Consider the following 54895-nt stretch of genomic DNA (forward strand, 5'->3'; position numbering starts at 1 on the left):
CCGATGGTACTGCAGGGGGGACCCTGTGGGAGAGTAGGACGCCGCCGAACTCCTTTTACGGAAAAGCCCCGTGCCCTTGTGGCACGGGGCTTTTCCGCGTTTACCCCTCTTTTCCTGTTCAGTCGGCGGTGACCAGGCGGGTGTCGTAGGCCAGGATGACTGCCTGGACGCGGTCGCGGGATCCCGTTTTGGCGAGAATGCGCGTGACATGTGTCTTCACCGTCGATTCGGCGAGGTGGAGCCGCTCGGCGATCTCCGTGTTGGTCCAGCCCCGGCCGATGACCGTGAGGATTTCCCTTTCCCGTTCGGTGAGGCTCGCGATGCGGGCGTCCGGCGTCGTGGGGCCGCCGGGCACAGCCGGCAGGTGGTGCGCGTACGCGTCCAGAAGGCGGCGGGTGAGGCTGGGGGCGACCACCGCGTCGCCGCTTGCCACAGCGCGTATGCCGGAGAGGAGTTCCTCGGGCAGCGCGTCCTTGATGAGGAAACCGCTGGCGCCGGCCTGGAGGCCGTCGTAGGCGTACCGGTCGAGGTCGAAGGTCGTGACAATGAGGACGCGCGTGCGGGCGCCGGTCCTGATGATGCGGCGCGTGGCTTCGATGCCGTCCAGGAGCGGCATGCGGATGTCCATCAATGCCACGTCCGGATGGTGCCGGGAGACAAGGTTCAGAGCCTTGTGGCCGTTGGCGGCCTCGCCGACGACCGTCATGTCGTCCTGGCTCTCCAGCAGCATGCGGAAGCCGAAGCGTTGCATCGGCTGGTCGTCCGCGATCAGCACGGTCGTCACGAGGGGGTGTCCTCCAGGGGTAGTCGGAGCCGCACCCGCCAGCCGGCCGTGGCCGGAGCCGTGGCTGTGGCCTGGGTCAGCAGTGGGCCCGCTTCGAGTGTGCCGTCGTAGAGGGATGCCCGTTCGCGCATCCCGGTGATTCCCTGCCCGCCCCCCTCGGGTCCGTTCGGAGCGGTGCCCGTGTCCGTGATCAGGGCCTCCAGCTCCTTCGCCCGGTAGGTGAGCGTGACCTCCGCGGTCAGCGACGGGCCGGTGCCGCCGTGCTTCAGCGTATTGGTGAGTGCCTCCTGCACCACTCGGTAGACCGTCAACTGCCGTCCGGCGGTGGGTGGGGACGGTGGAGGCGTGCCCCGGACGCGCAGGCGCACGGGGAGCCCCGCTGTTCGTACGCCGGTGAGGAGCGCGTCCATGTCGTCGAGGGTCGGCTGCGGGGTGCGCTCGGCCTCGGCGGGGTGGTCGCGCAGGACACCGAGCAGGCGGCGCAGTTCCGTGAGGGCCTGCCGGCTCGTGGTGCTGATGGCGTCCAGGGCTTGGGCCGCCCGGTCGGGGCTCTTGGCCGCGGCGTATGCGCCGCCGTCCGCGAGGCCCGTGATGACGGAGAGGTTGTGGCCGATGATGTCGTGCATCTCCCGTGCGATCCGGGTCCGTTCGGCGGCTGCGGCGAGACGGGCCTGTTGGTCGCGTTCGAGCTCCAGCCGACGGGCGCGGTCGACGAGGGCCTCCGTGTACTCCTTGCGCGTACGGACCACGATTCCCAGCAGGGCCGCGAGTGCGAACGCCCAGAGGTGGGGGACGAACAGCAGGTCCCAGCTGTGCGGGAAGCGCACCGAGCCGGCCACGAGCGGGACGGTCACCAGGGCGCCCGCCCGCGCCAGGGCCCGCATGGGCAGCCGTAGCGCGATGTTGAAGACGACGATCTCCTGCAGGTAGGCGGCCTGGACGAGCGCCCCCGTCCAGACATTGATCAGGGCGAACGGGGTCATGAACACCAGCACGGCCGACGGATGGGTGCGGCGCCACAGCAGCGGTACGGAGAACGCCACGCTCATCAGCAGGACCACGGGTTCGGGCGCGCTCTGGTCGCCGGCCACGGTGCGCCAGCCGCCGGTGGTGAAGTCGAGCACGGCGAAGATCGCCCAGAACGTGGTGAGCAGCCCGTTCCAGACCCCGGGCCGTCGCAGGTCGAACGCGCGGACGCGCTGGAGCAGTTGCTGGAGGTGCCCGGTCAGTGCGGTGGTGCCCGAACCCCGGTCCTTGTGGTCGTCCGTCACGCGTCCATCCTCGCGGGCGGCCGGCCCGAGGAATCCGGTGACGGTGCCGGGCCGGACGGTGAAGTCGAGGTCGTGGACGACGGTGGTGTCTCCGTACCTCTTGGTGAGTTCGTATGCCCTGATCATGCGGTCGACGCTACGGAGGGGGCGTGCGGTGGGCGTCGGACCTGGGGCGGGATGTGGTGGTGCGGGTAGTACCGGGGTACGACGACACCCTGGTCGCCGTGGACCGCGCACGGTGGTTGCGCAGTTCGGGAGGGCGGGACAGGATCGGCCGATGGAGCATGTGATTCGAGCGGTACGAGCCGACGAATGGCCCCTGGTCAAGGAGTTGCGGCTGACCGCCCTGCAGGACCCGGTGGCGTCGATGGCGTTTGTGGAGACGTACGAGCAGAGCGCGGCACAGCCCGACGCGTTCTGGCGGGACCGGGCGCTCGGCGCCTCCGAGGCCGGGAGCGGTGAAGCGCGGCAGTTCGTCGCCGTAGGGCCCGGTGGGCGGTGGGACGGCAGCGTCACCGTGCGGATCGAGCGGCCGGGCGCGGTGGTGCGCTTCGGGGAGGCGGTCGACGTCCACCAGGCCCATGTGGTCGGTGTGTTCGTACGGCCCGAGGCGCGGGGCGGGGGACTGGCGGAGGCGTTGTTCCGGGCCGGGACGGACTGGGCGTGGTCGTTGGGTGAGCCACGGATCGAGCGGGCGCGGCTGTATGTGCACGAGGACAACGCGCGGGCGGCGGCGCTCTATCGGCGGATCGGATTCGTGGTCACCGGCAATTCGGCGCCCGTGCCGGGCGACCCGTCCGCGCGGGAGCTCGAGTACGCGGTGGGGCGGCCGGCGGCGTGGGCGGGGCGCGCGGGGGCCGTCCGGTCAGCGTGAGTCCTTCAGCGTGAGTGCGTTCAGCGTGAGTCCATGAGGTCCTGCGTCCAGCGGGCGCGGGCCTGCTCGCGGGAGCGGAGGAGGGCCAGGGTCGGCAGGCCCGTGGCCTGGCCGGTCGACAGCAGCTCCGGGAGCCGGGGCAGGGGTGCCACCGCGGCGACGTCGTCGAGCACGAGCGTCATTGGTGGGTCGAGCCGACCGTCGGTTGACCGTGCGGCCATGCGGCGGCCGTGCTCGACCACGTGCGAGGCGAGTGCCGTGAGCAGGGGCATCGCTCCGGGACCCGAGCGGGGATCCTCGATCGGTTCACCCACCACATAGAGGGTGCCCCCTTCGTCCGCGAAAGATTCCAGCACGAGCGAATCCGCCCGGTTGGGCGTGCAGGCGTCGCGGATGTGGACCGAGGAGAGCGCGGCGAAGGCCCGTACCGTCAGTTCCTGGGCCATCTCGCGGCGTTCGGGGTGGGCGGTGAGTGCGGACTCCAGCAGGCCGGCGAGTCCGGAGGCGGCTTTGGGGTGGGTACGGAGCAGGCGCACCGGTTCGTGGGCGCTGCCGCCGAGGGCCCAGCGGTGGACCTGGCGGAAGGGGCGGCCGTCGATGGCGGCAGCGTGCAGCCAGCACTTCAGGAGCGTTTCCGCGGTGTCGGCCGTCGTCGCGTCGATACGGGCCTGCGGCCGGACCGGGGCGAGGAGCGCCGTGGAGCGGGCGGCGGCCGTATCGGGCTGCTCGCAGCCCGCCGTGGGGGACCAGTGGAGGCGGGCCGGGGTGTCGCAGAGGTGGCCCGGGTCGTAGACGAGGACCGGGCCGAGCTTGGCGCGGGCGTCCTTCGTCTCGGCCCAGACGGTGGGGTCGGAGGTGACGACGAGCGCGGGCCCGTCGGCCTCCTGGATCGCCTGGACGACGGTGGGGCGGCGGGTGGCGGCCGGTCCGTACATGACGAGGGGGGTGCGGGGGGCGGGGAGCACGGTCGCGTGGCCTGGGAGTGGATCGGTGTCGGACGGTGCGTGCTCCACGGGGGTGGGCGCGGGTACGGGTACGGGCACGAGGGGCGCCGCTGGGGCGGGTGTGACCGCCGGGTGCTGGAGCGTTGGTTGCGGTTGCTGCGCAGACGCAGGGGTGGGGGTGGGTACCGGCTGGGGCTGTGGTGGGGCCTCGGCCTCGGTACGGGCTTCGGCGAGGGTTTCGGTGCGGGGCTCGTGCTGTCGGGACCGTACGGCCTCGACTCCGTCCCCCGTCGTGCCCCCGCCGCCGTACCGTTCGTCGCGCTGCCGCGCGCGTACCGCCCGCCAGCGGGCCACCACGCCCAGCACGAACACCGTCAGCACCACCAGCACCATCAGTTCGCCGATGAACAGGCCCCAGAACAGGCCGTACCCGGAGAGCGCGTCCGCCGGGGTGTTCGGCCAGGCGGCCGGGAGGTCGTGCGGGGTGGTGACGAGTCGACGCATCGCCAGCGGGGTCTCGGTGAGGGTGACCCCTTCCGGCCAGGCGCCGTGCGCGAGGAGTCCGGCCAGGCCGGTGGCCGTCCAGGCCAGGAGCGTCAGCCCGAGCAGGAAGGCCAGCAGCCCTATCAGCAGCCCGTCCGGGATGCCGCCGCTTCCACTGCCCCCGGTACGTACCTCGCCGCGCCCCGCCATGTCATGCCACCGTTGACTCGGACGACTCGTTCAGCCGTTGTTGGTGCTCGATCCGGGCCGCGCGCTGTTCGGCCTCCAGCTCGGCGGCGCGTACGTCCTCCGGGACGAGTTCGGCGGCCGAGGACTCGGTCATCGCGCGGTCGGTGAAGACCAGCGGGCGTTCCGCCTCGGTGATCAGGTGTTTGACCACCTGGACGTTGCCGTTGACGTCCCAGACCGCGATGCCGGGGGTGAGGGTCGGGATGATCTCGACCGCCCACCGGGGCAGGCCGAGCACGCGTCCCGTCGCTCTGGCCTCGTCGGCCTTCTGGGCGTAGATCGTGCGGGTCGACGCCATCTTGAGGATCGCCGCGGCCTCGCGGGCCGCCGCTCCGTCGACGACGTCGCTGAGGTGGTGGACGACGGCCACGAACGACAGGCCCAGCCGTCGGCCGAACTTCAGCAGGCGCTGGAAGAGCTGGGCCACGAAGGGCGAGTTGATGATGTGCCAGGCCTCTTCGACCAGGAAGATGCGTTTCTTCCGGTCGGGCCTGATCCAGGTGTGCTCCAGCCAGACGCCGACGATCGCCATCAGGATCGGCATGGCGATCGAGTTCCGGTCGATGTGTGAGAGGTCGAAGACGATCAGCGGGGCGTCGAGGTCGATGCCGACGCTCGTCGGCCCGTCGAACATGCCGCGCAGGTCACCGTCGACCAGCCGGTCCAGGACGAGGGCGACATCCAGGCCCCAGGCCCGTACATCGTCTATGTCGACGTTCATCGCCTCGGCGGATTCGGGCTCCGGATGGCGGAGTTGGTCGACGATGTCGGTCAGGACCGGCTGCCGGTCGCTGATCGTCTCGTTGACGTACGCGTGGGCGACCTTCAGCGCGAAGCCGGACCGTTCGTCGAGGCCGTGTCCCATCGCGACTTCGATGATCGTGCGGAGCAGGGCGAGCTGGCCGGTCGTGGTGATCGAGGGGTCGAGCGGGTTGAGCTTGATGCCGCCGTTGAGCGCGGCGGTCGGGTCGAGGCGGATCGGGGTGAGGCCGAGCTCCTGGGCGATGAGGTTCCATTCGCCGACGCCGTCCTCGCCCTGGGCGTCCAGGACGACGACCTGGCGGTCGCGGAAGCGGAGCTGGCGGAGCACGTACGTCTTCTCCAGCGCGGACTTGCCGTTGCCGGACTCGCCGAGCACCAGCCAGTGCGGGGCGGGGAGCTGCTGTCCGTACAGCTGGAAGGGGTCGTAGATGTAGCCCTTGCCGGAGTACACCTCGCGGCCGATGATCACGCCGGAGTCGCCGAGGCCGGGGGCCGCGGTGGGCAGATAGACGGCCTGGGCCTGTCCGGTCGACGTACGGACGGGCAGCCTCGTCGTCTCCACCTTCCCGAAGAGGAAGGCGGTGAAGGCGTCCGAAAGCGCGGACAGCGGATCTCGCATGGCGTGACCGACCTCCCTCTCGTTTCTCTCGGTTCTCTCGGTCGTTCCGGGGTCAGCGACGGATGCCGGTGGCGAACGGCAGGGTGTTCACGAAGGCGCGGTGGTGCTCGCGGTCGCACCACTCCAGCTTGAGATACGACTTGCCGGCCGAGGCCCGGATCGTCCGCTTGTCGCGGGCGAGGGACTCGGGCGAACGCGAGGACACGGTGATGTACCCCACCAGGTTCACTCCGGCCGCACCGCTCGCGAGGTCTTCACCCCGCTGGTCGAGCCGGCCGTGTGCGGCGATGTCGCGCGGGTCGACGGTGCGGTTCATCTTGGCCTGACGGCTGGCTTCCGCCTCGTCGTTGGTCTTCTCGGTGAGCATCCGCTCGATGGCGACCTCGGTGGGTTCGAGGTCCATGCAGACGGCGACCGTACGGATCACATCGGGTGTGTGGACGAGGAGCGGGGCCAGGAAGTTGACGCCGACGGGGGTCATCGGCCATTCCTTCACCCAGGCCGTGGAGTGGCACCAGGGCGCGCGGGTGGCCGACTCGCGGGTCTTGGCCTGGAGGAACGTCGGCTCGACGGCGTCGAGTTCGGCCGGCCAGGCGTTGCGCTTGGTCATGGCCTGGATGTGGTCGATGGGGTGGTCGGGGTCGTACATGGAGTGCACGAGGGAGGCGAGCCGGCTCTGGCCGAGCGGCTGGCGCACCCGGATGTCGGCCTCGGCCAGGCGGGCGCAGATGTCGGTGAGTTCGCGCGCCATGACGACGGCGAGGCCCGCGTCCCGGTCGAGCTTGCGGCCGGCCTCGGGGCGGGCGGCGCGGGCCATGGCGTTGGCCTCGGCGGCCAGCTCGCGGGTGAAGTGCATGCAGGCGACGAGGTAGGCGCGGTGCTGCTCGCTGGAGGTGGAGACCATGGACTGGAGCTGGTCGTACGAATCCCGCAGCCAGCCCGGGGACGTGTGGTCGCCGCGCTGGGCGACGTCCTTGGCGTGGGCGTCGGGGTCGGCGGGGAGGGTGCGGGCCAGCATCTGGATGCGGGTGACGAAGCCGTCGCCGTTGGCGACGTGCTTCAGCAGCGTGCCGAACCGGTCGACGAGGGCTTCCTGGTCCTCGCTGTCGCGCAGGCCGACGCCGGGGCCCTCGATCTCGATCGCGGCGGTGACGGTGCGGCGGTCGGCGTGCAGGAGTACGGCGATCTCGTCCGGTCCGAAGGGGGCGGCGAGCCAGTTGATCCGGCCGATGCCGGGGGGCGGGCCGATCTCGACCTCGCGCCCGTCGGCGCCGATGCCCGCCTCCATGGCGCCGGAGCGGTAGGCCGTACCGCGGCGCAGGGAGCGCTTGTAGCTGCGGTTGATCTCAAACCATTTGTAGAAGGTGCGGTGTTTGTACGGGAGGTACACGATCGCCAGGGCGAGGATGGGGAAGCCCGTGAGCAGCGCGATCCGCGGGGCCAGGTAGGGGACGAGCAGCCCGCTCATCATGCCGAGGAACGCACCCGCGATGATCAGCGCGATCTCGCCGGTCTCGCGGTTCTTGCCGACGATCGCGTTCGGCCGGGCGCGGCCGATGAGATACGTACGGCGGGGCGCGATCGTGTGGGACGGAGTCGTCAACGCCCTCCACCTCCCGTGCTGTTGTTACCTGAACTGCCTGATCCGCCGCCTCGGGGGGAGCGGCTGCCGTGCGGGGTGCCGGAGACCGGTCCCGATCCGCTGCGGGGCGGAGGTGTGGCCGAGGGGGCGGATCCGCTCCCGCCGCCGGAGTTGCGGGAGCTGTGCGCGGCGACACCACCGCTGACCGCATTGGCCGGCCGGGCGCCGCCGCTGCCGCTGTCGCCGCCGTTCTGGCCGCTGCGGCTGCTGTGGGTCTTGATGCCCTGGGAGACGAGGGCGGCCGGTGAACTGATCATGGCGGCGGCCTGGGAGCCGTCGGTGGCCTGCTTGCGGTTGGTGCGGGCGCCCTGGATCTCGTCGCCGAAGCCGGGGACGAACCGGTAGATCATCGCGGAGGCGAAGATCGCGAGCAGGATGATGGCGAGGCCGGACACGACGGCGGAGAACGCGTTCGGCCCGTCGTCCTGGGAGAGCGCGCCGGCCAGCCCGAGCACGACGACGATGACCGGCTTGACCATGATCACCGCGATCATGATGCCTGCCCAGCGGCGGACGTGGCCCCACATGTTCTTGTCGACGAGCCCCGCGTAGACGACGGTGCCGAGGAGGGCGCCGACGTAGAGCAGGGCGGCGCGGATGACGAGCTCCAGCCAGAGGATGCCGGCGGCGAGGATCGAGACCAGCGAGACGACGATCAGCATGATCGGTCCGCCGCCGATGTCGGAGCCCTTCTTGAGTGCTTCGGCGAACGATCCGAAGAAGACGTCCGTCTGCCCGCCGGAGGACGTGGCGATGATCTCGGTGACGCCGTCGGTCGCGGAGACGACCGTGTAGAGGATCAGCGGGGTGAACGCCGAGGCGAGGACCGTCAGCCAGAGGAACCCGATGGCCTCGGAGATCGCGGTGGTCAGCGGCACGCCGCGGATGGCGCGCTTGGCCACGGCGAGCAGCCACAGGACGAGGGTGAGGACGGTGGAGGCGGCGAAGACGATCGCGTACTGCTGGAGGAACTTGGTGTTCGTGAAGTCGACGTTGGCGGTGCTCTTCACGGCGTCGCTGAGCTTGCCGACGATCCACGCGGCGGCGTCGGCGCAGCCGCGGGCGAGGGAGGAGAGGGGGTCGAGTGCGTTGTCGGGGCTGCTGGGGACGGTGGAGGGGGCGCCTGCGTCGCCTTTTTCGCAGTAGTCCTTGGCGGGGCCGACGATGAGGTCGCACTTGTCCTTGGCGGACGGTGTGGTTGAAGGGCCGGGAGTCGGATCTGCAGCCGCACGAGTTGCCAGGATTACTGCTGTTGCCTGGACGCTTGCCAGGACCGCACCGACTTTGAGTACGAGACGTGAACTAGCGGGCATAGGTGAACCCTCCGTACTCCTCGACGGCCTTGGCGATCTCGTCGGCGTTGGAGGCCGTACGGTCGGTGTTCACCGGTGCCGGTCCCTCCCTCTGGGAGAAGCTGTCAACCTTCCAGTCGTTGCCCTCCCACTGGAGTTTCAGCGTCATGGTGAACCAGTCATTGCTCACCGGGTTGGTGGAACTGACTCCTGCCGTGCCGAAGACTCCTGTGCACCAGACCTCCACCGTGGTGGAGGTCTGCGAAAACTCGATTACCTTGGTTCCGACCGGAGCAGTCCGCGAGACGTAGGTCATGCCAGCAGCTGCGTTGCCGTTTTCGTCAAGGCCGATCTTGTCGAGGAAGTCCTTGCTGTATGCCTGATTGAACTTGGTTTCGAGTTCGCTGACCCTGGCGGGGACGAAGATCTGGCGAACGATCTCGGCGCGTCTGGCCGGCTTGAGGATGTCCGCAGAAACGAGTGCCACCGAGTAGTTCGTGGCCGCGCTCTGCGCCCCCTGCTCGTCATGGGCGAACCCCGACGGAATCGAACCGTTCTTCCCCGTCACCGGCTTCGTCCCCGTGGCCGCCGTGGACGACGAGTCCGGTTTGCCCCCGCCGCTTCCCGAGCGACCGCCGTTGCCGTCTCCGCTGCCTCCGCTCATGTTCGCGAACGCGATAGCCGCGATCAGGAGGACGACCACGCCGACCACCGTGACGAGGGAGCGGGAGCTGCGGGCGGGGCGGCGGGGGGTGCCGTAGCTGTCGCCGCCCTCGCGGTCGGGAAGGCGGGTACGGGTCTGGCGCGTACCGCCGATGGTGCTGTATCCATCGTCCGTACGGCTCGAACCGCTGCCGTAGCCTTTCTCGTCGCCGGGACTCATGCCGCGTACGCCCCCTCAACCGTTTCCTGAACCGGGTAGTACGACGGTAGCCGTGCGGGTTCCCGCGCGGGCGCGGTGTGGTGACTCGACATCAGGGAGACGCAACCTCTGCCGGTGGGCACGACGGACGGATGGTGTGGGGGCGGGCTGGAGTGCCCCTGGCGTGGGATGACCGCCGGTCAGACGGCCATCCCGTAGACGATGGTGAACAAGGTTCCCAGAGATCCGATGATGAACACACCGGTCAGACCGGCAACGATCAGCCCCTTGCCCTGCTCCGCGCTGAACGTGTCGCGCAGGGCCGTGGCGCCGATGCGCTGCTTCGCCGCGCCCCAGACCGCGATGCCGAGGCAGAGCAGGATGGCAATGGCCATCACGACCTCGATCATTACGCGGGCCTCGTTGCCCAAGGTCCCGAACGGCCCCCAGTTCGGGGCGATTCCGCCGATGATGGTGGTGATGTCGCCCTTTTCAGCTGCCAGGATCATGTAAGTCACCGCCCCTGTTGGGTAGTTCATTGCCCCTGCCACACGACACGGGTCGCTCTCTATCTTCGCTGATGAAACTGCTCTCGTACGACGGCTTGACGGCTCTCTTTAGCCGGATCTCGTACGTTTGACCGATCCGACCCCCTGACCTGCGGATCGAATCGGTGTATGACCGAATACGTATGGTTACTCTGTGTATCACGGGGGGTGACGTCGGGCAATGAATGCCATCCCGCCACCCTGGCCGAGACCTTCGCGCAGGGCCCGGCCGTCGCTTGGCCAGGTCAGAGCAGGGGGTGGCGCGGGGCGGGTGGCCGGGGCGGTGTCGTCCAGTTCGGTGGCGGCCGGAAATCGCACCAGGTGCCGTCGAAGGGAAACGTTCCGGCTTCGGCGAGCCGTACGACCGAGTCGCCCTCGCTCCGGATGGCCGATGCCTCATCGGCCGACCAGTAGGCCGGGTCACCGGTCTTCTCGGCGAAGGACTGCTCGTCCTTCCACCGCCAGCTCCGGTCCGGCGCCACGTTGATGTCGAGTTCGTGGTCGGTGATGTCGATGTCGTCACCGTGGTGGACCCGGCGCTCCAGATTTACGTACCAGCCACGGAACTTCTGTCTGCGGCCGAAGAGCCAGAGAACGGAGTGCGAGGCGTCGGCGGGCTGGTAGAAGAGCGCGCTGCCCATCGGCCACCGGCCGGCGACCACGGGATACCCGTCGGCCGGGCGGTCGTGCGGGGCGATGTCCCGCAGATGCGCCCCGCATGGAATCTCCGTACGCCACATCGGTGTGCCGGCCTCCATCCACACCAGCTGGCCCGCTTCGGTGCGCTCGACGAGGCGTACGGGCACCGAGGCGCTCAGGTGTCCGCCGATGAAGAAGTTCCAGCGGAGTATCCGGCCCGGGTCGTCGCTCATGTTGTCGATCATGCCCGGGGCGCGGTGGGCGGACACGTGATCGGCGAATCGGTTCGGCGTGCCGCCGTGTGTGTGGCTGGACACGCCGGGAGTGCCGGTCCTGCGCATGAATCGGTCGAACTAGCGGATAGTGGTGTGATCTGATGAGTCGTCCGCAGTTCGAGGGGGTCCATGCCGCGTATGGCCGGTGGGACTGCTCGGCGTGACCGCCAGGTCCGGACGGGGCAGGAGTACCAGTTCAGACCCTCCGCCTCTGCGAGGCCTGCGGTCTCAACGGGCTCCGTTGTTCTCGATGAGCTTCACCAGGGCCTTTGCCGCGCCGGTGATGCCGATGACACCCTGGCTGCCGCGAGAACCCCAGCCGGGAGTGGTGTTGTACTTCCGCCCCTGGAGCGTCAGGGAGACGGTCTGTCCGCCGGTGACCCACATGCGCTTGGCGGTGACCTCCCGGAGGGGCGCGGAGTCGATCACGTCTCCGTTCGTGCCCACGAGTGCGAGAGTCCCGTCCGCGCCGATGACGACCGAACCGTGCTGGGCGAGCGGCTTGATGCCCTTGCCGATCTGGGAGTCGGCGAAGACCACGTCCTGGTTGTTCATTTCTTTGTCGGTCATGCCGGGAAGCGTGGCAGCAGGCATCGGGAGCCGCCAGGTTTCGGCCGTCGCTGTACCGAGTTCTGCGGCGATCCGGGACAGAACCGGGATGATCCGGCATCCCTGGAGGCAGCCCCTGTGCGGGAACGTGACGGTCGACCCGGGAGGTGTCACGTTACCGCGCGGGGGTGGGGCCGGCGGTCAGTGCCGAGTCGGTGGGTTCTCCTCGTCGCCGCCCTCGGTGAAGTGGTCGAACTCGCCGGCCTGGACTCCCTTGGTGAAGGCGTCCCACTTGATCTGGGTGGTGGTGACGACGTTGGTGGGGTCGCCGGTCTCGCGGAGATGGACGAGTTCGTCCGGGCCGAAGGCGATCTCGATCCAGGGGCCGGGGCCCTCCTCGCCCTCGGGGGCGGCGCGGACCCAGGTGAGGTCGGTGGGGATGTCAGCCATGGGCGTGGCTCTCCTTCAAGGTGCGTACGAGGGCTGCCCACGCGGTGGGTGTGGTGCGGAGTATCGCCCCGGTGGGGTCGCCGCTCTCGGTGAGACAGACCGTGCCGGGGACGGGGGCGGCTATGTGTACACAGGAATTTCCCTGTGCGCAGTAGGACGATTTCTGCCAGGCGGGAGCGGGCATCGTGGGTTCCTTCACAGGTCGCGGGCGATGTTGTGGATGAAGTCCCTGGACTCTTCGCGGTCCAGCGCGGTGGCTTCCATGCGGGCGAACAGGATGCGGTACTTCTCCAACTGGGCCTCGGCGTCGAGGAAGACGGGGCCATGGGACTGGTCCAGGTTGACGGTGTCGAGCTGTGGGACCGGGCCGAGGAAGTAGTAGATCGACTGACCCGACCCGGCAAGGGTTCCGGCGGAGAAGGGGATGACCCGGAGGGTGATGTGGTCGCGCTCGCCCATGTCGAGGAGGTGCTGAAGTTGCTTGTGGGTCACCTTCGGGCCGCCGAACTGCATCCGCAGTGCCGCCTCGTGGACCACGGCCTGGTGCGGCGTCGGTGATTCCCGGAACAGCACGGCCTGTCGTTTGATACGGAACGAGATGCGGTGCTCGATGTCGGGAGGCGACAGCTCGGGCACGTCCTGGCGGAAGACCTCACGTGCGTATTCCGCGGTCTGGAAGAGGCCGGGGACATGGATGGTGACGGCTGTGCGCAGCCTGTGGGCGTGGTGCTCGATTTCCGCCAGGTCGAGGAGCGGCGCGGGCAGGGTCCCGCGGTACTCCTCCCACCACCCGCGCGTGCGGTCACCCGTCATGGCGGCCAGGGCGTTGACCAACGCATGGTCCGAGCAGCCGTAGTGGCAGGACAGGGTGCGCACCCGTTCGGCACTGACGCCGTAGCGGCCGGCTTCGATGTTGCTGATTCGCGCCTGGTTGCCACCGAGGAGCCTTGCGGCCTCGGGCGCGGTGATTCCGGCGCGCTCGCGCAACTTGCGGAGTTCGGCCCCCAGCCGTTGGCGACGGGCTGTTGGTGTGGCGCTGGATGACATCACTCGCTCCCCGGCTTGGTCACCCACACGAGGGTATCTGTCATGTAATCCATGAAGTTCATGGAATGCATTCCATGTTTCGCTCTACTGTCAGGCTCAGGCCACTCGCCCGGAAGTACCCCGCTCGACGGAGCGGTCTCGTCACCGGGCAACCCGAAGCGCACCCTTCAACTCTCCTCCGTGATCGGAGACTTCCATGGTCAGTGCCACGGTATCCCCGCCCTGGGCGTACACCCTCCAACTCCCGCAGGATCCCCGCGCTCCCGGCGTGGTCCGCTCCACCCTCCGCACCGTCCTGCGCGTGCACGGCATGCGGGAACTCACCGAGACCGCAGAACTGTTGGCGAGCGAACTGGTCACCAACGCCTACCTGTACTCCTCGGGGGCCTACTCCCTGCGCCTGCGCGACGCCGGGCGCAGCCGTGTACGACTGAGCGTCTGGGACACCAACCCCCACATCCCCGCCCCCTTCCAATGGAGCGCCGAAGCCCCGGAAGAGCTCGCCGAACGCGGGCGGGGGCTGTACCTCGTCACCCTCTACGCGGAGAGCTGGGGCGCCCACCCCATGGGGACCGGACTGCCCGGGCAGGGCGGGAAACTGCTCTGGGTGGAATGCGCGGCCAAGGGGGAGGAGTAGGGCCTCTCGTCCGGATCACCCCGGGCTCGCGAGCCCTGGTCCGCATCCGAACGAACGACCCCAGGTCGTGGTCCGGGCCGGGCGACAGACACGCGGGGCGGGCATAGCCTCGTTGCATGGTACGGAGCGAGGCGAAGGACGTGGCCGGGTATCTGGCCGAGGTGCCCGAGGAACGCAGGGATGCCCTGGAGAGACTGCGGCGGCTGTGCCGGACGGAGCTCGCCGGTTTCGACGAGGTCATGGCGTACGGGATGCCCGCGTACGAGCGGGACGGTGCCGTCGAGATCGCGTTCGCCGCCCAGAAGCAGTACATCTCCTTCTACCTGATGCGCAGTGACGTGCGCGAGGCGTTCACGGAGCGGCTGGCCGGACAGGACATGGGGAAGGGCTGTCTGCGCTTCCGCAAGGCGGAGGCCATTGACTACGACCTGGTGCGGGACCTGCTCCGGGCCACGGCGTCGGGGCCGGGCGCGGTCTGCTGAGCGGAGCCGCCCCCCGTCCGTGAACGGTGGAAATTCGTTGGTGGTGGGGCGGGAGGCCCACGTAAGAAGGGGGGTATGAGTGCCTCCGCCTCCATACCCCCGGCCGCCGACCGGCGGGCCTTCGTCCGTGCCACGCTCGACCTGGGGGACGTACTGCTGCGCCCCTGGAGCCGGGAGAGCGCCGATCTGGAGGCGATGCTGGACGGGCTGGTCGCCGCCGCGCCGGACCCGCTGATCGCCCGCTGGACCCCCTTGCCGGCCGCCGATCGCACCGAGGCCATGGCGTGGCTGGAGCTGCGCGAGGGCAGCTGGGACCGCGGCGACGCCGCCACCTTCGCCGTACTGGGCGAGGCCGACGGCGCACTCCTGGGCGCCGTCGCCCTGCGCTGGGTCGACCGCGCGGACGGCCTGGCGATGATCGGCTACTGGACGCTCCCGGCCGCCCGTGGACGGAACGTGGCCACCAGAGCGACATCGGCGGTGACCGACTGGGCCTTCAGTACCGCCGACGCCCGCCGGATCGAGATCGCCCACGCCATCGGCAACGAGGCCTCCTGTCGGGTTGCCCGCCGCTGCGGCTTCCTGCTTGAGGGCACGCTGCGCCAGTCCTACCGCTACGGCGACGGGGCGTACCACGACGAGCATCTGCACGCCCGTCTGGCCGCCGACCCGGTTCCGGCCGGCCCCGCGACGGCCTGACCGGCACGTACAGCCGGCCGGCCCGCATGCCGGAGCCCGTCGCGGAGGGGCGGGAACCAATCACCGTGGCCAACCGGCTCGGGTGTCACACGGGGATAGCCCGTTCGGGTGAACCGTGGGTCGTGGTGTGCCGGGCCCTGCTGGGGCACAGCACCTTGAGGCGCGTGCGGGCGCGGCGTGTCGCCCGCACGGGATTTGGCACAGTGCCGCTCCACGATCAAGGACGGAGCGGGGTGACCGGAGTGACAGTGGTGGGACAGCCGGGGGGCCGTCAGCGGCTGAGCGATCTGGCGGGGCTGAAGAGCGGCGGCGACGGGGACGTACTGAAGCACAGCGACGGGCCCTGGCAGCGAGCGGCCGGTGGCGCGGAAGTGATGTGCACGCACCTCGGCCCGGTGAAGACGGAACTGGAGACCGCGCACGAGGGACTGCTCGCGGGGACCGCCGGGCTGACCGCGCTGGCGGAACTGGGCGCCGTGCGGGAGTCGTGGGAGCGACGGTTCGAGGCCGCGCGGGGTGAGTGCGGGGCCCTGGCCGGCAAGCTGCGGGCTGTCGCCAGGGCCCAGAGAGAGACGGACGAAGCCGTGAAGGCGTCGTTCGCGCCGGTTACGGGTGGACCGCGATGACTCTCACCTGGGCACAGTTACGGGACCTGAGGTGCGCCGAACTGGAGGGGGCGGCCGACGGGTGGGGCAGGGCGAGCAACCGTGCCGACGCGGGCCGGGACCGGATCGAGACGCAGATGCTGAACGGGTTGCGCGGTACGCAGCGCGGCGAGGCGGCGAGCGCGGCGGTCGGACGGCTGCGGCAGCTGAGCAGCAACCTGCAGTACGTCTACACGGAGTGCGGGTTGCTCCGTACGACGCTGAACAGCATGGCCCACGAACTGCGCGCCCAGCAGCGGGCGTTGCACGAGGCCTTGGACGACGCCGAGTCCCTGAAGCTCACTGTGCACGCGGACGGTTCGGTGACGTACCCGGCGGCGGGAGAGGGCCTGATCGACGGCAGGCCGTTGCCGGGCGGCAAGGCCTTGGCCGACGCGGCGCCGGGCGTCCTGCCGCCCTCGGGCCTGGTGGCGCCGAACCCGAACGCGGCAAAGGCGCAGGACATCGCGGACCGGGTGGCGAAGGCCGTGCGGACGGCGGCCGAGATCGACTGGCGGTACGCCCGCATCCTGCGTCGGCTGAAGGCCGCGGAAGGGCTGAAGGTCCCCGACACCACGTGGACCGATGCGGCGGGCGATGCGGCCACGGTGCGGGACGCGGCGCGCGGCTACCTGAAAGACGGCATCCCCCGCGACGCGTCACCGGCCGAGCGGAAGGCATGGTGGGCCGCCCTGACGGACGAACAGCGCGAGGAGTACCTGGCGGTGTACCCGGACCAGATCGGCAACTTGGACGGCATTCCGGCCTTGGTGCGGGACGCGGCGAACCGGGACAACCTGCAGCTGCTGATGGGGAAGCTGGAGGGGCGGGACGACGCGAAGTCGGAGACGCAGCTCGCGGGGCTGCGGGAGATCGACCGGCAGTTGCGGGAGGGGCGGCAGCCGCCGATGTTCCTGCTCGGCATCGGGGACGAGGGGAACGGGCGGGCGATCGTCTCGTTCGGGAATCCGGATGCGGCCAAGAATGTGTCGGCGTATGTTCCGGGGCTGAATACCTCCCTGGATGAAGAGTTCGCGAAGGGTGATTTGAAGCGGGCCAGAGATACAGCTATTGGAGCGAAAGAAATGAACCCGGGCACTCCCAGCGCTTCGATCGTTTGGCTCGGATACGATGCGCCGCAAGCCTCAGTCGCTGATCCTCTGGGAAGCTTGGATGTGATGGGTGAAGGGGATGCGAGGATTGGCGCTCTTGCATATAACAAATTTATGGCCGGTATTTCTGCAACCAATCAAAACGACGATCCTCATATCACGGCGATTGGTCACTCATATGGATCCCTGACGGTCGGTCTTGCTGCTCAAGAGCGAGCTGGTATCCCAGGCGCTGACGACATCATTCTGGTTGGCAGTCCAGGAACGGGGGCGCGATCCGCTGACGAGCTTGGTGTTGGAAAGAATCACGTTTTCGTGGGGGCGGCTGAGAACGATCCTGTTACCAAACTACCTAACGGTAAGGAAGCGAGCGGCATTGGGACTGGTGTTGCAGGCGGGGCATCGACAGGTTTTGTGCTGGGTGCGAGCACGGGTCCGGTAGGTGCTGTCATCGGTGGCGCAGCGGGAGGCATCGCTGGCGGATTCGCCGGCTATGCGGCACAAGATGCGCAGGCGGATGAAAGCGAGGCCTGGTTTGGAACCGACCCGGCCCACCGGGACTTCGGAGCAAATAGGTTCGCGGTGAGCGACGGCCCGCGCCCATTCGAGCGAGGGCACGAACCAGTGGAAGCGCATTCGAATTACTTCAACCCGTCCAAAGATCAGATGTCGGCAGACAATATTGCGAGAATCGTTTCAGGGAAGTCGGAACAGATTCAACGGGAGCATCCCAGGTGAGATTGCACTCTGCTTTTTTGGTGACAGCGCTGCTCCTCCTGTCGGGATGTGGAGTTATGAATGGCTCGGCGGGTTCAGGTAATGGTGGTGGTGGTGGTGGGCATATGAACATGCAAGAAGCGGCAAAAAAGGCGGATGAGATCCTCGATGATACGTTTGCGAGAATTAAGCCGCCAGTTCGTTGGGTTCATGGAGAGTCCACAGAAGGGAGGTGTGATGTATCTCGGCGACGTGCAGTCTTGACTGTAATTTCTGCGGCGCGAAGAGGGAGCTTCTTCGGAATTGTGGAGCGGGGCTGGAAGGAATCTGGATACCGTCAACTTGGAGTGAATGCAAACTCATCGAGTCCTGCAACTTACTTTGAGACGCCGGATGGATTCCGAATTCGGCTTCTCGTCGGAGGCAGCGGTCAGGCGTTCTTCGAAGTGGCAACGCCGTGCGTCGACGAGTCAACGGTCGCACCACCCACCCCGGCATCTGGCGAGGAGGGGCGCGCGGGGCAGCCGGTGCCGGGCCCCAACGTCCGCTCGGACTTCTGGTCCGCCGGGGTGCCCTGATGTCACGTCTCCGCCATCAATGACCCATAACCAGACGGTCGGTGGCGGAAAGGGACGTGCCGATCACCTGGGACTTTGAGTCCTTCATTGGGCCCTGGGGCCCATGCCGCGCCCAGTGTTGGTGTGGTCGCATACAGAGACCGGGGGAACTGTCGCTGCGCCCACTCACAAAGCTGGGAGATTCGCCGTGTCTGGCATACGAGAATTAGCGGTTCCGGGTGGTGCCGACACGAGTGCCGCCGAGGCCCGTCCAGGCAGGCAGTCGTTGTCGCGCCCTCTGCAGGCGGTGCTGATTCTCGTCCGACTGCTCTTCGTCGTCACCGTAGTTGGTGTGATCGACGAGTTGGTCGTCGCCTCGTCTGTCGATGCCGTGGACGGGCGGCTGTCGGGCATGCTGCTGTACGCGGCGATGCCCGGCGTCACCGGGTTCGTGCTGTCGCTGTACATGCGCACCGGCGGCGTCTGGATCTGGCGCGGTCTCCTTGCCGTACACGCCTGGCTCACCCTCGGTGCCCTGGCGACACTGGGCGGGAGCACCGGCGGGCAGGGCGTGGCGCAACTGGTGATGCCGGTTGTGGTTGTCGTTCTGCTGCTGCGGCCCGGCTCGCGCGAATGGTTCGGCCTCAACGCCGAACAGCGCGCCGAGCACCGCTCGTTCAGCCTTGCGCGGATGATCAAGTGGCGTCGGGACGCCGGTCAGACCGCGATGGAGTACCTGGGCATGATCCTCGTGGTCGTGGCCCTCATCGGCGGGCTGGTGGCGACCGGGATCGGTGGACAGCTGACCGGCGAGCTCCGGAACGCCATCTGCCAACTGACCGGAAGCGCCTGTCCGGCACCCCAGGTCGAGGTGGTGGCCGGCAAGGGCTCGGGCAAGGGCGGCGGCGCTTCGACCGGGGGATCCGATTCCGCCGGCGGCGCGGGCTCCGAGGGCTCGACCGTGACCGGTGGCACGGGGTCCAGCGGGTCGACGACGTCGGGAGGGAACACCGCGTCGGGAGGGAACACCGCGTCCGGTGGGTCCACCGCGTCCGGCGGCAACACCGCGTCCGGCGGTTCCGGATCCGGTGCCGGTGGCACGGACGGCTCCGGCGGTGCCGACGGCTCCTCCGGCTCCGGCGGCGCAGGCGGCTCCACCGGGTCCACCGGCTCCTCCGGCTCGGCCAACGGCGATTCTTCTTCGCAGGTCGACGCGGGTAGACAAAGCCCGAAGCCGAACACGTCCCGCCCCTCCGACGGCAACTTCGTCACCGGCGTCATCGGCAAGGACGGCCTCTGGGGCGACGTCAGCGGCGCCGTCGACACGGTCATTCACCCCGTCGACACCGTGAAGGGCATCGCCGACCAGTACGGCCAGTCCGCCCGGGGCGCGAGTGACAAGTGGAACAAGGGCAAGTACATCGCCGCCGCCTGGGACATGACCAAGGCATCCGGTGGGGGCGGCGGCGCGGTCGCCGGGCTGCCCGGTTCCGGTTCGCGCGTCGAGGGGGCGGTGCGGGACGCGGAGCGTGACTACCTCAACGCCCGTATTCCGACCGACGCCACCGCGGCCCAGCGCAAGTCGTGGTGGGACGGGCTGACGCAGCAACAGCGCGACCAGTACCTCGAACTCTCGCCGGACAAGATCGGCTATCTGGACGGCATCCCGGTGGCGGACAGGGACGCGGCCAACCGGAAGAACCTTCCGGACCTGATCTCGAAGCTGGAGGGGAAGACCGACGCCAAGTCGAAGAAGCAGCTGGCGGGGTTGCGGGAGATCGACCGGCAGCTTCAGGAGGGGAGCAAGCCGCCGATGCACCTCATCGGCATCAGTGACGAGGGCAACGGGAGGGCCATCGTCTCCTACGGCAACCCCGACACCTCGAAGAACGTGTCGGCCTATGTGCCGGGGCTGAACACCTCTCTCGACGAGGAGTTCGCGAAGAGCGGTCTCAAGCGGGCCCGTGACACGGCGATCGGCGCCCAGGGGTACGACCCGTCCACCGCGGCGATCGTCTGGCTCGGGTACGACGCCCCGCTGACGCCGGACGGCCTGCACAGCCTGGCGGTCGCGGGCACCGGACGGGCGGAGAAGGGCGGTGTGGCCTACAACGACTTCATGGGCGGCATCGTGGCCACCAACCAGAACAAGGACCCGCACATCACGGCCATCGGGCACTCCTACGGTTCCCGCACCGTGGGGGCCGCGACGCAGCGCGAAGGCGGCATACCGGGGGTGGACGACATCATCCTGGTCGGCAGTCCGGGGGTGGGCGTGGACCGCGCCGTGGACCTCGGCGTCGGCAGCGGGCACGTCTTCGTCGGCGCCGCGGCCAACGACCCGGTGACCAAGCTCCCGTCCAAGACGCAGGTCGTCGTGGGTGCGGTGGGGATGATCCTGGGCGGCCCGGCCGGCGCGTACATCGGCGGAAACCTGGCCGACCCGGGCGGCGACGACCTCTGGTTCGGCAAGGACCCGGCGAGCAAGGCCTTCGGCGCCCAGCGATTCCCGGTGGCCCCCGGTCAGCCCCTGATCAGTACCGGCGGGGTGAGTTTCGACGCGCACTCCAACTACTTCGATCCGGTACGAGACGCTATGTCGGCGGACAGCATCGCTCTGATCGTGTCGGGACACTCCGACAGGCTCAAGATGGAGGAACAGCGATGAAGCGAAGGTTCCAGACCGTCGCGGTGGCCCTGGCTTTCGGCTTCGCACTGTCAGGCTGTGGCAACGACAGCGGACAATCGAGCGGCAGCGGGAGCGCCGGGACCACGAAGAGCGGCGAGAGCACCAAGGGGAGCAAGATGAACATGCAGGAGGCCGCCGAACGGTCGGACAGCATGCTCGACGCCGTACTGAAGGCGATCGACCCCGAGGTGCAGTGGGCGCACGGACCGACGACGACGGGCAGTTGCGATGTGACGCGCAGGCGCACCGTGATGACCATCGTGTCGGCCGAGCGCCGGCAGAGCTTCCTGGACCAGGTCGAGAAGTTCTGGCGCAAGAGCGACTACCGGATCAAGGCCAAGAACAACGACGAGGAGTTCCCGGCGATCTACGCGCAGACGAAGGCCGGATTCGGCATCAGCGTGAGCTTCCGCGGCGGGGGACAGGCGTACTTCGAGGCCGACAGCCCCTGTGTGAAGGAGTCGAAGGTCGCCGAGTCCGCTTCCAAGCCCAACGGACCGGCGTACGAAGGGGTCTATCCCCTTCCGCGCCCCAACGTGCGCTCCGACCACTGGTCGGCCGGGGCGTCCTGATGGCCCCTCAGTGCGCCGGAGCGGCCGCTCGGTGACCCTGTCGACCCGGTTGATTCGTACACACCCGCGAAAACGCCCATGAACCCGTCCCCGATGGGGGATGGTTGAGGGGTGCGGAAATTCTGGGTGGTCGGTGGCATCGGTGTCGGCATGGCCATGAGCTTCGTGGCGCTGCTCGTCGTCGGTACGTACTCCGCTGCTGCTGGACTCGTCAGCTCCGGCAGCAGTGGAGCGGTCGGGCTGGCGAAGGGGGCCGTGCCCGCGAAGTACCAGCCATTGGTGCAGAAGTGGGGCAACCTCTGTCCCGCCATCAACCCGGCGCTACTGGCGGCCCAGTTGTACCAGGAGAGCGGGTGGAACCCGCGGGCCGAGAGTCCCGCCGCCGCTCAGGGCATCGCCCAGTTCATCCCGAGCACCTGGGCCGGACACGGGATCGACGGCAACGGGGACGGGAAGCGGGACATCTGGGATCCGGCCGACGCGATTCCGTCCGCCGCCTCGTACGACTGCGAGCTGGCCGGGTACGTGAAGAAGGTGCCGGGCGATCAGACGGACAACATGCTGGCCGCGTACAACGCCGGCGCGTACCGGGTGATCCGCTCGGGCGGCGTTCCGAACATCTCCGAGACGCAGAACTACGTCACCATCATCCGGTCCCTGGAGAAGAGCTTCGCCCGGCCCGTCGGACGGGTGCAGCCCTCACAGCAGGCGGCCGGGGCCATCTACTTCGCACAGAAGAAGCTCGGTACGAAGTATCTGTGGGGCGGCAACGGCACGCCGGAGCAGGGCGGGCGGTTCGACTGTTCGGGGCTGACCCAGGCCGCGTACCGCACCGTGGACATCGAACTGCCCCGGGTGGCGAACGACCAGTACAACGCCGGTCCGCATCCTTCGCGTGACGAACTGCTCCCCGGCGACCTGGTGTTCTTCTCCGACGATCTGACCAACTCGCGGGCCATTCACCACGTGGGGCTGTACGTCGGGGGCGGATACATGATCAACGCGCCGTACACCGGGGCCGTGATCCGGTTCGACAAGATCGACACGCCCGACTACTTCGGTGCGACGCGCGTGACCAAGGACGGGGCCGCGGCCCTTCCGACCGCCCTTCCGGCCGACCGCCCGGCGGCATGACGCGCCGACGGCGGTGGCCGGAACTCTCCGTGAAGCCTGGGCCCTGAGCTGCGACGATGAGTCACTCTTCGATAACGTCATGGTGATCATTCGGTGGAGAGTGGAACGCACGCACGGGGCACGTCGTTCCCTGGATGGACCGGACGGACCGGGGCGGCGGTGTATTGACCATGCGGCGCTGACCAGGGAAACGCTCACGGGCGGAGCGGCCACGCCGTACCGGTCCACAGGCAGTGATCCACGCAGTGATCGAACCGACACGGGGGTTCGTCAAAGCGGCGCACAGGAGCGTGCTCCGCGGCAGCAGACAAGGCAAGGGGCCGCAGCAGATGGCTGGACTCGCAGTGGATGGGTCGAACCCCGACGTCAGCCTGCTCTACGACATCAACGGGCTCGCGAAGTCCGCTCCCGCCTGGTTCGACCGGGTCATGGAGTTCGTCGGCGAGTACGGGATCATGCTCGGCATGGTCCTGGTGGTCCTGTGGTGCTGGTGGAGCGTGCGCCGGCGCGGCACGGCCGATGACTCGGTGACGGCGGTCGCCGGGATCGTCTGGGCGCCGCTCGCCGCCGGGATCGCGCTGCTCATCAACATTCCGATCCGGGGCTTCGTGGAGCGGCAGCGCCCGTTCCGGGACCACCCCGGGCTGGATGTGCTGGTGGACGGGAAGAACGACTTCTCCTTCGTGAGCGACCACGCCACGATGGCGATGGCCCTGGCCGTCGGGCTCTTCGTGGTCAACCGGAAGTTCGGCGTCGCCGCGATCGCCCTCGCCCTGCTGGAAGGCTTCTGCCGGGTCTACATGGGTGTCCATTACCCGACCGACGTGATCGGCGGATTCGCGCTCGGTACGGCGGTCGCCCTGCTGCTCGCCCCGCTGGCGATGATGCTGCTGACCCCGTTGGCGGCGGCGGTCTCCCGTTCGGACCGGCTCGGCGTGCTCGTCAGGTCGCGGAGTCTGCGGGTTTCGGCCGCGACCGACGGGCGGGCCGGGGCGTTCGGGATCCCCGAGCCGCGGCCGGGTACGGGCGGCGGCGACGGCGAGAAGGACCTGGCCGCGTAGCACTCCCGCGGTGCGGCAGGCCCGTCACGGGGGAGCGCCGCCCGTGACCGCAGGTCAGAGAGCCTGCGGGAAGGCGAAGAGGCGCCCGGGGTCGTACTGCTTCTTCAGCTCGGCGAGGCGGTCGGCCGCCGAACCGTAGTAGGCCCGGCGCCAGTCGGTCAGCGTCGGGTCGCTGTAGTTCTGGTACGCCGCTCCGGACGCGTACCGGCGCATGGCCGCGTGGGTGTTTTTCAGCCAGTCCTGCTGGGCGCCGCCCGCGGTGCCGGGGCGCCAGGCACCGATGTACTGGGCGAGTACGCGGGAGCGGCGGTGGACGAAGGCCGTCGCCTGCGGGGAGACCCGGTTGATCGCCCCGCCGAGCGCGGTGAGCGCGATGGAGCCGCCGCCCCCGCCCTGGGTCACGGGAATCCGGGTGAACGCCTCGGCCCGGTCGAGCAGGGCGCTCACGCCCGCCGCGGACAGGGAGCGGTCGTAGAAGTCGGACGCGGCGGCGTACGTCTCGCGCTGGAGCGTGCCCTGCGTGGTGCGGCCGGGCGTCGTGCCGGGCAGATGGCACTGGGCGTCGGTGATGCCCGAGCAGCCCGCGTACACCAGCATGGCCTCCTGGTAACTGCGGCGGCGCAGCGAGACGGAGGAGGCCGAGGCGCCGATCCGGTCGGCGAGGCGGTCGACGGCGTTCTGCAGGTCGCCGTACGTACCGAGGCTGAACGCGGCCACCGAGACGTTGGGATGGCCGCCGCCCGGCCCCGCGGCGAGATGAGCGGAGGACCAGATCTCGTCGGGCTGGGACGGTCCCCACTCCTGCCAGGCCGTGATGACGGACCGGGCGCGTGACCAGGGCCAGGACATGTACGCGGTGACGGTCTGTGGGACCGGGCGGGTACGGAACCTCAGCTCGGTGACCACGCCGAAGTTGCCGTTGCCCGCGCCGCGCAGCGCCCAGAAGAGGTCCGGATGGTGCTGGGCGTCCACGGTGAGGGTCTTGCCGTCGGCCGTGACGACGGTCGCCGCGGTGAGGCTGTCGCAGGTCAGGCCGTACGCGCGGGACGCGACGCCGTGGCCGCCGCCGAGGGTGAGGCCGGAGATGCCGACGGTGGGGCAGGAGCCGCCGGGGATCGTCAGGCCGTGGCGGGCGAGGCCCTGGTAGACGTCGACGAGTTTGGCGCCCGCGCCGATCGTGCCGTTCCGCTCGACGCGGGACAGTGACGAGACGTCAAGGACGAGACGGCCGTTGCCGCTCGACCAGCCGGCGTAGGAATGGCCGCCGCTGCGGATGGACACGGGGGTGGCGGTGCGGCGGGCGAAGGCCAGGCACTCGCGGATGTCCGCCTCGTGCCGGACATAGGCGACAGCAGCCGGCTTCAGGCCGTCGAAGCGGGTGTTGTAGAGCTGACGCGCCGTCGCGTAGGTCGCGTCCTGGGGGCGTATGAGGGTGCCGTCGAGGCTCCTGGCCAGGGCGGACCAGTTCGCCGGGCCGGAGGGGGAGGGCTTCGACGGGACCGATGAGGCCGGTGAGGCGGGTGTGGTTCCGCCCGTGGCACCCGTGGTGCGCGCGCCTCCTGCGGAGTCGCCGCCGGTGCCGGACGTGTTGTCGCACGCGGTGGCGGTGAAGCCGGTGAGTGCTGCCGCGGCGCCCGCGGCGAGCAGGGTGCGACGGTCGGTCAGGGGCGACAGGTTCATCGGACCTCCGGGTCATGGCGCTCACGGCCGGTCGGTGGGGGAGAGGCCGGGGAAGAAGGGCGAGGTGCCAAGGAGAGGAAACAGGGCGAGGGAGCCGGGGAGGGAGGGGTCAGGGTGCCGCGCGGTGTTCCGCGGCGTCCGTGCGGGCCCGGTCCCGGGAGCGGCGGGCCGGCCCGGACCAGCCGCAGCCGCAGCGAGCGGTGCAGAACGAGCCGCGTTCCACGGTCATGGGCTCGTGCTCGTCGGGCGCGGGGGTGAGGGGAGCCGTCGGGACCTCGTCGGTGCGTTGGTCATACACCCGTCCACGGTACTGGCCACGGCCACCCGGCGGTGTGTCGTGGGGGAGCGGCGTGACGGTGGACACGGGCCGTCGTTATGCGGAACGGGTGGGGGGCTCGGGCAAGCGGTACGTCGTTGGGGGTTGGCAGGCGATGGTGGTGCAGCAGCACAGGTCCGGAGGCGGGGCGCGCGCTGTCTGCGCCCTTGCCTTGATGGGCGTGATGGCGGCGACCGCCGGATGCGGTGGCCGTGGTGGCGGCGGTGACCGTGCCATGGCCGATGAACGGGGCGGTGCCGACTCCCTCGACGCGGTCCGCGGTGCGGCCGCGGTGCTCGCCGGGACGTCGACGGGAACGGGGGCGGTGACCGGAAGGGCCGCTCCCCGGGCCGGGGCCCCGTCCGTCGCGGGAAGCGCCGAGGTGCGTACGTCCATGGAGACCGCGGCGGGCGGGACACGGGTGACGATCAGGGGCCGGGGGACGTACGACTTCCGCAAGCGGACGGGCCGGCTGACGGTCGTGCTGCCCAAGGACGCGGCCGGTGAGGACGAGCACCGTCCCATCGTCGAACTGCTGGCCCCCGGCGCGCTCTACATGATGAACCGCGGCGCCGGAGTGCCCGCGGACAAGTGGGTCAGGGTCGACACGACGACTCTGGCGGACGGCAATCTCGTCACCGGCGGCGTGACCGATCCGATGGCCGCCGCCGAACTGCTGCGTGGGGCGCGGGAGGTGGAGTACGTGGGAAGGACCGTGCTCGCCGGGGTGACCGTGCGGCACTACCGGGGGACCTCGGACATCGGCCGGGCGGCGCGCGAGGCCTCGCCGGAATCGCGCGGGACACTGGCCGCGGCGGCGAAGGGGTTCCGCACGCGGACGGTGCCGTTCGACGCGTATCTGGACGAACAGGGGCGGCTGCGCAAGGTGCGCCACCGGTTCAGTTTCGCCAACGAGGGGCCGGCGGTGGAGGTGGTGTCGACGACGCTGCTGTCCGGATTCGGGGTGCCGGTCTCCGTACGGCTGCCGGACGGTCGCGACATCTACACCGGGAAGATCGAACAGCGACAGCCGGGCGACGGACGGACGGGGTCGGGGGCGTAGGCATGCCGGCGGGCGCGAAATGGTCCGTCCGTGCCATGCGCGGCGTGTGGTCCGCTCCCTACGCTAGGAAGTCGGCGACGGCAGTGAGAGGTGAGTGACGTGGTGACGCTCGGCACGCGGACCGTATCCGACATCGTGGCCCTCGCCGAGATCGATCTCTGCGGCGAACTGATGATCGCCGCCTCGGCCGCGATCGGGGAGCGGCTCAGCGCGGACCGCATCGACGAGGTGCTGAACGTCCGGGTGATCACCGAGCGGAACACCGTCCCCCGGCAGACCGACCACCGGTGAGCGCGGGGCCCATCAGGTGCGGAGCAGGCGGGCGATGGCCTTCGTGGCCTCCTCGACCTTGGCGTCGACCTCCTCGCCTCCCTTGACCGCCGCGTCGGCGACGCAGTGCCGTAGATGCTCCTCCAGCAGCTGGAGCGCGAAGGACTGGAGCGCCTTCGTGGACGCCGAGACCTGGGTGAGTATGTCGATGCAGTAGACGTCCTCGTCGACCATGCGCTGCAGACCGCGGATCTGGCCCTCGATCCGGCGCAGCCGCTTGAGGTGCTCGGCCTTCTGGTGGTGATAGCCGTGTATGCCCCGGTCGTGGTCGGTGACGATCGGTTCCGCGACCGGTTCCGTCGCCGCGGCGTCGGTGGTCCCGGCGGCCTCGGTGGTGGTCATTACTGCCTCCCGTTTTCCCTTTACTCTGCCGTTCATATACCCCTGGTGGGTATATTCTAACGAATTCTGCCGAACCGTGACCGGGGGCCCGTGCTGATCACCGGGCCCGATGCGCGACACTGAAGAATGCCCGTTAGCCGTGGCCGGATGATGCGCCTAGCATCAGCCTGACCGAATCCAAAGCACCCCGAGGACCCCACGTGCGCTTTCGTCTGACCCCCAGGGAGACGAGCTTCTATGACATGTTCTCCGCATCCGCGGACAACATCGTCACGGGCTCGAAACTCCTGATGGAACTGCTCGGGGCGGATTCTGCCTCCCGGGTCGAGATCGCGGAGCGCATGCGGGCAGCGGAGCACGCGGGGGACGATGCCACCCACGCGATCTTCCACCAGCTGAACTCCTCTTTCATTACGCCGTTCGACCGCGAGGACATTTACAACCTCGCTTCGTCGCTCGACGACATCATGGACTTCATGGAAGAGGCCGTCGACCTGGTCGTGCTGTACCAGGTCGAAGAACTCCCCAAGGGCGTCGCGCAGCAGGTCGAGGTGCTGGCACGGGCGGCCGAGCTGACCGCCGAGGCGATGCCGGGTCTGCGCACCATGGACAATCTCACCGAGTACTGGATCGAGGTCAACCGCCTGGAGAACCAGGCCGACCAGATCCACCGCAAACTGCTCGCCCACCTCTTCAATGGCAAGTACGACGCCATGGAGGTGCTGAAGCTCAAGCAGATCGTGGACGTACTGGAAGAGGCGGCCGACGCGTTCGAACACGTCGCCAACACGGTGGAGACCATCGCGGTCAAGGAGTCCTGAACCACGTGGACACCTTTGCGCTGATCGTGACCATCGCTGTCGCGCTCGGATTTACCTATACGAACGGTTTCCACGACTCGGCGAATGCCATCGCCACCTCCGTCTCCACCCGAGCGCTCACACCGCGCGCGGCGCTGGCGATGGCCGCGGTCATGAACCTCGCCGGCGCGTTCCTCGGCAGCGGTGTCGCCAAGACCGTCAGTGAGGGTCTGATCGCGACCCCCGAGGGACACAAGGGGATGGGCATCCTCTTCGCCGCGCTCGTCGGCGCGATCATCTGGAACCTCGTCACCTGGTATTTCGGACTGCCCTCCTCGTCCTCGCACGCGCTGTTCGGCGGCATGGTCGGCGCGGCGCTCGCCGGCGGGACGCTGGTGCACTGGGACGGGGTGCTCGACAAGGTCATCATCCCGATGTTCGTCTCGCCGGTCATCGGCCTGATCGTCGGCTATCTGGTGATGGTCGCGATCATGTGGATGTTCCGGAAGACCAACCCGCACAAGGCCAAGCGCGGCTTCCGGATAGCACAGACGGTCTCGGCCGCGGGCATGGCGCTCGGCCATGGTCTGCAGGACGCGCAGAAGACGATGGGCATCGTGGTGATGGCCCTGGTCATCGCCGATGTCGAGAGCCCGAGCGACCCGATTCCGGTCTGGGTGAAGCTCGTCTGCGCGCTGATGCTCTCGCTGGGAACCTACGCGGGCGGCTGGCGCATCATGCGGACGCTCGGCCGGAAGATCATCGAGCTGGACCCGCCGCAGGGGTTCGCCGCGGAGACGACGGGTGCGTCGATCATGTTCGGCTCGGCGTTCCTGTTCCACGCGCCGATCTCCACGACGCATGTGATCACCTCGGCGATCATGGGTGTGGGCGCCACGAAGCGGGTGAACGCGGTGCGCTGGGGGGTTGCCAAGAACATCATCCTGGGGTGGTTCATCACGATGCCGGCTGCCGCGCTGGTCGCCGCCGCCAGTTACGGGGTCGTGGTGCTGCTCTTCGGCTGACGGGACGGCGGGTGACCGGGGCATCCGGTGGCCGCGCTGCCCGTCGGTTCCGGACGGGCCTGATCCGGTGATACGGAAAGGGGGCCGCCCCCACTCCCTCTGCGGGGAGCGGGGGCGGCCCCTTCGCCTTGCGGTGGCACCGCCATGCAGCACCTCAAGGCAGTTCTGGGGACGAGGCCGGTCCGCCGGGGGGTGAGGCGGTTCGCCGGTGGAAACCCGCCACCGGGCACAACCGCTCACGCCCCGGCCCACGTCAGCCTCGCTGCCGGGTGACCTGGTTATCCGAACCGGCCCGAGATGTAGTCCTCGGTCGCCTGGACGGACGGGTTGGAGAAGATGCGTTCCGTCTCGTCGATCTCCACGAGCTTGCCGGGCTTGCCGACCGCCGCGAGGTTGAAGAACGCCGTGCGGTCCGAGACGCGGGCCGCCTGCTGCATGTTGTGCGTCACGATGACGATCGTGAAGCGCTCCTTCAGCTCGCCGATCAGGTCCTCGATGGCGAGGGTGGAGATCGGGTCCAGGGCGGAGCACGGCTCGTCCATCAGCAGCACGTCCGGCTCGACCGCGATCGCGCGGGCGATGCACAGACGCTGCTGCTGACCGCCGGAGAGACCGGAGCCGGGCTTGTTCAGCCGGTCCTTGACCTCGTTCCAGAGGTTGGCGCCGCGCAGGGACTTCTCGACGATGTCCGACAGCTGGTTCTTCTTGTACGAGCCGTTCAGCCTGAGGCCCGCGGCGACGTTGTCGAAGATCGACATGGTCGGGAACGGGTTCGGACGCTGGAAGACCATGCCGACCGTGCGGCGCACGGTGACCGGGTCGACGTTCGCCCCGTACAGGTTCTCGTCGTCCAGCAGCACCTTGCCCTCGACGCGGCCGCCGGGGGTGACCTCGTGCATGCGGTTCAGGGTGCGCAGGAAGGTGGACTTGCCGCAGCCGGACGGGCCGATGAAGGCCGTCACGGAGCGGGGCTCCACGGTCATCGAGATGTCCTCGATGGCGAGGTGGGAGCCGTAGTAGGCGGACAGGCCGCTGACGTCGATGCGCTTGGCCATCTGAATCACTGCTTCTTTCGTGCCGCGGTCAGCGGCCGGTCTTCGGGGCCTTCCAGCGGGCGATGCCGCGGGCCACCAGATTGAGGATCATGACGAAGGCGATCAGGACCAGCGCGGCGGCCCAGGCACGGTCGTACGACTGGTCGGTGCCGACCCTGTACTGCTCCCAGATGTACAAGGGGAGCGAGGACTGTGCGCCCTGGAACGGGTTGGCGTTGATCAGCTGGCTGCCGAAGACCAGCAGCATGATCGGCGCGGTCTCACCGGCGATCCGGGCGATCGCGAGCATCACACCGGTGGTGATGCCGCCGATCGCGGTCGGCAGGACCACCTTCAGGATGGTGCGCCACTTCGGGACACCGAGGGCCAGCGATGCTTCGCGGAGCTCGTTCGGGACGAGCTTGAGCATCTCCTCGGTGGAGCGGACCACGACCGGCATCATCAGGATCGTGAGCGCCAGCGCACCCATCAGACCGGACGGCTGGGTCTGCGTCATCAGCATGAGCGACAGGATGAAGAGACCGGCGACGATGGACGGGATGCCCGTCATGACGTCGACGAAGAAGGTCACGGCCTTGGCCAGGGCGCCCTTGCCGTACTCCACCAGGTAGACGGCCGTCAGCATGCCGATCGGGGCGGAGATCAGGGTGGCGATGCCGACCTGCTCCAGCGTTCCGATCAGTGCGTGGTAGACACCACCGGTCGCCTCGGTGCCGAGCACGCCGGCCATCGAGTGGGTCAGGAAGTACCCGTCCAGGCGCTCCGCGCCGCGGCTGATCGTCGTCCACAGCAGCGAGGCGAGCGGCACGACGGCCAGCAGGAAGCAGACCCAGACGACGCTGGTGGCCAGCCGGTCCTTGGCCTGGCGCCGGTTCTCGACGACCGAGGTCGTGATGTACGAGATGACGACGAAGAGGAGGGCGGAGACCAGCCCCCACTGGGTGCGGCTCTGCCAGCCCGCCGCCATGCCGGTGCCCACGCCCAGCGCGATCGCGACGACCGCGAAGGCGAAGGGGGCCCAGCGGGGGAGAGTACGGCTGCTGAGGCTGGTCCTGGGTGCGGGCGCCATCGCAGTGGGGCGTTCCTGTATGCCGGTGTTGGCTGCCTGACTCATGCGTTGGCCCCCGAGTATTCCTTGCGGCGGGCGATGATCAGCCGGGCCGCGCCGTTGACCAGCAGAGTGAGGACGAAGAGCACGAGACCGGAGGCGATCAGGGCGTCGCGCCCGAGCGCGTCGGCCTCGCCGAACTTCGCGGCGATGTTCTGGGCGAAGGTGCCGCCGCCCGGGTTGAGCAGATGGCCGGAAATGATGAAGCTCGGCGACAGGACCGTGGCGACGGCCATCGTCTCGCCGAGCGCACGGCCCAGACCCAGCATCGAGGCGGAGATCACGCCGGAGCGGCCGAAGGGGATCACCGACAGGCGGATGACCTCCCAGCGGGTGGCGCCCAGGGCGAGGGCGGCTTCCTCGTTCATCCTCGGGACCTGGAGGAAGACTTCGCGGCTGACGCTGGTCACGATCGGCAGGATCATGATCGCGAGCAGGATGCCGACGGTGAAGAGCGAGCGGGCGACACCGACCTCGGTCTTCTCGAAGAGGTACGTCCAGCCGAAGAACTGGTCGAGCCAGAGGTTCGGGCCCTCCAGGTACGGGACCAGGACGAGGGCGCCCCAGATGCCGTACACGATGCTCGGCACTGCGGCGAGCAGGTCGACGACGTACGCGAGGGGCGCGGCCAGCTTGCGCGGCGCGTAGTGCGAGATGAACAGGGCGATGCCGACAGCGACCGGGACGGCGATGGCCATCGCGATGACCGAGCTGACGATCGTGCCGAAGAGGAGGACCGCGATGCCGAAGACCGGGGGGTCGCCGGACGGGTTCCAGTCGAAGGTGGTGAAGAAGTTGCCTTCGTCCTTGGAGACGGCGAGCGAGGCGCGGTAGGCCAGGAACACGGCGATCGACGCCATGATCACGAGCAGCAGGATGCCCGAGCCCCGGGAGAGGCCCAGGAAGACCTTGTCGCCCGCGCGCCCGGTCTTCGGCCTGACGCGCTTGCGCGCCGTCGGCGGTGCCGGCGGCGTGTCTATCGGTGTGGTGGAAGCCATGGTCTTTCCGGTCTGTGTGGGGGAGCGGAGTGGCTCCCCTGGCGGCGGTGCACCGGATGGGTGGTGGCGGGCCGGTCCGGAGGGGTGCACCGGACCGGCCTGCCGTGTGTTGCTGACGTTGCTACTGGTGTTGCTGGTGGTGCTTGCGTGCGTGAGGCTGTGCCTCGGCCGGGCGCCTGGGTCGGGCGCCTGGGTCGGGCGCCTCGGTTACGAGAGGGAGCCGATGGTCTCGCGGACCTTGGCGTTGATCTCGGCCGGGATCGGCGCGTAGCCGGCGTCGGTGAGGAGCTTCTGGCCCTCGTCACCGGCGGTGTAGTTCAGGAAGGACTTGACCGTGGGCAGGGTCTCGGCCTTGTTGCCCTTGTCGCAGACGACCTCGTAGGTCACCAGGACGATCGGGTAGGCGCCGTCGGCCTTGGTGGTGTAGTCGAGGTCGAGCGCCAGGTCCTTGCCGGTGCCCTTGATCTTGGCGGCGGCGATGGCCTTGGAGGCGTTCTCCGGGGTCGCCTTGACGGGGGCGGAGCCACCGGTGGCGATGTCGACGGTGGGGATCGACTGCGAGGTGGCGTAGCTGAGCTCGAAGTAGCCGATCGCGCCGTCGACCTGCTTCACCTGAGCCGCGACATCGGAGGAGCCGGACGCGGCCTGGCCACCGGGGGCCTGCCACTTCTTCTCGGCCTCGTACTTCCAGTCGCTCGGGGCGGCTGCGCCCAGGTACTTGCCGAGGTTCTGGGTGGTGCCGGAGTCGTCGGAGCGGTGGAAGGCCTGGATGGCCTTGTCCGGAAGCTTCGCGCCCTTGTTGAGCTTGGCGATCGCCGGGTCGTTCCACTTCTTGATCTTGCTGTCGAAGATCTTGGCGAGGGTGGGGGCGTCCAGCGTGAGGCTGTCGACGCCTTCCAGGTGGAAGCCGATGGCGATCGGGCCGCCGACCATCGGGAGGTTGATGCCCTGGCCGCCCTTGCAGACCTTCTTCGAGTCGGCGACCTCTTCGGGCTTCAGCGCCGAGTCGGAACCGGCGAAGCCGACCGTGCCACTGTTGAAGGCGATGATGCCGTCACCGGAGGAGGACGACTTGTAGTTGACCTCGACGCCCGAGCAGCCGGCCATGTAGTTCTTGACCCAGAGGTCCATGGCGTTCTTCTGCGCACTGGAGCCGGAGGCGAGCAGCTGGCCCTTGGCGTCGTCGCACTTGATGTTCGACGCGGCGTTCGTCTTGCCGCCGTTGCCGCCGGTGGACCCGCCGCTGTTGTTGTCCGAACCGCACGCCGTGAGGACCAGGGCGCCGGAGACGGCGAGGGCACCGAGCGCGGTTGCACGAAGCCGGTTCTTGCGCTGAAGCTTCACTTTTCGGGTGTTCCTTCCAGGAGCCGCCGAGGTCTTGTTCGTTCTACGACGGCGTGCGATGTGGTGGGTGCTCCGGCGTTGCGCCGCGCACCGTGCACAGCCGAAGTTAGGCAGAACAGGTGAAGCCGTTTACGGGGGTGGGTGAACGGAAGGTGAACCGTGTCGGGCGGCGCGGTTCCACAGCGCCGGGTGCGAGGGCGCGGGTCCGTGTCCTCGATCTCCCCCGTGGCCGCAAGGGCAGTGCCGTCGCTTTTGCGCGCACTGGCCTCAAGGGTGTGGGGAGACCCTCTCGACGGGCTTGAATTCGTTGCCCCGGTCCGAGGAGGGCGGTTCCGTCCTCAATCGCCGGAGGGGCTTGAGCGGGTGCTCGGCAGGCCGGCGAGCAGGGCGTCCAGCACGTCCCGGTCGTGGGACCGGGTGAGGCGGGTGCGGGCCGCCGCCGGGGAGAGCCAGCTCACCCGGTCGACCTCGGCGTTGGGTATGAAGGAGCCACCGGTCGCCTCGGCCGCCCAGTAGGCGACCTCCTTGGGACGCCCGTTCGCGAGGTACCGGACCGTGGGGAGCGCTGCACCCGGTGCGCACTGGTGGCCGGTCTCCTCCAGGACCTCGCGCAGGGCGCCGTCCAGCGCGGACTCGCCGCGCTTCAGCTTGCCCTTGGGGTGCGACCAGTCGTCGTATCTGGGCCGGTGGACCAGACAGATCTCCAGCTCGCCGGAGCGCTCCGACCGGCGCCACAGCACGCATCCCGCGGCCAGTACGGTCGTATTGCTCACGGTGCGCTCACCGCCGCGGTGGCACACGGCCAGCTCTCCCGGAACACACTGCGCGCCGCTTCCACCTCGTGCCGCTGATCGGCGTGGAGCACCCCCAGGGCGTACGCGGTGGCGGGCGCGATCCGGGGGGTGCGGGCCGCCGACGCCGCCGCGGCCGCCGCCTCCGCCGCGTCCCGGTGCAGGTCGAGCGCGTGCCCCGGCGCGGCCAGGGCCGGATCGGGGGCGCCCCGCATCACCTCGCGGGCGTACCGGTGCAGCCGCAGCAGCAGCCGGGTCCGGTGCCAGGGCGCGTCCTGCGCCTCGTTGTACGGCTCGACCGCCTCGTCCGACGGGAGGGCGGCCACCGCGCCGAGCAGCTGTTGTTCGGCCCGGTCGGCGGGCCCGTGCAGCATCTCCTCGGCCGGTGCGGTGGCCGTTGTGGCGAGCGGGACCTCGGAGGCGAGCAGCGCGACGGCGTCGGCCACCGCGTGGAAGCGGGAGGAGCCGAGCGCCTGGAGAGCCGCGGAGTGGGCGCGGGTCCGGGCGAGGGTCAGCTGCCGTTCCAGCAGCGCGCCGGCGCGGGCCGCGCCGACACCGAGGGCCGCGCGCTCCTTGCTGTCGGAGCCGGAGTCGGTTCCCGTACGGGCGGCGGGCAGCGCGGTGCCGGACAGGGCGTGCAGCGCTTCGAGGAGCCGGTTCAGCCGGGTCGCGTAGGCGTGTTCCCGGGCCAGGGTGCCCGAGAGCCAGGCCAGTTCGGTGCGCAGTTGCTCGGCCCAGGCCGTGTCCAGCGCCGCCCGGAAGGTGTGCAGCGTGCCGCCGATCCGCCGGGACGAGCGGCGCAGCGCGCCGGCGGCCTCCTCGGCGGCGTGGCTCCCGGCACCCGTGGGGGCGCTGTTCTCGCGGTGCAGGCGCAGGCTGCGCAGGAATTCGGCGGCCTGTTCCTGCAGGTAGGGCGCGAGCACCGCCCCTGCCGTAAGGTCCGCCTGCGTCGTCTGGTGGTCATGGCGTCGCACGCCGGCGCCTCCGGGCGTCAATGAGCATTTCCTGTACGTGCCGCAGCGGCTGGCCGTCCGCGTCCGTGGCGTGCCGGGTCCAGTTGCCGTCGGAACCGAGGTGCCAGGAGGAGGTGGTGTCGGCCATGCCGGTCTCCAGGAGCCGGCTGAGGGCGGCGCGATGGGCGGGGTCGGTGACCCGGACCAGTGCTTCGATCCGGCGGTCGAGGTTGCGGTGCATCATGTCGGCGCTGCCGAGCCACACTTCGGGTTCGCCGCCGTTGCCGAAGGAGAAGACCCGGGAGTGTTCGAGGAAGCGGCCCAGTATCGAGCGGACCCGGATGTTCTCGGAGAGACCGGCGACGCCGGGGCGGATCGCGCAGATGCCGCGCACCCAGATGTCCACCGGCACGCCCGCCGCCGCGGCCCGGTAGCAGGCGTCGATGATCGCCTCGTCGACCATCGAGTTGACCTTGATACGGACGTAGGCGGTCCGCCCGGCCCGCTGGTGCGTGATCTCCTGGTTGATCCGGCTTATCAGCCCGTCGCGCAGGGACCTCGGGGCGACCAGGAGACGGCGGTAGGTCTCGCGGCGGGAGTAGCCGGAGAGCCGGTTGAAGAGGTCCGAGAGGTCCGCGCCGACCTGCGGGTCGGCGGTCAGCAGCCCGAGGTCCTCGTACAGCCTGGCGGTCTTGGGGTGGTAGTTGCCGGTGCCGACGTGAGAGTAGCGGCGCAGCGTGTCGCCCTCCTCGCGGACGACGAGCGAGAGCTTGCAGTGGGTCTTGAGACCGACGAGCCCGTAGACGACATGGCAGCCGGACTCCTCCAGCTTGCGCGCCCACTTGATGTTGGCCTGCTCGTCGAAGCGGGCCTTGATCTCGACGAGCACGAGGACCTGCTTGCCGGACTCGGCGGCGTCGATGAGGGCGTCCACTATCGGTGAGTCGCCCGAAGTCCGGTACAGGGTCTGCTTGATGGCCAGGACGTCGGGATCGCTCGCGGCCTGTTCCAGGAACGCCTGTACGGAGGTGGAGAACGAGTCGTACGGATGGTGCAGGAGCACGTCGCGTTCGCGCAGGGCGGCGAAGATGTCGGGCGCGGAGGCGGATTCGACCTCGGCGAGATCGCGGTGCGTCCCCGCGATGAATTTAGGGAACTTTAGCTCCGGCCGGTCCAGGGAAGCGATGCCGAAGAGCCCGGTGAGGTCGAGCGGTCCGGGCAGCGGGTAGACCTCGGCGTCGGACACCTTCAGCTCGCGGACGAGCAGGTCCAGCACGTACGGGTCGATGGACTCCTCGACCTCCAGGCGGACCGGCGGGCCGAAGCGGCGCCGCATGAGCTCCTTCTCCAGGGCCTTGAGGAGGTTCTCGGCGTCGTCCTCCTCGACTTCCAGGTCCTCGTTCCTGGTGACCCGGAACATGTGGTGGGCGAGGACCTCCATGCCCGGGAAGAGCTCTTCGAGGTGGGCGGCGATGACGTCCTCTATGGGCACGTACCGCTGCGGCGACGCCTCCAGGAAGCGGGTCAGCAGCGGCGGCACCTTGACCCGGGCGAAGTGGCGGTGGCCGCTGACCGGGTTGCGCACGACGACGGCCAGGTTGAGCGAGAGACCGGAGATGTACGGGAAGGGGTGCGCCGGGTCGACGGCCAGCGGGGTCAGCACGGGGAAGACGCGCTGCCGGAAGAAGGTGAACAGGCGGGCCTGTTCCTTCTCGGTCAGCTCGGGCCAGCGGATCAGCTGTATGCCCTCGTCGGACAGGGCGGGGGCGACGTCCTGCTGGTAGCAGGCGGCGTGCCGGGCCATGAGTTCGCGCGAGCGGGTCCAGATCAGGTCGAGGACCTCGCGGGGCTGGAGGCCGGAGGCGGAGCGGGTGGCCACACCGGTGGCGATGCGGCGCTTCAGCCCGGCCACCCGGACCATGAAGAACTCGTCCAGGTTCGAGGCGAAAATGGCGAGGAAATTAGCCCGTTCGAGAAGGGGGGTCGCCGGGTCCTCGGCCAGTTCGAGCACCCGTTCGTTGAACGCGAGCCAACTGCGCTCCCGGTCCAGGAAACGCCCGTGGGGCAGCTCGTCGCCGTCGACATCGGGTTCGTACGCGTCGACGTCGGCGTCGAGGTCGGGATCGAGGTCGGCCCGGGTCGACAGCGCGGCGCCGTTGGACGCCGACGAGGCCACGGCATGCGGCCGGTGCGCGGCGAGCGAGCTCACCGACGGCTGCACGGTGGGCTGGACCGGGACCTCGGAGCTGGGCTGCTGGCTCATGACCCCATTCTTCCGCGTCAGGGGCTCCGAGGGCGCGCCGGAGGGGGTTGAGATCGCGTTAAACGCACGGTTCGTGTGGTTCGCGCGGTCTCCGCCGGGATTTCTCCCGTGGTGGGGGGTCGGCACGGCTGGCTGCATCCTGAGAGGGTCGCAAGCTCTTCTGAATGGCTGGTAACGGCGACATGACGTGCAGGAAGCGGTGTGCCGTGGGCGGGCCGGTGGAGCACGCCGTGTCCGGGGCCCGCGAGGGGCCCCGGACACGGCGTGCGGACGCGGTCTCAGCCGTGGAGGCGGCGCAGAACCCGGAAGGCGAGGGCGACGGCGAGCGCGGCCAGCACGAGCAGGATGCCGGTCTCGACGAGCTGGAGCGGCCAGAAGTGCGAGGCGGGGTGGTAGTCGGCGAAGTCGGTGACGCCCCCGAGTCTGCGCATGCAGGCGGCGGGCTCGACCATCGCCTCGGCGTCGCAGTCCGCCCAGTGAACCGCCCGGCCGGAGGCGGTGAGCATGCCCGAGTCGATCCACCAGGGATGGCCGCCCGGCTGGTGGTCCTTGAGGATCCTGGTCGTCGGCCAGAGATCGGCGCGCACGGAGTTCATGACCACCATCAGTGCGCCGTATCCGATCACCGTCACGACCATCGCGGAGACGGTGCTCCGCAGCAGCAGCCCGGCGAGCGCGCCGAGGGCGAGCATGAGGAGGGCGTAGCCGACGGGGACGGTGCCCATCGCGCCGTAGGCGTCCCGTTCGTACCAGTCCACCGGGTAGTGCGTCTCGGTTCCGCGCGACCAGACCCAGGCGGAGACGGCGGACAGTACGGAGACCCCGGCCAGGGTCAGCACGGTGGGCACGGCGAGCTTGGCGGCGAGCCAGCGCGCGGGCGACACCGACTGGGACCAGGACAGCTTGTACATGCCGCTCTCCAGCTCCCGTCCGATCAGCGGGCCTGCGACGAATATGCCGATGAACGCGGGCAGGAGCATCATCACCAGGTTCGCGTAACCGACGGTGCGGCTGAGGCGGAGTTCGGTGTCGAGGAAGTGGCGGACGGTGTCGCCGCATCCCCGGACCGTCTTCTCCGCCGAGCAGTCGGTGCCCGCGAACGTGTCGGAGACGGAGGCCGTCCACAGGGCGGTGGCGACCACGGCGGCGATCCCCGCGAGTGCGAGGCCCCCGACGATCCACAGGGTGCGGCGGTGCTGGCGTACGACGACCCGGGCCGGGCCGAGCAGACCGACGGTGCTCATACGGCCGCCACCTCCTTGCCGGCCTCGGCGCTCGGCGTCAGCAGGGCGGGTGCCTGCGGGGACCGCAGATGTGCCAGCAGCAGCTCCTCCAGCGAGGGCTCCGCGGTCTCCCAGACCGAGGCGTCCACGGGGCCCTGCCGCCGCACCAGCGTGGTCTGCAGCCGCCCCGCGGTGCGGGACTCGACGACGGTGTGCGGTGCGGTGTCCCGTACCGGGCCGGTGAGCAGGGCGTGCGCGGCGAGCAGATCGTCCGTCTCGCCACCGAGGCGGACCCGGCCGCCGTCGACGAGCAGGAGGTAGTCGCAGGCGCCCTCCAGCTCGGTGAGGATGTGGGAGGACATCACGATGGTGGTGGAGTGCTCGGCTGCCTCGGCCATCAGGGCGCCCATCAGCTGATGGCGGGCGAGCGGGTCGAGGTCGGCCATCGGCTCGTCCAGCAGGAGCAGTTCGGGCCGCTTGCCGAGCGCGAGGGCCAGGGCGAGCCGGGTGCGCTGGCCGCCGGAGAGCTGACGGACCCGGGCGCCGCGCGGGAGCTCCCCGGCGATCCGTTCGGCGGTGTCCTGGTCCCATGTCCCGGGGTTCAGCTCGGCTCCTGCCCAGAGGGTCTCGGCGACCGTCAACTGCGGGTACAGCGGCTTGTCCTGGGCCACGAAGGCCATCCGGGCCCGCACCTCGCCGGGCGCCCCGTCCAGCACCCGTACCGTCCCCTCCGCGGGGCGCAGGAATCCGGCCGCCAGGGCGAGCAGGGTGGACTTTCCCGCGCCGTTGGGGCCGACGAGGGCGCACACGCGCCCGGTGGGCAGCCGGAACGAACAGTCGCGCAGCGCCCAGCCCCCGCCCCTGCCCCGGTACTTCATGCCGAGGCCGATGGCCTCGATCGCAGCGCCTGTCATCCGGCCTGATCCCCCTCGAAAGTCTTGTCCAGTACGGCGGTGAAGAGCGCGCTCACGTCGTCCTTCTCCAGCCCGGCCGTGCGGGCCCGGCGGACCCAGTCGGCGAGTTCGGCGCGCAGCGGCGCGTCGTCGGCGGCCGCCACGCCGCCGAGGGTCCGGGTGACGAAGGTGCCGAGACCGCGCCGGGCCTCGACGAGGCCCTCGCGCTCCAGCTCCCGGTAGGCCTTGAGCACGGTGTTCGGGTTGATGGCGGTGGCCTCGACGACCTCCCGCGCGGTGGGCAGCCGGTCGCCGGGCTCCAGCAGACCGAGGCGCAGAGCCTGCTTGGTCTGCTGGACGATCTGGAGGTACGTGGCGATGCCGCTGCGCCGGTCGATGCGGTACTCGACCGCTGCGGATTCTGCCATGCTCACCCTTTCACTAATTAAGTAGTGAAAGGGTGGCGTAAGAAGGGGGCGGCGTCAAGTGACACCGCCCCCTGCCCGAGCCGTGGCCCTCAGGACTCCGTGCGGTACATCAGGTCCACCTCGTGCGTCGCGAAGCCCATCCGTTCGTAGACGGCCAGGGCCGCCTTGTTGTCCGCGTCGACGTAGAGCATCGCGGTCGGAAGCCCCTCGGCGGCCAGATGGCGCAGCCCGATCGCGGTGAGCGCCTTGCCGAGCCCGCCGCCCTGCGCGTCGGGCCGGATGCCGACGACGTACACCTCGCCGAGGTGCTCCTCGGCGTGCACCTTCGTCCAGTGGAAGCCGATCAGCTCGCCGTCGCGCTCGGCCAGGAAGAACCCCTTCGGGTCGAACCAGGGCTCCGCCTTGCGGTCGTCCAGGTCGCGCTGGGTCAGTGAGCCCTGTTCGGGGTGGTGGGCGAAGGCGGCGCGGTTCACCGCGAGCCAGGCGGCGTCGTCCTCGCCGGGCACGAAGGTGCGGATGGTGACACCGGGCGGCAGCACCGGCTCGGCGATGTCCAGCGGGCTCAACGGGCGGCGCAGCTGGCGCAGTTCGCGGAAGAGGGAGAGGCCGAGGACCTGTGCGAGATGCCGGGCCGCGGACTTCCCGCCGTGCGCCCACACCCGCAGCCGCTTCCCGGTCACGGCGAGCAGCGCCGCGCCCAGCGCCCGTCCGTGTCCCTGTCCGCGGTAGGCCGGGTGCACGACCAGTTCGGCGGCGGGTGCCTCGACGGGGTCGGTGTCCTCCAGCTGCGCATACCCGACCAGGACCGACCCGCTGGTCAGCAGCAGATGCCGCACGCCCTCGCGCCGACCGCCCCGCAGCTGCAGCCGCCCCTGCTCGGACACGGCCTGCCTGCCGTCGGACCGGGCCGCCTCGGCGAGCAGGCCGGACACGGCGTCCGCCTGTTCGGGGGAGAGCGCGTCGAGCGTCTGGATCTCACGTCCGGGGGCGGGGAGAGGTACGTCAGTCGTCATGTGTACGAGCGTACGGGGGTGGGGCGGGCGTCGGGGCGGTGCGCGGGTGCTTCGGGGCGCTTCAGGACTCAGGCCGCTCCCTGCGGCGTGTTCAGTACGTCGTCGGCGATGCGGGAAAGATCTTCGGCGCTGGGCAGCAGTTCGCGAACGCGGTCGGGCAGACCGGCGTAGGTGCTGACGGCCAGCGGCTGGTTGTAACCGCGCAACGCGTACTCGACCATCGACCGGTCACGGCTCTCGGCGATGAGAATGCCGATGGTGGGCCCGTCGAACTCCTTGTCCCGCACCAGATCGTCGACCACCGACACATAGAACCCGAGCTGCCCGAAGTGCTCGGGGTGGGCTTTTCGGGTCTTCAGTTCCAGCACGACGTAGCAGTGCAGCTTGCAGTGGTAGAAGAGCAGGTCGATGCGGTATTCGCTGTCGCCCACGACCACGGGGTACTGGCGCCCCACGAAGGCGAAGCCCACACCCAGCTCGGTGAGGAACCCGATGAGATGGGCGACGAGGGCGTCCTCCAGATCCCGCTCCGTGTGCCGGCCGCCCAGTTCGGTGAAGTCGAGCCGGTACGGGTCCTTGATGATCTCCTTCGCGGCCTCGGACCGCTCGGGGATGACGGCGTCGAAGTTGTTGATCGCGGCCGCGTGGGAGAGATGCAGGGCATGGTGGATCGCCGAGGTCAGATCGTCCCGGGACCAGCCGTTGCGAACAGCGTGCTGAATGTAAAAGTCAAGCTCGGGGCGGGTCTTGCACTTGTCCATGAGGACTTGGAGGTGGGCCCAGGGCAATTGTCCAGCGGCCTGCTGGACAATTGGCTCAGGCCAGAGCCGGGCCATCTTCAGCATGTAGTGCAGACTGCTGCGGGAGAATCCCCGCTGGTTCGGGAACTCGGTGCGCAGCTCTGTCGCGATGCGTCCCACAACCTTGGTGCCCCACTTCTCCTCCCGCTGACGCGCCAGGATCGTCCGCCCGATCTCCCAGTACATCTGGAGCATCTCGGTGTTGACCTTCAGCTGGGCCCGCACATGCGCACCGCGCACGATCGACTTCAGGTCATCGATCATCTCGTGGAAGCCCGACGGCGGTTCGAACGCGCGCTGGCCAGGTACGACGGCCTTGGATTCCGGTTCGTTGTCCATGGCGTACAGGCTTGCGCCGCACATACGTGCCGGGACGTTTCTGCCCGCATATGTGAGCCATACGAGTGACGTGCGGCCATTTGTGGCCATTCCGACCGCATGGCAACCAGTTCGTAACCCCGCACACCTGTCGCGCTACGCGCGTTGACCCTAGGCTGCGGCACGAAGTCTCCAGACTCGTCAACACCCTCACACCTCCCGCTGAACTCACAAGGGGACCGATGTCAGCGACACCACAGAAGAACCGCGCGCCCCGGCGGGTGCTCGCCGCCGCGGCCGGGCTCGCCACCGTCGGCGCGCTCGTCGCCGCGATGCCGGCCGGCGCCCAGGACCTCGGCCATGGCGATGACCAAGGCCACCACAAGCCGGCCCGTACCGTCGACGTACAGCTGCTGTCCTTCAACGACCTGCACGGAAACCTGGAGCCGCCGGCCGGCTCGGCGGGCACGGTCACCGAGACGCAGGCCGACGGCACGACGAAGGCGATTCCGGCCGGTGGCGTCGAGTACCTCGCGTCCTCGCTCCGTACCGCGCGCAAGGGACACCCGTACTCGATCACCGCGGCCGGTGGCGACATGGTGGGCGCGAGCCCGCTGCTGTCCGGTCTCTTCCACGACGAGCCGACCATCGAGGCGCTCAACAAGATCGACCTCGACGTGACGGCCGTCGGCAACCACGAGTTCGACGAGGGCGCCGTTGAGCTGGCCCGCCTCCAGAACGGTGGCTGCCACCCGGTCGAGGGGTGCTACGAGAAGGGCAAGAAGTTCAAGGGTGCCGACTTCCCGTACCTCGCCGCCAACGTGACGAACGAGAAGACCGGCAAGCCGATCCTCAAGCCGTACACGGTGTGGAAGAAGAACGGCGTCAAGATCGGCTTCATCGGGGTGACCCTGGAGGGCACGCCGAACATCGTCACGGCCAACGGCGTCAAGGGCCTCAAGTTCCACAACGAGGTCGAGACGATCAACAAGTACGCCGCCGAGCTGGACCGGCAGGGCGTCAAGTCCATCGTCGCGCTGATCCACGAGGGCGGGGCGCCGGCCTCCGCCTCGTACAACTACGACTGCGACAGCTCCGGCGCCGGTGACGGCATCTCCGGGCCGATCGTCGACATCGCCAAGGGCATCACGCCCAAGGTCGACGCGCTGGTCACCGGCCACACCCACCAGGCGTACGTCTGTAATATCCCGGACCCGGCGGGCAACCCGCGCATGGTCACCTCGGCGGCGTCGTTCGGCAAGCTCTACACCGACACGACCCTCACGTACGACCTCCGTACCAAGGACATCGTCCGTACGTCGGTGAAGTCGGCCAGTGCCTCGAACCCGAAGTCGGTCAACCACGTCGTCAGCCGGGACCAGCCCAAGGCCAACGACATGACAGCCCTGATCGCCCGCTGGAACGTCCTCGCGGCGCCCATCGCCAACAAGCCGCAGGGTTACATCACCGCCGACATCAACGGCCGCGGCTCCACGGACCCCGAGAAGCCGCTCGGCAACCTGATCGCGGACGCCCAGCTGGAGGGCCTGGCCCCGGCGGACAAGGGCGGGGCGGTCGTCGCCTTCATGAACCCGGGCGGTATCCGCGCGGACCTGGTCTACAAGGCGACCGGCAGTGAGGGCGACGGGGTGGTGACGTACGGCGAGTCCTTCACCGTGCAGCCGTTCACCAACATGATGAACGTCGTCGACCTGACCGGAGCCCAGCTGATCAGCGCGCTCCAGCAGCAGGTCAGCGGCTCCAACGAGGCCAGCCCGAAGATCCTTCAGGTGTCCAAGGGCCTCACCTACACCCTGGACATGACGAAGACGGGCGCGGCCCGCGTGGTCACCGACACCATCAAGCTGAACGGTGCGGCGATCGACCCGGCGAAGACCTACCGCGTCGCCATGAACGAGTTCCTGGCGGGCGGCGGCGACGGCTTCGCGGCACTCGGCCAGGGCACCAACAAGCTCGTCGGTGCCTCGGACCTGGACCTCTTCAACGCCTACCTGGCGGCCCACTCGACGGCCGCCGCGCCGCTGGCCCCGCCGGCGACGGACCGGATCACGGTCATCCAGTAGTAACTCCCGTACGCGGGTGAGTGGGGCGGTGGGCCGGCGGGCCCACCGCCCCTTCCGCGTTCCCGGACGGTTCAGGGCGCCGACCCGGCTCGGGCGAGCGTGAACCAGACCGCCTTCCGGTACGGGAAGCAGCCGCCCAGCACGGTCATCCCCCAATCGAGCGCCAGCTGTTCCACGAGCAACAGGCCGTGCCCACCCTCCTGTTCGCGCACTTCACGGAAGGCCGGTGGTTCGGGCAGGGCCCAGTGGTCGTCGTCCGCGACGGAGACGGTGACCTGTTTGCGCTGGACGGTCACGCGGACCCGGATCAGGGACGTACGCGTGTGGCGGTGGGCGTTGGTGACGACTTCCGTGACACACAGGCGCGCGTCGTCGACCAGATCGCAGTGTCTGCTGACGGTCAGCAGCGACGCGATGAAGTCACGTGAGAGTTTCGCGGCGCTGGACGTGTTCGGCAGGGCGAGCCGGTAGAGCTCGCCGCCCTGTGGGCCCGGGGGCGCGGGGTGGGCGGTTGCGTGGACGTGGGTCATGTCGTTCTCCCAACGCGGTGCGGTGCGAACGGTCGCGCTGCTCGTCGTCCGTGGCATTGGCCGTACATGGACGTGCTTCAACACGCCTTTGTGCGGCTGCACTTCGGGTGTTCCGGCGTGCGGCGCGTGGTGTGGTGACCATAACCGATACGCCTCACGCGTTGGACGCATCTGTGTAATGTCATGAACGACGTGCACCTCGATGGGTAACGAGCCACACTGGCCCGGGGAGAGGAGAGGCCGATGCCATCAAGGAAGGCGCCCACGGCGCGCCAGCGCCGACTGGGTGCTGAGATGCGCAAGATGCGGGAGCGCATGGGGCTTTCGCTCACGGAAGCGGGTGCGATGCTCAGCACGGACCGCACCACGGTGAGCAACATCGAATCCGGGCGGTTCGGTGTCAGTGCCGAGCGGGTTCGCGCGTGGTCCGCTCACTACGGGTGCTCGGACGTGGCCTATGTCGATGCGCTCGCGGAGATGGCACGGGAGCGCATAAGCGGATGGTGGGAGGACTACCGGGGCGAACTCGTCAGCGGTGCCCTCGATCTGGCTGAGCTGGAGCATCACGCCACCGGATTCCGGTCGGTCGAGATCATGCACATTCCAGGGCTGCTTCAGACCGAGCACTACGCGCGGGCCGTGTTCACGGAGACCGTCCCGCCGCCCAGCCCGACGCGTCAACGGCGCCTGCTTTCCCACAGGTTGAAGCGCCGGGACGTACTCGATCGGGCGGACCAGCCTCGTTGCGTGTTCCTGATCCACGAGGCCGCGCTGCGGATGACCTACGGCGGCTCCGTCGTCGCGCGCAGCCAACTCGAACACCTGCTGGAGCAGTCGGACCGGGACAATGTCACCATCCGTGCGATCCCGTTCGCGGCCGGTGGTTTCCCGCACGCAAGCAGTTCGGCACACTATCTCTACGGTCCCGTGCCGCAGCTCGACACTGTGCAGACGGACACCGCGACCGGTTCGAGGTTCCTGGATGCCGAAACAAGCCTCGAAAACTGGCGGGTTGCGCTGGACCGGACCGAAGAGCGTTCGCTCGACCCGGAGAAGACGCGGGACTTCATTCGCACCATCGCACTACAAGTATGAAGGCGTGAGAACAATAGAAATCCAGTGGAGAAAGTCATCGAAGTCATCGAATGCCGAGGGCAATAACTGCCTTGAGCTGGCCGAGCACGGTGGCGAGATTCTGCTCCGTGAGAGCGACAACCCGGACGTGGTCATCCGTACGACGCGTGCCAAACTCCGTGCCTTCCTCGGTGGCGCGAAGGAAGGCGAGTTCGACGATCTGGCCTGAGACGTCGCACCGCTGGGATTCGGGTTCGTCGATGCCGAGGTGCGGCTCCAGGGCTTTCGTCCGGTGCTCGACCGGGCGGACGGGTAATCGCTCGATTCGCAGAGTTCGAGAGACTTCATCAAGAAATCCGCAGAACAAATGTGAAGGCGTGAGGATGATGAAAACTCAGTGGCGAAAGTCATCCAAGTCGGCCGACGCCGAGGGCGACAACTGCCTTGAGCTGGCCGAGCATGGTGGCGAGATTCTGCTCCGTGAGAGCGACAACCCGGACGTGGTCATCCGTACGACGCGTGCCAAACTCCGTGCCTTCCTCGGTGGCGCGAAGGAAGGCGAGTTCGACGATCTGGCCTGACCTCCAGTGCTCACGTTCCGGGCGGTTCCCATCGGCGCAGATGGGGCCGCCCGTTGCGTATGCGGGTGACTTGGCCTGGCCGGTCGAGCCGCACACGTCGACTATCTGAACCTCACTCGTTAGACGTCAAACGCTTGAAACGGTCTCGCGTAAAACGCTAGCTTCGAGTGGCGCCTCCAGTTGGCCACCACTTCGGTGTGTCGCGCCTGGAGTGCGCAACTCCGTTCGAATCTGCGCCAGTTGAATGGGGTTTCGAAGGCCGCCCCGCGCCTGCCGCTCGTCACGCCGGCCGCAGGCGCGGGACGGTCCGATGCGGCATCGGGAGGCATCCGTGCGCGAGCAGCAACCCACACCGCCCGCACCGCGTGTGTTCTGGTGCGAGCGGGTCACCTACCGCACGATGGAGGCGGACGAGATCGCCGAGGTGTCCCGGCACATGGCTCTCGACCCCGCCGAGGCAATCCGCTTCATCCGCCTGAACGTACGGGCGCTGGCCGCCGAACTGCCGCCGTTCGAACGCCACCGGGCGCTGAGCTGGGTCGACGGCGGTGGATGCGTCGGCGCCATCGGCGCGCTCCATCGCGGCGAACCCTGCGGCCTCTCGCTGAGCCACCGCGACGCCTGGATCGAATGGACCGTCCGCCCTCAGCTCTCCTGCCCTGCCGACGGCGTGGCCGACGCGGCACCTACGATCGGGGCGTGACCATCACGTACGAGTGGCGGGGCGACTTCGGCAACGCCTCCCTCGACGCACTGCACGCCGAGGGCTTCGGCCACCCGGTCGCCGGTAGCGACTGGCGGGCCCGGGTCGAGCGGCACAGCCTGGGCTGGGTCTGCGCGTGGGAGGACGGCGGGCTGATCGGCTTCGTCAACGTCGCCTGGGACGGCGGAGCCCATGCCTTCCTCCTGGACACGGTCGTCGCCGGGCACGGCCGGGGGAGAGGAGTCGGCGCCGCGCTCGTGGCGAAGGGGGCCGAGGGGGCCCGTGCCGCGCGGTGCGAGTGGCTGCACGTCGACTTCGAGGCACACCTGCGGCCGTTCTACTTCGACGCCTGCGGCTTCGAGGAGACGTCGGCCGGGCTGATCGCTCTCTGATCACAAGGGCGACGGGGCATGGTCGTACCTGCGCATCAGGCCGGGGAGCCGTTCGGACTCGGTGGCCTTGTGGGTACGGACCTCCGCCAGCTCCTGCGGGTGTGCGGCGATGGCGGCGTTCTCGTACTCCGCCTCGACGGCGAAGTTCACGCCCAGCAGGTTGGTCCGCAGCTTGCAGGAGATGTCGGCCGTGGCGACGGCGATCTCCGCGCGGCTCGGCCGGGCGCTGCGCAGGTCCCAGCGGGGGTCTTCGAGAGCCGTGTCGGGATCGCGGTAGTCGAACCCCTCGCCCCGCATGCAGGAGGACCACGTCCGGTTCACCGCCGCGACCCGGGGGTCCGAGCGCGAGCGCTCGAACGCCTCGTGGCGCAGCCGGGCGACGAGGTCGTTGCCTCGTTGCACCGCCTCCGCCTCGTCGACGTGCACGGTTCGTTCGGCCTGTCCCGTGCATCCGTTGAACGGAACCCGCTTGCCGCGTACGGGTGTTGTCGAGGCCCGGCCATCCGCCGCACGTCCCGACAGCACCTCAAGCTCCGGCGGAGAGAGGGCGGTCGCGACCTGCGGAGCACGAGCCCCGCCGGAATCGTCGCCGAGGTGGTACCCGCGTTCGGCGGCGACGGCCCGCTCGCTGATCCCGTACCGGCGCGACTCGTATGCGCGCCACGTCGCGACGGTGGTTCCGATGTAGTCGGTGGACAGATGGGGCAGGTACCGGAATCCGAATCCGCGCATGCAGCGCTGTTGCGCGCGGTAGACGAGGTATTCGCTGGTGGCCTGTTCCTCGGGGGTGGGGAGGTAGGCGTTCAGCGGCAGCCGGAGGTTCGCGGTGGTGGTCGGGGTGGGCGTCGCCACGGGCCGGAGCGCGGCGGGTGGCCGCGCCGGTTCGCCGCCGCACCCGGAGACGAGGAGCGAGGCGGTCAGCGCGCCGGCGGACAGGGCGGTGAGCCACGCCGTACGACGCCGGAAGCCGGCCCATTCCGTGTTCATGAGTGGTTCTGCCATGAGTGACTCTCCGCTCTCTCGGGGCCCGGCGAGGCTGGAAGCCCCGCCCGCACCGGGAGGCGCGGGCGGGGCGGTCGTGCGGGTCCGGCTCAGGTGCAGCTGTCCACTCGGATCGAGGCGTTGTTGTTGCGCAGGCCGTGCGTACCGGTGGTCAGATTGCCCGCGTGCCCGGCGTGGAGCCAGTTCGCGTCCCCCTTGAAGCCGGGGGAGTAGAAGACGGCGACGTGGCAGTTGGTGGTGTTGTTGCCCATGGAGGCGGCGTTGTTGCGCACCACCTGCCCGGCGCCCGCCGAGCCCGTCCCGTGGTTGGCGAACTTGTTGCCCGACAGGTCCGAGTCCGACGTCCCGGCCGGCGTCCAGCTCGCGCCGGTGAGGTTGGGGCTGTAGTAGAGGCACATGTAGGTGCCGCAGGGCTGCCAGAACGACGACCAGGTGTCGATGTTCGTCGATGTCGCACCGGCCGTCGGTGCGAGCCCGAGGGCTGCGGCACTGAACGCGGCCACGGCGGTGGCCGCCAGGCCCGTCCGCTTAAGGGAGAAGGTCCGTAACGGGTTCATCTGTGACTCCTGTGATTCTCGTGTGTGTGGACGGGCTGCCGGACACTCGGCTCCCGCAGCCGCCTGGACGGCTGCGGGAGCCCACCCCCGTCGGTCCGGGCCCGGCCCGGTGCGAGCGGTTCGCACGGGGCCGAATTGGTGCTTCCGCCCGAGGAGGGCCGGGGCCACCCTCGAATGCGGTGCGTGTCCCATGGTCGGGACCGGGCCGGAGGACGGCGATCTGTTCGGCTCTGGCCGAACCGTGGGCGGCACCGGGGGAGGCCCGGCGCCGGAACAAGGGGGACGGATGCTCAGTGTGCGATTCACGCCCGAGGACCTGTTGGGGGTGACGTTCGCGACCGGGCCGGCGCCGCTGATGGAGCTGGTCCTGGTGGCCGCGATGGCCCAGCGGGAGGTCTCGCCGGTCTTCGGACGGTGGCAGCGCACGGTCCGGGCGGGCTTTCCGCGCGAGGCGCGCCGACTCCTGGAACTGGTGCCGCCCACGGCGACGGGCCCGATGTTCCTCGACCCGCTGAGCCACGGGCTGGAGGACGGTCTCGACGTGGTCCTGTCGGCTCCCGCCGACAGCGTCCGCGCGGAACTGGGACGGGTCTGCCGGACGAGCCGTCCGGTCACCCCATGGATCCGCGGGCTGGCGGACCGGGACAGGGACGCATGGCAGGACCTGGAACAGGCCCTGCGGTCGGCGTACGCGGGAGTCGTGGCCCCGTCCTGGAGCCGGGTCCGGTCGGGATTCGACGCCGAACGCGCCTGGCGCACCCGCTACCTCGCCGAGCACGGAATCCGTGCCACGCTGGCCGGCCTCGTCCCCGGTGGGCACTGGCGGGGAACGACCCTGGTCTTCGACTGCCTGAAGCACGGCGAGGTCGCCCTGACCGGACACGGCCTCGTTCTGCTGCCGTCCCTCGTGTGGGACGGCCCGCCTCTGGTGGCCGTGCACGACGACGCCCCGAGCATCCTCATCTACCCGGCCCTGACCCCGCTGCCCCTGCTCGGCCCGCGCGACGACGGCGATCCCCTGAGCGCCCTGCTGGGCCGTACCCGGGCGGCGGCCCTCGGCCTGCTCACCCAGCAGCTCACCACCACGGACATCGCCCGGGAGCTGGACATCAGTAAATCCTCGGCCTCCGAACACGCCAAGGCCCTCCGGGACGCGCGTCTGATCGTCACGCAGCGCGAGGGCAAGGCGGTCTGGCATTCCTGCACCCCATTGGGTCTGGACCTGCTGACCGGCTCCGCCGCAGCCCCGTGACGTGGGCCGTCCGCCCTGTTCCCGTACTGACGTGTACCCGTCATACTCTGACGGCTGAACCCCCACAGGCCCCCCACGGCAGACGGAGGCACTTCCCGCATGAGCCCGTACACCACCACTCGCCGGAACTTCCTGGCCGGCGCCCTCGCCGCCACCACCACGGTTCTCGTCGGCGCGGGGCCCGCCGTCGCCGGACCCCGTCGGGCCCTCACCACTCAGGACTGGATGAGCGGCATCCTCGACGCCACCGCGTTGCAACGCCTCACGATCCCCGGGTCGCACGACTCCGGCGCCCGCTACGGCGGCCCCTGGACCGAGTGCCAGAACACCACCGTCGCCGAGCAGCTGAACAGCGGCATCCGCTTCCTCGACGTGCGGTGCAGGGTCACCGGTGGCTCGTTCGCGATCCATCACGGGGCCTCGTACCAGAACCTGATGTTCGGCGATGTGCTGGGCGCCTGCTGGGACTTCCTGGCTGCCCACCCCACCGAGACCGTGCTGATGCGGGTCAAACAGGAGTACTCGGAGGAGAGCGACGCGACGTTCCGGGCGATCTTCGACGACTACCTCGACGGCAGGGGGTGGCGGCCGCTGTTCCGTATCGATCCGGCGCTGCCCGCTCTGGGTGAGGCGCGGGGCAAGGTCGTCCTGCTCGCCGACAACGGCGGGCTGCCCGGGGTCCGTTACGCCGACTCCGCGCTCTTCGACATCCAGGACGACTACATGGCGGAGCCGTTCGCCAAGTACCCGAAGATCGAGGCCCAGTTCCGCAAGGCCGCCCAGCAGCCCGGGAAGCTGTACATGAACTACGTCAGCACCGCCGCCCTGATGCCGCCGCGCTGGAACGCGGACCGGCTCAACCCGCAGGTGCAGTCGTTCCTGGACGGATCGGAGGCGACCGGCTGGACCGGGCTCGGCATCGTCCCGCTGGACTTCCCCGCCACCCGGTCCGGCCTGGTCGAGTCGCTGATCCGGCACAACCCCGGGGTCTGAGCCCTGACCGATGCAGCGCTTGCGTTTCTTTCGAATTGTGCGATGCTGGGTCTACTCTCAAAGGAGACAGAGCTATGCACGGCACTACTGAAGACCGCACGCTCCTGCCCGAGCACCGCGCGGAGATCGCTGAGCTCTGCGCCTTCCTGGACCGGACCCCGCAAGCGGCTGAGCCAGCCCTGCTGCGCGGCCCGGACGGCGCCACGCGCACCTTGCCCCCGGAGGTCTACGAGGCGCTCATGGTGGTGGTGCGGGCCCTGTCGGAGGGCAAGGCGGTGACCGTTGCCCCAGTGAACACCACGCTGACCACGCAAGAGGCTGCCGACCTCCTGGGAGTCAGCCGGCCGACGTTCGTCAAGATCCTTGATGAGGGCGGGATCCCCTTCTCACGGCCGGGAAGGCACCGCAGAGTGCTGCTGGCCGACGTTCTCGAGTACAAGGAGAAGAGGCGCTCGCAGCGGCGTAGAGGACTGGACGAACTGGTCAGGCTGACCGAGGATGCCGGTCTCTACGACAACTGATCAGCTGAATCCGCCCGAGCCGACTGGAGCGATGTGCAGCGCGTCGTCCCGGACCGACATGTGCTGGCGGCGGCGGTCCGGGGGCAGGCGCATGCCCTCGTCACGCTGAACGTGAAGGACTTCCCGGCCGGGGCGTCGGATCCGTACGAGATCGAGGTGATGCGCCCGGATGACTTTCTGCTGGACATGCTCGATCTCGCCCCGGTGGAGATGAACTCCGTCCTGCGCGCACAGGTGGGCTCCTACCGGCGGGAGCCCCGCGACCTGCACGGGCTGCTGGACAGGCTGGACGCGGGAGGCGCCCCGCAGTTCGCCGCCGAATTCCGGCGCCGTCTCTGACTCCTCCCCGCTCACAGCCCCGGCGGCGGCTGCGGAGCCCCCGGCAGCCGGATCGAGGCGATCGTGCCCGGACCGTCCGCCGCCGGGCGCAGAGCGACCTCGCCGCCCGCCTGCTGGACCGTGCGGGCGACGATCGACAGGCCGAGGCCCGAACCGGGGAGCTGGCGGGCGGACGGGGAGCGCCAGAAGCGTTCGAAGACGTGCGAGAGTTCGTCGGCGGGAACGCCGGGGCCGTGGTCCCGTACCGTCAGTTCGCCGTCGCGCAGGGCGATCTCGATCGTGCCGTGGGACGGGCTGAACTTGACCGCGTTGTCCAGGACGTTGACCACGGCCCGTTCCAGCGCGGCGGGCTCGGCGCGTACGTACCAGGGCGTCAGGTCCGCCCGGATCGTCAGCTCCGGACCGCGCAGACGGGCGCGCTCCAGGGCCGTGTCCGCGATGTCGTGCAGCGCGACGACCTGGAGCGGGCCGGGGTGCGCCGCGTCGGGACGGGCCAGCTCCTGAAGGTCGCCGATGAGCGAGGCCAGCTCGGTCATCTGGGCCTTCACCGACGTCATCAGGGCCCTGCGGTCGTCCGGCGGGATGGCCCGGCCGGTGTCGTCGCTGCGGGCGAGGAGTTCGATGTTGGTACGGAGGGACGTGAGCGGCGTCCGCAGCTCGTGGCCGGCGTCCGTGATCAGCTGGGCCTGGCGGTCGCGGGAGCTGGCGAGGGAGGCGGTCATCGAGTTGAAGGAGCTGGACAGCCGGGCGATCTCGTCCTCGCCCTCGACCGGGATGCGGACGGTGAGGTCCTCGGTCCGCGCGATGTGCTCGACCGCCTCGGTGAGTTCGTCGACGGGACGCAGACCGGTGCGGGCGACCCAGAGACCGGCCGCGCCGGCGCCGACGACACCGACGCCGGAGACGATCAGGAGGACCCAGGCGAGGGTGGACAGCGGGTCGTCGACCTCGCTCATCGGGCGGGCGACGGAGACCGCGAAGCTTCCCGGCAGCACCCCCGGGATCGGATTGCGGGGCTGGTACGCGTAGGTGTTCACGCGCATCTTCGTGCCGTTCTTGGCCCTGGCCGTGTGCAGGGCGTTGTCGCGCAGCCCGGCGGCCACGGCGATGTCGGCGGCGGTCACTCCGATCGGTGACGCCTCGGCGGCGGTGCAGGTGCTGCCGGACACGGTGACGAGCTGAACGGTGTACGCGCCTTCGAGCTGCGGTGCCGCCGCCTGTCCGGGGCGCGTGCAGGAGGTGAGCAGCTTCCCCACATAGTCGTCGCTGACCGAGACGTTGCGCAGCGAGGAGTCCAGCTGGTCGTCCAGCTGCGCCCGCGTCACGAACCAGCAGGCCGCCGCGACCGCCGCCACCGCGACCGCCACCGCCGTCGCCACCAGCAGCGCGAGCCGGGTCCGCAGGGGCAGGGCGCGCAGCCGGTGCAGGGTCCCGGTCATCCGTCACCGCCGCCGGAGCGGAGCGCGTAACCGACCCCCCGCACCGTGTGCACGAGCCGCGGTTCGCCGCCCGCCTCCGTCTTGCGGCGCAGGTACATCACGTACACGTCCAGGGAGTTGGAGCTCGGTTCGAAGTCGAAGCCCCACACCGCCTTGAGGATCTGCTCGCGGGTCAGCACCTGCCGCGGGTGCGCCAGGAACATCTCCAGCAGGGTGAACTCGGTACGGGTCAGCTCGACCCGCCGCGTGCCCCGGGTGACCTCGCGGGTGGCGAGGTTCATCCGCAGATCGGCGAAGGCCAGCACATTGTCGTCGGGGACGGCGCCGCCCGCCGCCGCCGCGTACGAGCTGCGGCGCAGCAGGGCCCGGATGCGGGCGAAGAGCTCGTCCAGCTCGAAGGGCTTGACCAGGTAGTCGTCGGCGCCCGCGTCGAGACCGGTGACCCGGTCGCCGACGGTGTCGCGGGCGGTGAGCATCAGGATGGGTGTGGTGGTGCCGGTGGAGCGGAGCCGCCGGGCCGCCGTCAGGCCGTCCATCCGCGGCATCTGGATGTCGAGGACGATGAGGTCGGGGGCGTACGAATCGGCCCTGGCGAGGGCGTCGAGACCATCGACGGCGACCTCGGTGCCGTACCCCTCGAACGCGAGGCTGCGCTGCAGCGCCTCACGTACGGCGGGCTCGTCGTCGACGATCAGGATGCGCTGCGGATCGTCTTCGGCGGGGCTCATCGCTCGTTGTCCTCTTCTCGTTCCGTGCCTGTCGGGCTGCTCTCAGCCTCGCACGGCCGCGGCACGTCGTCGCGCGGCCCGGCGCTTGCGGCCCGCGGTGCTGCGGATCTCCGGGACCCGGGGCGGCTCGGAGGCCCGGCGGGCGGCCAGTTCCGTGACGAGTGCGAGGGGCAGGGCCAGGTCGGCCGGGCCGCCGGGGGTGTCCGTGGGGTGGTGCATGGATGTCTCCTCAGGAGCTGTTGCCGGCCCGCAGGGTGCTGAGGTCGGCCTTGAGTGTGTTTACCGGGATGGCGAAGCCGAGACCCACGCTGCCCGCGCCGGCGCTGCCGGATCCGTCGGACGAACTCGCCGAGTACATCGCGG

At 69.4% G+C, this 54895-nt stretch carries 59 protein-coding genes (1 of these 59 cut by a window edge); 24 read left to right on the forward strand and 35 right to left on the reverse strand.

Annotated elements, in window-relative coordinates:
• Nucleotides 1-118: 118 nt before the first annotated feature.
• Both ACZ68L_RS25050 and ACZ68L_RS25055 read right to left on the reverse strand, forming a co-directional pair.
• Nucleotides 119-784, reverse strand: a complete 666-nt coding sequence (locus ACZ68L_RS25050) for a response regulator (RefSeq protein ID WP_469580422.1) — start codon at nt 782-784, stop codon at nt 119-121.
• A complete protein-coding gene (locus ACZ68L_RS25055; protein WP_469580425.1) occupies nt 781-2181 on the reverse strand; it encodes a sensor histidine kinase in 1401 nt (466 codons plus the stop codon). Before ACZ68L_RS25055 ends, ACZ68L_RS25050 begins: the two co-directional genes overlap by 4 nt.
• Nucleotides 2182-2332: 151 nt before the next feature.
• Here ACZ68L_RS25055 and ACZ68L_RS25060 point away from each other — a divergent pair, with 151 nt between their 5' ends.
• A complete protein-coding gene (locus ACZ68L_RS25060; protein ID WP_469580427.1) occupies nt 2333-2929 on the forward strand; it encodes a GNAT family N-acetyltransferase in 597 nt (198 codons plus the stop codon).
• Nucleotides 2930-2949: 20 nt separating this feature from the next.
• On the opposite strand, the gene ACZ68L_RS25065 is transcribed toward ACZ68L_RS25060, so the two are convergent.
• The 11 genes from ACZ68L_RS25065 to ACZ68L_RS25115 all read right to left on the reverse strand — a co-directional run bounded on the left by ACZ68L_RS25065 (nt 2950) and on the right by ACZ68L_RS25115 (nt 13290).
• A complete protein-coding gene (locus ACZ68L_RS25065; RefSeq protein ID WP_469580429.1) occupies nt 2950-4566 on the reverse strand; it encodes a type IV secretory system conjugative DNA transfer family protein in 1617 nt (538 codons plus the stop codon).
• A 1-nt stretch (nt 4567) separates the two neighbouring features.
• On the reverse strand, nt 4568-5986 hold the full coding sequence (locus tag ACZ68L_RS25070; RefSeq protein ID WP_469580431.1) for an ATP-binding protein: 1419 nt from the start codon (nt 5984-5986) through the stop codon (nt 4568-4570).
• A gap of 52 nt (nt 5987-6038) precedes the next feature.
• Nucleotides 6039-7589, reverse strand: coding sequence for an SCO6880 family protein (locus tag ACZ68L_RS25075; protein WP_469580433.1), 1551 nt, complete (start codon nt 7587-7589; stop codon nt 6039-6041).
• Nucleotides 7586-8941, reverse strand: coding sequence for a hypothetical protein (locus tag ACZ68L_RS25080; protein WP_469580435.1), 1356 nt, complete (start codon nt 8939-8941; stop codon nt 7586-7588). The genes ACZ68L_RS25075 and ACZ68L_RS25080 overlap by 4 nt, the downstream gene beginning before the upstream one ends.
• Nucleotides 8931-9803 carry a DUF8175 domain-containg protein gene (locus tag ACZ68L_RS25085; protein ID WP_469580438.1) on the reverse strand — a complete coding sequence of 291 codons (873 nt, stop codon included), beginning with the start codon at nt 9801-9803 and terminating at the stop codon, nt 8931-8933. The genes ACZ68L_RS25080 and ACZ68L_RS25085 overlap by 11 nt, the downstream gene beginning before the upstream one ends.
• Nucleotides 9804-9982: 179 nt before the next feature.
• Nucleotides 9983-10291, reverse strand: coding sequence for a hypothetical protein (locus ACZ68L_RS25090; RefSeq protein ID WP_018101695.1), 309 nt, complete (start codon nt 10289-10291; stop codon nt 9983-9985).
• 284 nt (nt 10292-10575) lie between these two features.
• Nucleotides 10576-11214, reverse strand: a complete 639-nt coding sequence (locus ACZ68L_RS25095) for a DUF402 domain-containing protein (protein WP_469580858.1) — start codon at nt 11212-11214, stop codon at nt 10576-10578.
• A gap of 258 nt (nt 11215-11472) precedes the next feature.
• Entirely contained in the window at nt 11473-11814 is a 342-nt protein-coding gene (locus ACZ68L_RS25100; RefSeq protein ID WP_469580440.1) for a hypothetical protein, read from the reverse strand.
• A gap of 180 nt (nt 11815-11994) precedes the next feature.
• A complete protein-coding gene (locus tag ACZ68L_RS25105; RefSeq protein WP_469580442.1) occupies nt 11995-12243 on the reverse strand; it encodes a DUF397 domain-containing protein in 249 nt (82 codons plus the stop codon).
• The gene (locus tag ACZ68L_RS25110) at nt 12236-12427 is read right to left on the reverse strand and encodes a DUF397 domain-containing protein (protein ID WP_469580444.1); all 192 of its coding nucleotides are present in this window, start codon (nt 12425-12427) and stop codon (nt 12236-12238) included. Before ACZ68L_RS25110 ends, ACZ68L_RS25105 begins: the two co-directional genes overlap by 8 nt.
• A gap of 11 nt (nt 12428-12438) precedes the next feature.
• Nucleotides 12439-13290 (reverse strand): helix-turn-helix domain-containing protein, encoded by an 852-nt coding sequence (locus ACZ68L_RS25115; protein WP_469580446.1) that lies wholly within the window; start codon nt 13288-13290, stop codon nt 12439-12441.
• A 196-nt stretch (nt 13291-13486) separates the two neighbouring features.
• Here ACZ68L_RS25115 and ACZ68L_RS25120 point away from each other — a divergent pair, with 196 nt between their 5' ends.
• The 9 genes from ACZ68L_RS25120 to ACZ68L_RS25160 all read left to right on the forward strand — a co-directional run bounded on the left by ACZ68L_RS25120 (nt 13487) and on the right by ACZ68L_RS25160 (nt 23594).
• Nucleotides 13487-13927: an ATP-binding protein gene (locus ACZ68L_RS25120; protein ID WP_469580449.1), complete on the forward strand. Its 441-nt coding sequence runs from the start codon at nt 13487-13489 to the stop codon at nt 13925-13927.
• 116 nt (nt 13928-14043) lie between these two features.
• Nucleotides 14044-14409, forward strand: a complete 366-nt coding sequence (locus ACZ68L_RS25125) for an iron chaperone (protein ID WP_469580450.1) — start codon at nt 14044-14046, stop codon at nt 14407-14409.
• A 75-nt stretch (nt 14410-14484) separates the two neighbouring features.
• The gene (locus ACZ68L_RS25130) at nt 14485-15108 is read left to right on the forward strand and encodes a GNAT family N-acetyltransferase (protein WP_469580453.1); all 624 of its coding nucleotides are present in this window, start codon (nt 14485-14487) and stop codon (nt 15106-15108) included.
• A gap of 233 nt (nt 15109-15341) precedes the next feature.
• On the forward strand, nt 15342-15734 hold the full coding sequence (locus tag ACZ68L_RS25135) for a hypothetical protein (protein WP_469580456.1): 393 nt from the start codon (nt 15342-15344) through the stop codon (nt 15732-15734).
• Nucleotides 15731-17602: an alpha/beta hydrolase gene (locus ACZ68L_RS25140; protein ID WP_469580458.1), complete on the forward strand. Its 1872-nt coding sequence runs from the start codon at nt 15731-15733 to the stop codon at nt 17600-17602. The genes ACZ68L_RS25135 and ACZ68L_RS25140 overlap by 4 nt, the downstream gene beginning before the upstream one ends.
• An 822-nt stretch (nt 17603-18424) precedes the next feature.
• Nucleotides 18425-20806 carry an alpha/beta hydrolase gene (locus tag ACZ68L_RS25145; RefSeq protein WP_469580460.1) on the forward strand — a complete coding sequence of 794 codons (2382 nt, stop codon included), beginning with the start codon at nt 18425-18427 and terminating at the stop codon, nt 20804-20806.
• Complete coding sequence (locus ACZ68L_RS25150) at nt 20803-21399, forward strand: hypothetical protein (protein ID WP_469580463.1); 597 nt, start codon at nt 20803-20805, stop codon at nt 21397-21399. Before ACZ68L_RS25145 ends, ACZ68L_RS25150 begins: the two co-directional genes overlap by 4 nt.
• A 111-nt stretch (nt 21400-21510) precedes the next feature.
• Complete coding sequence (locus ACZ68L_RS25155) at nt 21511-22533, forward strand: C40 family peptidase (protein WP_469580466.1); 1023 nt, start codon at nt 21511-21513, stop codon at nt 22531-22533.
• 329 nt (nt 22534-22862) lie between these two features.
• Nucleotides 22863-23594, forward strand: coding sequence for a phosphatase PAP2 family protein (locus ACZ68L_RS25160; RefSeq protein ID WP_469580468.1), 732 nt, complete (start codon nt 22863-22865; stop codon nt 23592-23594).
• Between the two features lie 54 nt (nt 23595-23648).
• On the opposite strand, the gene ACZ68L_RS25165 is transcribed toward ACZ68L_RS25160, so the two are convergent.
• Complete coding sequence (locus tag ACZ68L_RS25165) at nt 23649-25274, reverse strand: FAD-binding oxidoreductase (RefSeq protein WP_469580471.1); 1626 nt, start codon at nt 25272-25274, stop codon at nt 23649-23651.
• A gap of 109 nt (nt 25275-25383) precedes the next feature.
• Nucleotides 25384-25572, reverse strand: coding sequence for a hypothetical protein (locus ACZ68L_RS25170; RefSeq protein ID WP_469580473.1), 189 nt, complete (start codon nt 25570-25572; stop codon nt 25384-25386).
• A gap of 133 nt (nt 25573-25705) precedes the next feature.
• On the opposite strand from ACZ68L_RS25170, the gene ACZ68L_RS25175 reads away from it, so the two are divergent.
• Both ACZ68L_RS25175 and ACZ68L_RS25180 read left to right on the forward strand, forming a co-directional pair.
• Entirely contained in the window at nt 25706-26653 is a 948-nt protein-coding gene (locus ACZ68L_RS25175; RefSeq protein WP_469580860.1) for an SCO4651 family lipoprotein, read from the forward strand.
• 99 nt (nt 26654-26752) lie between these two features.
• Nucleotides 26753-26944, forward strand: coding sequence for a hypothetical protein (locus ACZ68L_RS25180; RefSeq protein ID WP_469580476.1), 192 nt, complete (start codon nt 26753-26755; stop codon nt 26942-26944).
• Between the two features lie 12 nt (nt 26945-26956).
• Here the strand turns inward: ACZ68L_RS25180 and ACZ68L_RS25185 are convergent, their stop codons facing one another.
• Complete coding sequence (locus ACZ68L_RS25185; protein ID WP_469580479.1) at nt 26957-27325, reverse strand: metal-sensitive transcriptional regulator; 369 nt, start codon at nt 27323-27325, stop codon at nt 26957-26959.
• 200 nt (nt 27326-27525) lie between these two features.
• On the opposite strand from ACZ68L_RS25185, the gene ACZ68L_RS25190 reads away from it, so the two are divergent.
• A complete protein-coding gene (locus ACZ68L_RS25190; RefSeq protein WP_469580481.1) occupies nt 27526-28146 on the forward strand; it encodes a DUF47 domain-containing protein in 621 nt (206 codons plus the stop codon).
• Between the two features lie 5 nt (nt 28147-28151).
• Nucleotides 28152-29150, forward strand: coding sequence for an inorganic phosphate transporter (locus tag ACZ68L_RS25195; protein ID WP_469580484.1), 999 nt, complete (start codon nt 28152-28154; stop codon nt 29148-29150).
• Between the two features lie 278 nt (nt 29151-29428).
• On the opposite strand, the gene pstB is transcribed toward ACZ68L_RS25195, so the two are convergent.
• From pstB to ACZ68L_RS25255, 12 genes are all read right to left on the reverse strand, one after another.
• Complete coding sequence (gene pstB, locus ACZ68L_RS25200; RefSeq protein ID WP_469580486.1) at nt 29429-30205, reverse strand: phosphate ABC transporter ATP-binding protein PstB; 777 nt, start codon at nt 30203-30205, stop codon at nt 29429-29431.
• Nucleotides 30206-30233: 28 nt separating this feature from the next.
• Nucleotides 30234-31319, reverse strand: a complete 1086-nt coding sequence (gene pstA / locus ACZ68L_RS25205; RefSeq protein WP_469580489.1) for a phosphate ABC transporter permease PstA — start codon at nt 31317-31319, stop codon at nt 30234-30236.
• A complete protein-coding gene (pstC, locus tag ACZ68L_RS25210; RefSeq protein ID WP_469580492.1) occupies nt 31316-32311 on the reverse strand; it encodes a phosphate ABC transporter permease subunit PstC in 996 nt (331 codons plus the stop codon). Before pstC ends, pstA begins: the two co-directional genes overlap by 4 nt.
• 207 nt (nt 32312-32518) lie before the next feature.
• Complete coding sequence (gene pstS, locus ACZ68L_RS25215; RefSeq protein WP_469580493.1) at nt 32519-33655, reverse strand: phosphate ABC transporter substrate-binding protein PstS; 1137 nt, start codon at nt 33653-33655, stop codon at nt 32519-32521.
• A gap of 338 nt (nt 33656-33993) precedes the next feature.
• Complete coding sequence (locus tag ACZ68L_RS25220) at nt 33994-34428, reverse strand: NUDIX hydrolase (protein ID WP_469580495.1); 435 nt, start codon at nt 34426-34428, stop codon at nt 33994-33996.
• Nucleotides 34425-35420 (reverse strand): CHAD domain-containing protein, encoded by a 996-nt coding sequence (locus ACZ68L_RS25225; RefSeq protein WP_469580498.1) that lies wholly within the window; start codon nt 35418-35420, stop codon nt 34425-34427. The genes ACZ68L_RS25220 and ACZ68L_RS25225 overlap by 4 nt, the downstream gene beginning before the upstream one ends.
• Entirely contained in the window at nt 35407-37662 is a 2256-nt protein-coding gene (locus tag ACZ68L_RS25230; RefSeq protein WP_469580500.1) for an RNA degradosome polyphosphate kinase, read from the reverse strand. The genes ACZ68L_RS25225 and ACZ68L_RS25230 overlap by 14 nt, the downstream gene beginning before the upstream one ends.
• Nucleotides 37663-37940: 278 nt before the next feature.
• Nucleotides 37941-38906 carry a hypothetical protein gene (locus ACZ68L_RS25235; RefSeq protein WP_469580502.1) on the reverse strand — a complete coding sequence of 322 codons (966 nt, stop codon included), beginning with the start codon at nt 38904-38906 and terminating at the stop codon, nt 37941-37943.
• Complete coding sequence (locus tag ACZ68L_RS25240) at nt 38903-39799, reverse strand: ABC transporter ATP-binding protein (protein ID WP_469580505.1); 897 nt, start codon at nt 39797-39799, stop codon at nt 38903-38905. Before ACZ68L_RS25240 ends, ACZ68L_RS25235 begins: the two co-directional genes overlap by 4 nt.
• Nucleotides 39796-40206, reverse strand: a complete 411-nt coding sequence (locus ACZ68L_RS25245) for a GntR family transcriptional regulator (RefSeq protein ID WP_469580508.1) — start codon at nt 40204-40206, stop codon at nt 39796-39798. The genes ACZ68L_RS25240 and ACZ68L_RS25245 overlap by 4 nt, the downstream gene beginning before the upstream one ends.
• 89 nt (nt 40207-40295) lie before the next feature.
• Nucleotides 40296-41219 carry a mycothiol synthase gene (gene mshD, locus ACZ68L_RS25250; protein ID WP_469580509.1) on the reverse strand — a complete coding sequence of 308 codons (924 nt, stop codon included), beginning with the start codon at nt 41217-41219 and terminating at the stop codon, nt 40296-40298.
• A gap of 68 nt (nt 41220-41287) precedes the next feature.
• Nucleotides 41288-42358 (reverse strand): PDDEXK nuclease domain-containing protein, encoded by a 1071-nt coding sequence (locus ACZ68L_RS25255; RefSeq protein WP_469580512.1) that lies wholly within the window; start codon nt 42356-42358, stop codon nt 41288-41290.
• A gap of 221 nt (nt 42359-42579) precedes the next feature.
• Here ACZ68L_RS25255 and ACZ68L_RS25260 point away from each other — a divergent pair, with 221 nt between their 5' ends.
• Nucleotides 42580-44421, forward strand: a complete 1842-nt coding sequence (locus ACZ68L_RS25260; RefSeq protein WP_469580515.1) for a bifunctional metallophosphatase/5'-nucleotidase — start codon at nt 42580-42582, stop codon at nt 44419-44421.
• A gap of 71 nt (nt 44422-44492) precedes the next feature.
• Here ACZ68L_RS25260 and ACZ68L_RS25265 read toward each other — a convergent pair whose 3' ends face one another.
• Nucleotides 44493-44951, reverse strand: a complete 459-nt coding sequence (locus tag ACZ68L_RS25265) for an ATP-binding protein (protein ID WP_469580518.1) — start codon at nt 44949-44951, stop codon at nt 44493-44495.
• Between the two features lie 243 nt (nt 44952-45194).
• Here ACZ68L_RS25265 and ACZ68L_RS25270 point away from each other — a divergent pair, with 243 nt between their 5' ends.
• The 5 genes from ACZ68L_RS25270 (at nt 45195) to ACZ68L_RS25290 (ending at nt 47701) form a co-directional block, all read left to right on the forward strand.
• Nucleotides 45195-46046 (forward strand): helix-turn-helix domain-containing protein, encoded by an 852-nt coding sequence (locus ACZ68L_RS25270; protein WP_469580520.1) that lies wholly within the window; start codon nt 45195-45197, stop codon nt 46044-46046.
• 13 nt (nt 46047-46059) lie between these two features.
• Nucleotides 46060-46254 carry a DUF397 domain-containing protein gene (locus ACZ68L_RS25275; protein ID WP_467751344.1) on the forward strand — a complete coding sequence of 65 codons (195 nt, stop codon included), beginning with the start codon at nt 46060-46062 and terminating at the stop codon, nt 46252-46254.
• A gap of 157 nt (nt 46255-46411) precedes the next feature.
• Entirely contained in the window at nt 46412-46606 is a 195-nt protein-coding gene (locus ACZ68L_RS25280) for a DUF397 domain-containing protein (protein WP_469580861.1), read from the forward strand.
• A gap of 331 nt (nt 46607-46937) precedes the next feature.
• Entirely contained in the window at nt 46938-47309 is a 372-nt protein-coding gene (locus tag ACZ68L_RS25285; RefSeq protein ID WP_469580522.1) for a hypothetical protein, read from the forward strand.
• Nucleotides 47306-47701, forward strand: coding sequence for a GNAT family N-acetyltransferase (locus ACZ68L_RS25290; RefSeq protein WP_469580525.1), 396 nt, complete (start codon nt 47306-47308; stop codon nt 47699-47701). The genes ACZ68L_RS25285 and ACZ68L_RS25290 overlap by 4 nt, the downstream gene beginning before the upstream one ends.
• Here the strand turns inward: ACZ68L_RS25290 and ACZ68L_RS25295 are convergent, their stop codons facing one another.
• On the reverse strand, nt 47702-48703 hold the full coding sequence (locus tag ACZ68L_RS25295; protein WP_469580527.1) for a hypothetical protein: 1002 nt from the start codon (nt 48701-48703) through the stop codon (nt 47702-47704).
• Nucleotides 48704-48792: 89 nt separating this feature from the next.
• Entirely contained in the window at nt 48793-49260 is a 468-nt protein-coding gene (locus ACZ68L_RS25300; RefSeq protein ID WP_469580530.1) for a peptidase inhibitor family I36 protein, read from the reverse strand.
• 286 nt (nt 49261-49546) lie between these two features.
• Between ACZ68L_RS25300 and ACZ68L_RS25305 the strand changes: the two genes are divergently transcribed.
• The 4 genes from ACZ68L_RS25305 to ACZ68L_RS25320 all read left to right on the forward strand — a co-directional run bounded on the left by ACZ68L_RS25305 (nt 49547) and on the right by ACZ68L_RS25320 (nt 52365).
• Nucleotides 49547-50512, forward strand: a complete 966-nt coding sequence (locus ACZ68L_RS25305; protein WP_469580533.1) for an ArsR/SmtB family transcription factor — start codon at nt 49547-49549, stop codon at nt 50510-50512.
• Nucleotides 50513-50611: 99 nt separating this feature from the next.
• Entirely contained in the window at nt 50612-51505 is an 894-nt protein-coding gene (locus tag ACZ68L_RS25310) for a phosphatidylinositol-specific phospholipase C (RefSeq protein WP_469580536.1), read from the forward strand.
• Nucleotides 51506-51579: 74 nt separating this feature from the next.
• Nucleotides 51580-52026, forward strand: a complete 447-nt coding sequence (locus ACZ68L_RS25315; RefSeq protein ID WP_469580539.1) for a helix-turn-helix domain-containing protein — start codon at nt 51580-51582, stop codon at nt 52024-52026.
• Between the two features lie 33 nt (nt 52027-52059).
• Nucleotides 52060-52365 (forward strand): VapC50 family PIN domain-containing toxin, encoded by a 306-nt coding sequence (locus tag ACZ68L_RS25320; RefSeq protein WP_469580542.1) that lies wholly within the window; start codon nt 52060-52062, stop codon nt 52363-52365.
• Between the two features lie 11 nt (nt 52366-52376).
• Here the strand turns inward: ACZ68L_RS25320 and ACZ68L_RS25325 are convergent, their stop codons facing one another.
• The 4 genes in view from ACZ68L_RS25325 to ACZ68L_RS25340 are tightly spaced (at most 42 nt apart) and all read right to left on the reverse strand, a layout consistent with a single transcriptional unit that may run on beyond the window.
• Complete coding sequence (locus tag ACZ68L_RS25325) at nt 52377-53804, reverse strand: HAMP domain-containing sensor histidine kinase (RefSeq protein WP_469580545.1); 1428 nt, start codon at nt 53802-53804, stop codon at nt 52377-52379.
• Entirely contained in the window at nt 53801-54532 is a 732-nt protein-coding gene (locus ACZ68L_RS25330; protein WP_469580548.1) for a response regulator transcription factor, read from the reverse strand. Before ACZ68L_RS25330 ends, ACZ68L_RS25325 begins: the two co-directional genes overlap by 4 nt.
• A 42-nt stretch (nt 54533-54574) precedes the next feature.
• A complete protein-coding gene (locus ACZ68L_RS25335; RefSeq protein WP_469580552.1) occupies nt 54575-54751 on the reverse strand; it encodes a hypothetical protein in 177 nt (58 codons plus the stop codon).
• Between the two features lie 10 nt (nt 54752-54761).
• On the reverse strand, nt 54762-54895 hold the final stretch of the coding sequence (locus tag ACZ68L_RS25340) for a S1C family serine protease (protein ID WP_469580555.1). 991 nt of this gene lie beyond the right edge of the window; the window shows 134 of its 1125 coding nt (coding positions 992-1125); its start codon lies beyond the right edge, outside the window — the gene reads right to left on this strand; the stop codon is at nt 54762-54764.

The organism is Streptomyces sp. NPDC104309 (genome assembly GCF_055584025.1).

What these genes read in the sequence shown, in the direction of transcription:
- ACZ68L_RS25335 (WP_469580552.1), bottom strand. Translation starts at nt 54,751, where the DNA reads ATGCACCACCCCACGGACACCCCCGGCGGCCCGGCCGACCTGGCCCTG.
- ACZ68L_RS25260 (WP_469580515.1), top strand. Translation starts at nt 42,580, where the DNA reads ATGTCAGCGACACCACAGAAGAACCGCGCGCCCCGGCGGGTGCTCGCC.
- ACZ68L_RS25090 (WP_018101695.1), bottom strand. Translation starts at nt 10,291, where the DNA reads ATGATCCTGGCAGCTGAAAAGGGCGACATCACCACCATCATCGGCGGA.
- ACZ68L_RS25300 (WP_469580530.1), bottom strand. Translation starts at nt 49,260, where the DNA reads ATGAACCCGTTACGGACCTTCTCCCTTAAGCGGACGGGCCTGGCGGCC.
- ACZ68L_RS25080 (WP_469580435.1), bottom strand. Translation starts at nt 8,941, where the DNA reads ATGCCCGCTAGTTCACGTCTCGTACTCAAAGTCGGTGCGGTCCTGGCA.
- ACZ68L_RS25160 (WP_469580468.1), top strand. Translation starts at nt 22,863, where the DNA reads ATGGCTGGACTCGCAGTGGATGGGTCGAACCCCGACGTCAGCCTGCTC.
- ACZ68L_RS25315 (WP_469580539.1), top strand. Translation starts at nt 51,580, where the DNA reads ATGCACGGCACTACTGAAGACCGCACGCTCCTGCCCGAGCACCGCGCG.
- ACZ68L_RS25235 (WP_469580502.1), bottom strand. Translation starts at nt 38,906, where the DNA reads ATGAGCACCGTCGGTCTGCTCGGCCCGGCCCGGGTCGTCGTACGCCAG.
- ACZ68L_RS25060 (WP_469580427.1), top strand. Translation starts at nt 2,333, where the DNA reads ATGGAGCATGTGATTCGAGCGGTACGAGCCGACGAATGGCCCCTGGTC.
- ACZ68L_RS25175 (WP_469580860.1), top strand. Translation starts at nt 25,706, where the DNA reads ATGGTGGTGCAGCAGCACAGGTCCGGAGGCGGGGCGCGCGCTGTCTGC.
- ACZ68L_RS25245 (WP_469580508.1), bottom strand. Translation starts at nt 40,206, where the DNA reads ATGGCAGAATCCGCAGCGGTCGAGTACCGCATCGACCGGCGCAGCGGC.
- ACZ68L_RS25185 (WP_469580479.1), bottom strand. Translation starts at nt 27,325, where the DNA reads ATGACCACCACCGAGGCCGCCGGGACCACCGACGCCGCGGCGACGGAA.
- ACZ68L_RS25100 (WP_469580440.1), bottom strand. Translation starts at nt 11,814, where the DNA reads ATGACCGACAAAGAAATGAACAACCAGGACGTGGTCTTCGCCGACTCC.
- ACZ68L_RS25280 (WP_469580861.1), top strand. Translation starts at nt 46,412, where the DNA reads ATGAAAACTCAGTGGCGAAAGTCATCCAAGTCGGCCGACGCCGAGGGC.
- ACZ68L_RS25095 (WP_469580858.1), bottom strand. Translation starts at nt 11,214, where the DNA reads ATGATCGACAACATGAGCGACGACCCGGGCCGGATACTCCGCTGGAAC.
- mshD (WP_469580509.1), bottom strand. Translation starts at nt 41,219, where the DNA reads ATGACGACTGACGTACCTCTCCCCGCCCCCGGACGTGAGATCCAGACG.
- ACZ68L_RS25130 (WP_469580453.1), top strand. Translation starts at nt 14,485, where the DNA reads ATGAGTGCCTCCGCCTCCATACCCCCGGCCGCCGACCGGCGGGCCTTC.
- ACZ68L_RS25255 (WP_469580512.1), bottom strand. Translation starts at nt 42,358, where the DNA reads ATGGACAACGAACCGGAATCCAAGGCCGTCGTACCTGGCCAGCGCGCG.
- ACZ68L_RS25305 (WP_469580533.1), top strand. Translation starts at nt 49,547, where the DNA reads ATGCTCAGTGTGCGATTCACGCCCGAGGACCTGTTGGGGGTGACGTTC.
- pstB (WP_469580486.1), bottom strand. Translation starts at nt 30,205, where the DNA reads ATGGCCAAGCGCATCGACGTCAGCGGCCTGTCCGCCTACTACGGCTCC.
- ACZ68L_RS25325 (WP_469580545.1), bottom strand. Translation starts at nt 53,804, where the DNA reads ATGACCGGGACCCTGCACCGGCTGCGCGCCCTGCCCCTGCGGACCCGG.
- ACZ68L_RS25110 (WP_469580444.1), bottom strand. Translation starts at nt 12,427, where the DNA reads ATGCCCGCTCCCGCCTGGCAGAAATCGTCCTACTGCGCACAGGGAAAT.
- pstC (WP_469580492.1), bottom strand. Translation starts at nt 32,311, where the DNA reads ATGGCTTCCACCACACCGATAGACACGCCGCCGGCACCGCCGACGGCG.
- ACZ68L_RS25140 (WP_469580458.1), top strand. Translation starts at nt 15,731, where the DNA reads ATGACTCTCACCTGGGCACAGTTACGGGACCTGAGGTGCGCCGAACTG.
- ACZ68L_RS25230 (WP_469580500.1), bottom strand. Translation starts at nt 37,662, where the DNA reads ATGAGCCAGCAGCCCAGCTCCGAGGTCCCGGTCCAGCCCACCGTGCAG.
- ACZ68L_RS25150 (WP_469580463.1), top strand. Translation starts at nt 20,803, where the DNA reads ATGAAGCGAAGGTTCCAGACCGTCGCGGTGGCCCTGGCTTTCGGCTTC.
- ACZ68L_RS25115 (WP_469580446.1), bottom strand. Translation starts at nt 13,290, where the DNA reads ATGTCATCCAGCGCCACACCAACAGCCCGTCGCCAACGGCTGGGGGCC.
- ACZ68L_RS25295 (WP_469580527.1), bottom strand. Translation starts at nt 48,703, where the DNA reads ATGGCAGAACCACTCATGAACACGGAATGGGCCGGCTTCCGGCGTCGT.
- ACZ68L_RS25125 (WP_469580450.1), top strand. Translation starts at nt 14,044, where the DNA reads ATGGTACGGAGCGAGGCGAAGGACGTGGCCGGGTATCTGGCCGAGGTG.
- ACZ68L_RS25065 (WP_469580429.1), bottom strand. Translation starts at nt 4,566, where the DNA reads ATGGCGGGGCGCGGCGAGGTACGTACCGGGGGCAGTGGAAGCGGCGGC.
- ACZ68L_RS25330 (WP_469580548.1), bottom strand. Translation starts at nt 54,532, where the DNA reads ATGAGCCCCGCCGAAGACGATCCGCAGCGCATCCTGATCGTCGACGAC.
- ACZ68L_RS25085 (WP_469580438.1), bottom strand. Translation starts at nt 9,803, where the DNA reads ATGAGTCCCGGCGACGAGAAAGGCTACGGCAGCGGTTCGAGCCGTACG.
- pstA (WP_469580489.1), bottom strand. Translation starts at nt 31,319, where the DNA reads ATGAGTCAGGCAGCCAACACCGGCATACAGGAACGCCCCACTGCGATG.
- ACZ68L_RS25265 (WP_469580518.1), bottom strand. Translation starts at nt 44,951, where the DNA reads ATGACCCACGTCCACGCAACCGCCCACCCCGCGCCCCCGGGCCCACAG.
- ACZ68L_RS25240 (WP_469580505.1), bottom strand. Translation starts at nt 39,799, where the DNA reads ATGACAGGCGCTGCGATCGAGGCCATCGGCCTCGGCATGAAGTACCGG.
- ACZ68L_RS25165 (WP_469580471.1), bottom strand. Translation starts at nt 25,274, where the DNA reads ATGAACCTGTCGCCCCTGACCGACCGTCGCACCCTGCTCGCCGCGGGC.
- ACZ68L_RS25105 (WP_469580442.1), bottom strand. Translation starts at nt 12,243, where the DNA reads ATGGCTGACATCCCCACCGACCTCACCTGGGTCCGCGCCGCCCCCGAG.
- ACZ68L_RS25310 (WP_469580536.1), top strand. Translation starts at nt 50,612, where the DNA reads ATGAGCCCGTACACCACCACTCGCCGGAACTTCCTGGCCGGCGCCCTC.
- ACZ68L_RS25055 (WP_469580425.1), bottom strand. Translation starts at nt 2,181, where the DNA reads ATGATCAGGGCATACGAACTCACCAAGAGGTACGGAGACACCACCGTC.
- ACZ68L_RS25070 (WP_469580431.1), bottom strand. Translation starts at nt 5,986, where the DNA reads ATGCGAGATCCGCTGTCCGCGCTTTCGGACGCCTTCACCGCCTTCCTC.
- ACZ68L_RS25120 (WP_469580449.1), top strand. Translation starts at nt 13,487, where the DNA reads ATGGTCAGTGCCACGGTATCCCCGCCCTGGGCGTACACCCTCCAACTC.
- ACZ68L_RS25270 (WP_469580520.1), top strand. Translation starts at nt 45,195, where the DNA reads ATGCCATCAAGGAAGGCGCCCACGGCGCGCCAGCGCCGACTGGGTGCT.